Below are 57671 nucleotides of genomic sequence, written 5' to 3' on the forward strand. Positions count from 1 at the left end.
CTGAGTAAGACACTGCACTCAACAACTCCACCGCTCAACTGACGTCTGACGGCTGAAACCTGATAGCTCCGCTTACGTTGGGTTTCGCTCCGCTCAAACCAACCTACTCCCTCCCATACCTATCATCAAATCGCTCGATGTCAGTTTCATCAAGTATCGCTCCGGTTTGTACTTCGATAACGATCAGTGGCGTGTTTTGTTGATTAGCAAGACTGTGTAATTGTTTAGCCGCAATATAACAAGATTGATCAGCTGTTAATTCAAATTCGTCATCGCCTACTCGCACACTTGCCACGCCAGATACGACGACCCAGTGCTCTGCACGGTGCTGATGGCGTTGAGTTGAGAGTTTTGCACCGCTGTTTACGATTATTTTCTTTACTTTAAAGCCTGTACTTTCAATTAAAGTTCGATAGTTGCCCCAAGGTCTAAATACGGCTTGATGGTGGGTTAGTTTATCGTTATCGACAACAGCAAGCTGTTTAAGTAAATCTGGGAGCTTATCGAGCGCACTTTTGTCTGCCACTAAGGTGGCATCGTGAGTATGTATAATTGCTTGATTACTCACGCCAAGCGCTGCAATAGTATGGTCAGCTTCGCTGATAAGTAGATTATTTTCGCTATCTAAACTCACCCCTTGCGAGGCTAAATAATTGCCATGCTGGTCTTTTTCTGCGATTTTCGATAATGCTGAAAAGCTGCCAACATCGCTCCAATTCAAATCAACAGGAATAACAGCAACGTTAGCGCTACGCTCCAAAATAGCATAATCAATAGAATCACTTGGGCATGCTGTGAGCGCATCCGCAACAGGCCGTTGAAAACCTAAATCTGCGGTGAAGCTAGCCGCCTTTGCGACACTGTCAGCAATCTTTGGTGCAAAACGATTAAGCTCACTCAAGTACACATCTGGTAAAAATAAAAACATGCCGCTATTCCAGCCATACTCACCACTGGCAAGGTATTTTTCGGCTAATTGCAGGGCTGGTTTTTCTTTGAATTCAGCCACCTTAAAACAACCTTCATGGGCTAACTGCTCGCCTTGGCGAATATAACCATAGCCGGTATGTGGTTCAGTGGGAGTAATGGCAAAGGTTACTAATTGTTGTTGCTGACAAAGCGCTATCGCATTTTCTAAGCAGACAATAAGCTTATCAAAATCACTGATATGGTGATCAGCAGGCATGACTAGTAAGGGGTCGGTTAGACCATTTTGCAGTGCAAATTCAGCGGCCAAGGCAATCGCTGGCGCGGTATTTTTACCTTCAGGCTCAAGCAATAAAGTATAATTATCTGTGATTTCTGCAATTTGCGTTTTAGCAATAAAACGATGCTCTTCATTACACACTAAAATTGGCGCATTAAATCGTGAGTCAGCCACTCGTAACAACGTGCTCTGTAAGAGTGATTTTTCGCTAAGTAAAGATAAAAACTGCTTAGGCATCGCTTTACGCGACAAAGGCCATAAACGAGAACCTATGCCACCAGCGAGAATAACGGGGGTGATTTTGCGACTCATGATTGCTTATAGTAAATAATCCAACCATGAGTTTAACAAATTTTTGAGTATGCGGCTTCGAGCAATTACAGTAACTGAAATTGATCAGCATCTAAGTGAGCAGGAAACGCTCTTCGAAAGTCATCAAGCGGTGACTTTTCTAAGCGCTGAATAATGATACCCGATTGATCATCTTCAAGCTTAGCCAAGGTGTCGCCTTTAAAATCATAAACGGCAGTACCACCACTGTGGGCAACATTATTACCATCAGCACCAATGCGATTCACACCCACGACATAACAGAGGTTTTCCATTGCGCGTGCTTTTAGAAGAGTATCCCACACATGGCGACGTGCCGCCGGCCAATTAGCTACGTTGATCATCACATCGTAGTCGTTGCAATTACGCTGAAATACAGGAAAGCGTAAGTCGTAACACACTTGCGGCAAAATGCGAAAATCATTGATTGCGAATATCTCGCGCTGCTCGCCTGCTGCGACGAAATTGCCTTCGTTACCTAAACAGAATAAATGGCGTTTGTCGTAATATTTCACTTCGCCATTTGGCCAAACCCAATAAAAGCGATTAGCCTTTTTGTCGCCTTTTGCAACTAAAACAGAGCCTGCAACCACAGCATTTTTTTGCTTAGCTGTAGCTTTTAACCAACTAAGTACCTCGCCTTGTTCTGGTTCGCTGCAATCTAGATTAATCGCAAAACCCGTGGCAAATGTTTCTGGCAAGACAATTAAATCAACTTGCTCGTTAAAACTGTTAAGCTGCTCTGTAAAGTGCGCAAGGTTGGCGCTTTTATCAAGCCAATGCAGTGATGACTGCACTAAAGCTAAGGTTAAAGTTGGCATAAAATCTCCGCGGCACGTTTTAATGTGTCATCATTTTTTGCAAAACATAAACGAATCACTTTGTCGCTGCTTGCGCTGTTATAAAACACACTGAGTGGTACAGCTGCAACACCCGCTTGCTCAACCAGCCATTGGCAAAACTCAACATCATCAAGATCAGACACATCACTATAATCGAGTAGCAAAAAGTAGGTGCCTTCACTTGGTAATATTTTAAAACGGCTTTGCGCTAGTGATTCGCTGAGCAAGTCGCGTTTTTGTTGATAAAAACCACTAAGTTCATCAACATGTTCTGGCTCTAACTCGAGCATATCGGCTAGTGCATGCTGGGCAGGCGTAAAGCTTGAAAAAGTCACATATTGGTGAATTTTACGAAACTCCCCCATTAATTGGGCAGGTGCAACACAATAACCCATCTTCCAGCCGGTGCTATGAAAAGTTTTGCCAAAGCTTGAGATCACAAAACTGCGTGCAAATAACTCAGGGTCGGTCAGCGCACTTAAATGCAAAGCGCCGTCAAAGGTAATGTGCTCATACACTTCATCGCTAATTACATATAAATCATGCTTAGTAACAAGCGCTTTAAGGGCATTAATATCTTCTGTTTTAAAGATTTTACCGCTTGGGTTATGTGGCGTGTTGATGATGATGACACGTGTTTTGTCTGTTATAACATCAGCTACAGCTTGCCAATCGATTTTGTAGTCTGGCGCATGCAAAGCAACATGAACTGAGCGACCGCCAGCAAGCTCAATTGCCGGTTGATACGAGTCATACGCGGGGTCAAATACCACAACTTCATCACCCTCTTTAACAAGCGCTTGAATTGCTACGAATAATGCCTCTGTTGCCCCTGAAGTGACGGTAACTTGTTGCTCGTAATTTATGTTGTTATGGTATTTTCTAGCAATCAAAGCCGCTATTTGCTGTTGTAGCTTTGCAACCCCACTTGAAGGCGCATATTGGTTTACCCCCTCAAGTACATAATGATTGAGCTGTTTTTTTAGTAATTCTGGTGCATCAAATTCAGGAAAACCCTGAGATAAATTAAGCGCTTGGTGCTTATTTGCTAGAGCGGTCATTTGACTAAAAATACTGGTGCCTAAATTCGGCAATTTACTTTCAAACACAGAGGTTCCTTAAAGATGGTTTTGCGCCCGAAGCGATGCTATCATTGCTTAAAACAGATGTATAGCCGTCTAAATAACTTTTAGAATGTCGAGGAATATATGCATAACAATACCGCTATTTCAGAACTAATTGAAGCTGGTAAATGGGTAAGCCAACGTGGCTGGGTCCCTGCTACTGGTGGTAACTTTTCAGCCCGCACTGCAAGCGGTTATGTCGTCACAGCAAGTGGTTTCGATAAAGGTCAACTCGGCACTCATGCATTTATTGAATTTGATCATGAAGGCAATCGTACTAAAGGCTCTGGCAATCCATCAGCTGAAACTGAGCTACATTTGAATATGTATAAGCTGATCCCATCAGCTAAATTTGTTTTGCATACCCATTCTGTTGCAGCAACTGTGTTATCGCGTGTGATCAAAGGCCACGCTATCAATTTGCATGGCTACGAAATGCAAAAGTCTTTAAGCGGTGTCAAATCGCACTTAGATACCTTAACTATTCCTATTTTTGATAATGACCAAGACATTGACCGTTTAAGCTTACTAGTCAGTGATCATCACCTTCACACCCCTATTGAGCATGCTGTATTAATTCGTGGCCATGGTTTATATGTCGTTGGTCGAGATATCAAAGAAGTACTTCGCCATTTAGAAGGCTTAGAGTTCCTATTTAGCTGTGAGCTTGAGCGCCTAAAACTAGAAGGTATTCAAGCTGGAGTTCAGCCATGATCAAAGCGATTTTAACCGATATTGAAGGCACAATTACCCGCATTTCTTTTGTTAAAGACGTATTATTTCCTTACGCGGCAGGGCAATTACCTGAGTTTGTAAAGTCACATCAAACAGACCCGGAAGTTGCAGCCCAAATTGAGGCCGTTAAAGCACATATTGAACAACCCGAAGCCGATATCGACACGGTCATTAAACATTTAATTCATTGGATTGAAACAGATCAAAAAATTACCCCACTCAAGCAGTTGCAAGGCTTAATTTGGCAAACGGGCTACGAGAGTGGTGATTTTACTGGCCACCTTTACCCAGATGCTTATGACTTTTTACAAGCCCAAAAACAAGCTGGTAAAAGTCTATATGTCTACTCATCAGGCTCAGTAAAAGCCCAACACCTGATTTTTGAGTTTTCTGATTACGGTGATGTTAGACCTTTATTTAGTGATTACTTCGACACTAAAGTCGGTGCAAAACAACAGCAAAGCTCTTATGAGAATATTATCGCCGAGCTGCCATTTGACGCTGCCGAAGTATTGTTTTTAAGCGATGTGGTGGCAGAGCTTGATGCTGCTAAAGCTGCTGGTCTTGGCACTTTACACCTTGTTCGCGATGGCCAAGCAGTAAGCGATGCTCACCCATATATCAACGACTTTTCGGAATTTAGTGCGGAGCTTTTAGCATGAGCCAATTAACTATTTATAACGATAATAACGCAAACAATATACTGTTTCACAGTGAAGACTTAAGCGCGATTGCGAGTGAGCTGAATGCGGTTGGCGTTCGCTTTGAGCAGTGGCAAGCAACGGCACAAATTGACCAAGAGACCAGTCATGACGCTATTTTAACTGCTTATGCTAAAGATATAGAGCGCTTAAAAGCTGAAGGGGGCTATCAAACAGTGGATGTTATTTCGCTTGCTAAGGGTAATCCCAATGCCAGCGAACTACGCGGTAAGTTCTTGTTTGAACATACACATAGCGAAGATGAAGTTCGTTTTTTTGTGAAAGGCCAAGGTTTATTCTGCTTACACTTAGGCGACAAAGTGTATCAAGTGCTTTGCCAACAAGGCGACCTAATTTCAGTACCAGAACTCACACCACATTGGTTTGATATGGGCAGCGACCCTGAATTCACAGCAATTCGCTTATTCAATAATACCGAAGGTTGGGTCGCTAAAAGTACTGAGTCAACTATTGCTACCAACTTCCCACTGCTGGACTAACATGGAAAAGCTATTCTCGTACGGTACCTTACAGTACCCGCAGGTTCAGCTTGATACCTTCGGGCGTTTGCTCGAAGGTCAACCTGCTACGCTAACTGGGTATGTCATTGGTGAAGTCGAGATCACCGACGAAGCCGTACTTAAAAGTAGTGGTCAACGTTTTCACCCGGCTTTAATCAAAACAAGTAAACCAAGTGATATTGTTAATGGCACTATTTATTTAATCACCGAACAAGAGCTTGCTCAGGCAGATGCTTACGAAGTAGATGATTATCAGCGAATTGCAGAAACATTCCAATGTAACAACCAAGCTTGGCTATATGTTGCAAAAAACAGCCTTTAATTTACAAATATAAAACAAAAAGACCCAAATTAAGAACAAAAGCTGCTATTATCCTCCCCATTAATAAGTACTAATTATTTGCTAAAGGACTAAACATGGGGTCGGCATTTTCACCCTTACGCGATACCGTTATTTATGTGGGTGAGTGGCAACTTAACACTCAGCAGCAAACCATCAGCGATGGCACTCATAAGCGTGAACTAGAACCTTTATTATTTAAATTACTGTGTTTCTTTATTGAGCATAATGATCGCATTATCACTCGCCAAGAGCTGGTTGAGAATATTTGGCAACAAAGCTTTGTTGATGACAATGCCATTAACCGTGCCATCTCTGAACTAAGAAAAACTCTTAAATCAGAAAAACAGCCCGGGCAAACCATTAAAACCCATTATCGCAAAGGTTATAGCCTATTTATTGAAGTTAAGCCTCTTGATCACACTGTGAGTACAGAGCCGCTAAAAACAGAAAATGTAATAACAGTAGATAAAGACGCTGATACTCAAGTTAAACCTACGGCCATTAATGAACAAAAAGCGCATTCTTCACGCTGGCCATGGCCTTTTGCAGCGTTAGTGCTTGGTTTATTGATTACTGCTATTTGGTTATTTTCACAACAGCCTAAAGCAAATGATGAAGTACAAAACGAAGCGCCATTTTTAGACCTGCAAGCTGAAACCATTTCATGGCATAAAGGCTCTCACTATCGTTTAATGCTAAGCCATGACAAAACTAAGCTTGCTTATATTCTAGAAAATGATGGTCAAAGTCTTTTTGTCGTCGACCTAACCACTAAAAAAGAATACGTGATTGCCTCTGGCAATATCTTTTTACAGGGTTGGTCTGAGGATGGAGAGCGATTATTTTACGGCTCTTGTGAAAACAAAGACTACAGCGATTGCATCACTTGGCAAGCAAGCAACCTGTTATCAAGTGAAGCGTTAATAAAGCCACGTATCAACCAATCTTTACTTAATTCTCAGCCAAGTCAGTACATTGAAGTGGGTGATGTCGCAATTTCGAGGCGTAATAATTACCGTGGCTTAACACATTTATATGCTTTATATGCACAAGATTTAAAAACCGGTGAAGAAATTCGCATCAGCACACCCAATATCACTGGCACTGGGGACTTTATTTTAACAACTATAAAAAACCCGAGCCGCATCATCTTTGAGCGCCATAATGTTGGCCAAGTAGAGATATACATGGCGAATTTAGATGGCAGCTCGCTAAAGCTTTTAACTACCAACGATTACCGTGCATGGGTAGCCACATATGATGAGCAGACCAACTCACTAATTTGGTATAGCCGCGGCACATCAACTATTGAATCATTCTCTTTTGATAGTATGAGTCGACAACCCGCTATAACAGCGCCAGTAAAACGAGCAAATTATGCTTACCCTTTAAGCAAAGAAAGTGTGTTGATCAGTACTGACCTTCACGATAAAGATGCCGCAGTCTTTGACCTTAATTCAAAAACAATGAGCTACATCGCCACAGCGAATAAGCATGAAGACGACTTAGTCGCATTAGCCAATAATGATGTGTACTTCTCTGACTTTGAGTTTTCAGAACGACAACACTGGCTCAGAAAAGCAAACCAATACATCAATATCACTGGCAAAATTGGTGAAGATAGTTCAGTAATTGCAGCAAATAGTGACAGTAGCCGACTTGTTAGCTTTAATAAAGCCGATCAGCAATTAACATTATTAAATGCTGCTGATTTCTCAGAAATTAAGCACTGGACACTTCCTGGTAGTACCAAGCTGGCAGCTATAAGGGGTAACAAGGTTGCCGTGCTATATACCGATCTTAGCAATCAGCTAAATCAAATAATGATTCTTCACACAAACAGCGATGAAGTGATTAAAAGCACTATAGATACACCCCTAGCTATTGCATGGTATGACGATACACAGCTGATTGTGCATTCTAAATACGATAAATACCTGCTTTTAGACAGCGATAACAACACCTATAGTGAGCTGACTACACCAGACAAACTAACTGAGTTAAAGCCTTCTATTGTGTCGATGGCAAGTAACCTACATAGTTTGTATATCGCCACTGATACTGAAGTTTTCAGCATTAATTTAGCCACAATGCAGGGCGTTGAGTCAGTACTTCAAATGAAGCCTTCTCACTATATATCGCGCCTTAATGCTAAAAACGACAAGCTGGCAGTGACCTTCTTAACTGCCAACAATCAAAATAGCATTGAGCTCTACACTAAAAAAAGCGCAGAGTAATTTACGACTTTAACTGTTTTAGAATACCTTGCTCGATATCGGACTGGTTATAAACGCCGCTATCGAGCACCCAACCTGTGACTAGGCTCGCCGGTGTCACATCAAATGCCGGGTTATAAACCTTCGCGTTAGTCGGTGCCCACATCGCTTCACCAAAACTACCACTAACACCGCGCACTTCATTAGGACTGCGTTGCTCAATTTCGATATCTGCACCACACAACGTTTGTGTATCAAGTGTCGTAAGTGGTGCAACGACATAAAATGGAATGTTATGGAAATCCGCTAACACAGCGAGATTATAAGTGCCGACTTTATTGGCAAAATCACCGTTTGCAGCAATACGGTCTGCCCCTACAAATATTTTATCTACTTTGCCCGCAGCCATTAAACTGGCTGCCATGTTATCGCAAATCAAAGTATAAGGGATTTGCCAACGCTCAAGCTCAAAAGCTGTTAAGCGGCCGCCTTGCAGTAACGGTCGTGTCTCATCAACCCAAACATGAATATCACCATGGCGTTGCTGCGCTTTATAAATCACACCTAATGCAGTGCCGACACCCGCAGTCGCTAACGCACCAGTATTACAGTGCGTTAAAATGTTATCTCCCTTATTTACCAAAGCCGCACCACGTTCTGCCATGCTATCGCAAAGGGCAATATCTTCTTTAAATAACTGCTCAGCAGTTGCGACAACAGCTGCAACATAATCAGTCTCTGCAAGCGCTGCACGTAACTTGGCCATGCAGTGCATAAGGTTTACCGCTGTTGGGCGTGTTGCTTCTAGTTCATCTATAGCAACCGCAAGTGCTGATTGACTCATGCCCTGCTCGGCTAGGTGTGCAACCAATAAGCTAGCACCTAAGCCGATTAAAGGCGCTCCCCGGATTTTCAAAGTCAAAATCAAATCTTTCATCGTTTCAACATCGTTACATACATGCCAATGCTGTTGATGTGGCAATAAATACTGATCAAGCACGGTTAGCGTACCTTGCTGATATTTAATACTGCTGGCGATGAGATCTTGCATACTGAATCCGAATAACTAATGAATAACTAATTTAAGTGAATAGTTATTTTACATCAGTTTTGACAACTAACAAGCTAGATGTATGGACATCTAAACGGTTACAGGTATAGAATGCTCAAAGTTAATTGTATTACGAGATAGAGCCATGGCTAAATACACTGCCTTTAATGCAGAGCATGCTGTTGATTACATTAAAGAACTTGTTAAAAGTGAACTAATTTCAGTCTTCCCTGCTGATGCAACACTGACTGCATACGAGTTTGGAGACGGAAACTTAAACTTAGTTTTTCGGGTTGCTGATCAGCACAACAACAGTGTAATTCTAAAGCAAGCACTCCCTTATGCCCGCTGCGTAGGTGAGTCATGGCCATTATCGTTAGACCGCGCAAGAGTCGAAGCCGAAGTATTGATTAATCATGGTAAGTTGTGCCCAGAGCATACCGTGGCGATATTGCATCACGATGTCGAGCTGGCATTAACCGTGTTAGAAGATTTAGGTGAGTTACAAATTTTACGTGGTGCACAAATCAACGCAGAGCAATTTCCATTATTGGCCAGCCACGTTGCGCTCTACTTAAGCCGTACAGGCTTTTATAACTCAGACTTTTACTTATCTGCTGAAGATAAAAAAGCCAAAGTCAGTCAATTTATTAATCCTGATTTATGTAAGATCACAGAAGACTTATTCTTTACTGATCCTTACATTGAGCATGAGCGCAATAATTTCCCTGCTGAGCTTAATGAACACGTCGAAAGTATTCGAAATAATGATGGTTTAAAACTGGCCGCGGCCAAATTAAAAGCTAAATTTTTATCTTGCCCACAAACTTTATTGCATGGCGATATGCACAGTGGCAGCATTTTTGTTGATAGCAAAACAACTAAAATGATCGACCCTGAGTTTGGCTTTTTTGGCCCTGTTGGCTTTGATATCGGCTCATTTATGGGTAACTTGCTACTAAATTACTGTGCCCAAAACGCCCGCATTACAGAGCAAGCAAAACGCCGCCAGTATCAAACCCATTTATTAACCTGCTTACAAGACTGTTATAGCCAATTTGAGCAACATTGGTTAAACCTAGCAAGCAGCGAAGCAACTGATATTAGCTTTGCAAACCGCGCCTTTATCGAAGATTACTTACAACACGTATTGCGTGATGCAATTGGTTACTGTGGCGCTGAACTTATTCGCCGTACTATTGGTTTAGCCCATGTTGCAGATATAGACGGTATTGAAGATGCACAAGCTCGTTTAGCAGTACAACAGCAAACGCTCGTACTCGGCGAGCAACTGATGCTCAATGCCACAAGCTGTAACAATAAAGATGAATTCTTTTCTTTATTAATCAGTTTATTAAACTAATAGTCAAAAAGTAAAAAGGCGCTCAATGCGCCTTTTAATTATTCAACAAGATTATTTATTGTAGTGCTCATACATTTTATCGAGCGGCTCTGATAAACCATTTTCTTGTACCACTCGCACATGCTGGCGAGCTAACTCGCGGGCACTTGATACACCACATGAATGAGCAATCAGCCCTGCACCATAATGAATAAACTTATTATAATTGGCGACACGTTGTGCCTTATCGGTCACATCGAGGCCTCGCTGTAAGCGTTCATTATGAGTCGTAATACCGGTCGGGCAGGTATCTTTATTACATTGTAGAGCCTGAATACAACCAAGCGAAAACATATGACCACGCGCCGACACAATAAAATCAGCACCCAATGCAAGTGCCCAAGCCACTTTTGACGGTACGATTAGCTTACCTGATGCAATCACTTTCACTCGTTCTCTGAGACCATGTTTTTTTAGCAGATCAACAACCAAAGGCAGGCTCTCTCGTAGCGGTAAACCAACTGAATCCATCAAGGGTTGAGGAGCTGCGCCCGTACCGCCGTCGGCACTATCAATAGTGATGAAATCAGGCGCTGATTCAATACCACGATTATTAATTTCACTGAACAAGGTCTCGAGCCAAGTGTATTCACCAATCACCGCTTTAAAACCGGTTGGCTTACCTGTGGTACTGCGTACCGTTTCAATCATATCGAGTAAATCTGCTGGGCATTTAATATCTGGATGACCATTTGGACTAATCGAGTCATGCCCTTCGGGAATACCCCGAATTTTTGCAATTTCAGCGGTCACTTTGCGCCCTGGTAACATACCCCCTTTACCGGGTTTAGCACCTTGACTCATTTTAATTTCGAACATTTTAACTTGTTCGTGATCAGCAATCGCTTTGAGTTTTTCGGTGCTTAATTTACCGTGCTCATCTCGAACACCATATTTTGCCGTGCCAATCTGAAACACAATATCTGCACCACCTTCAAGGTGGTAAGGGCTGAGCCCTCCTTCACCGGTATTCATCCAACAGCCCGCTAACTTTGCACCTCGCGATAGTGCGCGCACCGCTGGCTTAGATAAGGCACCAAAGCTCATGCCAGAAATATTAAATAACGAGTTTGTTGTATAAGGAGCTTGGCAATAAGGCCCTAACGTGACTTCGCTCGGGTCGAGTGCATCTTCATCTAAAGTTGGGAACGCACAGTTCATAAACATCACCGTTCCCGTTGCTTCAAGACTTTGGGTTGAACCAAAGGCCGTAGTGCGGTCAACATTTTTCGCAGCGCGGTAAACCCAGCTTCGCTCAGCACGATTAAATGGTAGCTCTTCCCTATCCATGGCAAAAAAGTATTGTCGGAAGAATTCACCTTGGCGTTCAAAAAAATAACGAAAGCGGCCGATTACCGGGTAATTACGGCGAATCGCCTGCTTAGATTGCGTCACATCACTAATGTAAAAGCACACAATCACCAGCAAACCTATGCCGAGTGCAAAAATAAACAAGCTGGCAAAAACATCGATACTAAAAATTATAAAATCACTCATCCAAGGCCCCTTTGTGAAATGAAATCCTTCAAAGCATATAAGGTGTTTATATTACGTGCAATAAACAAAAAAGGCGTGATGTAAGTCACGCCTTTTCGTTTCTTTTATGCCGCTATGCTGCTCGTTTGGCTAATTCAGTTTTAATATAAAGTTGAATTTGCTCTTCAAGCACTGACATTGGCACTGAGCCATGACGTAATATTTGATGGTGGAATTCGCGAATATCGAAATCTTGACCAAGTGCTTGCTCAGCTTCGTGGCGTAAACGTTTAATTGTTAGCTCACCAATTTTGTATGACAACGCTTGTGCAGGCCATGAAATATAACGGTCAGTTTCGGTCTTCACGTTATGTAATGATAGCGCGGTGTTTTCGCTCATAAATTTCATTGCGCGTTCGCGGCTCCAGCCATACATATGCATACCTGTATCAACCACTAAACGTGCTGCACGCCACATTTCATAGGTTAAACGACCAAAATCACTGTATGGGTCTTGATAAAAGCCCGCTTCGATACCTAAAAACTCCGAATATAAGCCCCAACCTTCACCAAATGCCGACAAATATGCATTACGGCGATAGCTTGGTAATGACTCAAGTTCAGCATTTAGCGAGATTTGTAAATGATGCCCTGGTACAGCTTCGTGTAAAGTTAATGCTTCAAGAACATACAACGGGCGCTTATCTAACGCATAGGTATTAACCCAGTAATAACCCGCTTGATCATCACGGCGAGAACCTGAGTAACGGCCGGTTGTATATTTGGGGGCAATACTCTCTGGCACCGGTGCAACACCGTACGGCATTCTTGGCAAGGTGTGGAATAACTTAGGTAACTGCGCATCCATTTTCTTGGCGATGTAAGACGCTTCTTTTAGTAAATCTTTTGGTGTTTTTGCGTAAAATTGCGGATCAGTACGTAAAAAGTGCACAAAATCAGCAAACGAGCCTTCAAAGCCTACTTTCTCAATAATTTTTTCCATTTCTGCGCGAATACGCGCCACTTCTTGTAAACCTAGCTCATGGATTTCTTTTGGCGTCATATCTGTGGTGGTGTAGTACTTAGCGCGATTTTCGTAAAACGCTTTGCCATTCGGCGTACTTGAAATACCAATATCTGTACGTGCACCCGGTTGATACTCATTGTTAAAGAAAGTTAAGTAACCTTGATATGCCGGAATAACTTGTTCTTTGATAATGGTTTGCGCTTGCTTTTGTAGCGCTGCAAACTCGCTATCACTTAAACCTGCCGTGTTATTTAAAAATGGTTTGTAAAATTCAGACTGTGTCGCATCATCAACAATATAAGCCGTGATTGAGTCTTGATAGCCCTCTAAAACAGCCTTTGGTTGAGTTAAACCCACTTCAAGACCTTTACGCATCCAGCCGATATTTTGCGAAAAATAGCGGGGAATTTGTTGTAATTTAGCAAGATATAGCTGGTAATCTTGTGGTTTTGTGTAATCTGAGCTTGATATCATAAATGATAGGCTAGAATGGAAGCCATACTCAGATGTCAGCGGCATATAATGCGCATTAAACACATATTCATCGACACTATTTTGCACTTGGCCACGCAAAATAGTCAGGTTAATGCGGTTTTCTTCCGATAACTTATCACGGTCGATAGCGTCTAGCTCGGCAAGTAGCTCAGTATTCTTCTTGTATTTTTGTTCTAAAAATTCAGCCGATAGATTTTCTAATAAATAACCATCAACGCCATTTTCTTTACCATATGGGCTGATGCTTTGGCGGTAATTAACAATATTTTCGGCTACTTGAGTAAATTGCTGATCAGCATCAATATTTGTGACTTGGCAAGCGCTTAAAGTACAAGCTAAAGCAACCGCAATAACAGAGCGGTTTAAAGTTCGCGACAGTGTTTGTTTCATAGCATTCTTTTTAGTTTTAATCAGTATCGCTAAAGTAGCGCAGCACTGGCTAAAACCCAAGCAAATGCGACCAAGCTCAGGTTAAATACGCTCAAATTAACAGCGTTGTGTAAATAAGAATGAGCAAGGTTTAAGCAATTTTTAATTACACTTGTTAAAGTTGTTGAGAAAATCAGCTAATAGACACAAACGAAACAAATTTAAGTTCCAAAATTAGCGATTTTGCTTTTAAATAGACTGATTACAGATTACTGTAGACTCGGTATTTATGCTTGGAAGCAAATAAACTTTACGGAAGAGATGATTAATTGGTTGATATGCGTATTTAGTGGTATTGAAAAATGATGTTCCATGATCCCATGGCTATTGCTCAAGAAAAAATGACAAAGGTATGTATCTTTTTAGAACATCATGCATTACCGCCGTCACCACTTAACTACCAAGTTGTTTACACCTACGTCAGTCAGTCTAACCCAAAACTTAACGCCGCTATTGACCGTGCCATCGCACAAAGAAAAACCATCGATTGTGTCTATGTAGAACAGCTTTATTTCGATTTTATAGAGCAAGGCCATAAAATGAAAACCGCCATTGTTCGCAACGTTGATTCCGTTATTAACACTCTTTCACGTAATGCTAGCAATAACGAACAAAATATTGTGCGCTTTGCTGATCAAGTTAGTGACTGTGTGCATTCAATCGATGAAAACAATATTGAGCAAACGCGTCACGCATTAAAAATGCTCGGTAAGCAATCAGAAGTGCTGCTCAATCAACACCGTCAATTTAAGCAAGAAATAGCAAAAGCCAAATCGCTGCAAGAAAAAACCCAAAAACAGCTCACTCAATTACGCAAACAACACATTACCGACCAACAAACCGGCTTATACAAGCGCCATTACTTGAATCAACAAACCCAGCTCTGGGTCGGCCAAAATAAAGCGGTTTGTGCTATCTCTATTCACATTGAGAACTTAAACCATTTTATTGAAAACTATGGCGATGTCATTGGTGAAGTTATTTTGAGTAAAGTCGCCAAGCAAGTGCAAAAATACGTACAAGAAAGCGGTTTACCTGGGCGCACAAGTAAAGATGAATTTACCATCCTACTTGCTGATATAGAGCCTGAAACTGCCAACTTAATTGCCGAAAAAGTACGAAATGGTGTAGAAAAGCTGCGCTTTGTCAGCTCAAAAAATGGCACCAAACTTCCAGCTATCACCCTAGCCCTAGGCATCGCTAAACATGAAGGCGATGGCGACTTTAACAGTTTAGCCCGTAAAGCCTCTTTAGCAGCCGCTAAAGCCAAGTCGCTAGGGCAAAGTAGTTTTATTGCCGGCCAATAAAGTTTAAAACTGCGCTAAGTCATGAAAAGCCACGCTAATCTGATGATTTAGTTATAATCAAATTGCACCCCACAGCTACAATCAAGTACACTAGTCTTTATTGCCACGATAGAGATTAATCATGAACGAGAATCAAGAAAAGACCACGCATTTTGGCTATAAAACCGTTGCTGAAAACGACAAAGCATCAATGGTTGCAGATGTATTCCACTCAGTCGCTGCAAAGTATGACGTAATGAATGATCTTATGTCGTTCGGTATTCATCGTTTATGGAAACGCCAAACTATTGCAAGTTCAGGTGTTCGCAAAGGTCACTATGTATTAGATCTTGCCGGCGGTACAGGTGATTTAACCGCTAAATTTAGTCAGCTAGTGGGTGAAACCGGTCAGGTTATCTTAGGCGATATTAACTCTTCGATGCTGAAAGTTGGCCGTGAGAAACTGCGTAACCTAGGTCGTGTTGGCAATATCGAATATGTTCAAATGAATGCAGAAGCATTGCCATTTCCTGATAACAGCTTCGACTTAATTACGATTGCCTTTGGTCTTCGTAACGTGACCGATAAAGATAAAGCTCTGCGTTCAATGTATCGTATTCTTAAGCCAGGTGGCCGTTTACTCGTGCTTGAGTTCTCAAAACCAGAACAAGAAGTATTAAGCAAAGCCTACGATTTCTACTCATTTAATATCTTACCTAAGATGGGTGAGCTGGTTGCGAATGATGGCGAGTCTTATCAATATCTTGCTGAATCAATCCGTATGCATCCAGATCAAGAAACATTAAAAGGCATGATGGAAGATGCTGGTTTTGAACAAACCAGTTATCAAAACCTTACTGGCGGTATTGTTGCCCTTCACCGTGGTTTTAAATACTAAAAATTCTGTAAATTAAGTAGGTAACGCGATGTTAGCAAACGCTCTGTTATCACTAGTCGAACGAATCATTAATCAACTGCTGCAGTTAGACCCTCAGTTAAAGGGTAAGCTTGCAGCAATTGCTGATAAACAGCTGTTGATTGAGATACGTGATTGGCAACAGTCAATTTTGTGTGTTTACAGCGACGAGCAAATTCACTTATACAGTACGCAAGAGCGTAGTTTTGATTGCATGATCAGCGCCGATATCGACACCTTGTTGGCGCTTAAAGATCCATCAATGCTCACGCAACTCATTCGCCAAGATAAGCTCGACTTACAAGGCGATTTAAATCTTGCGCAAGGCTTTAGCAATGCCTTTGCTGAGCTTGATATTGATTGGCCAGAACATTTTTCTCGGTACATTGGCGATGCCCCAGCACAACAGTTGTGGCTCTCTATTCAAGCTTTAAAGCGTCGTGGTTCACAAACAAAAAGTAAGTTAGAAAACACCTTAACAACGCTTTGCCAAGATGAGTTAGCAGTGACCATACACCCTCTTGAGCTTGCTGAATTTAAACAGCAAAACCGCCAATTAAAAAGCCAAGTATCTCAATTAGAGATGCGAATTAACGCGCTGTTACAGTCTCGCTAATGCGCTAAGGAACTTGTGTGTCGTCTGCTCGTCTTTATTACATCACTAAAACCCTACTGAGCTATGGCTTAGACGAATTAATTCCACGTAAACGAGTGCCTTGGTTTGCCAAACTCGCCCGTGGCAGCTTATTTTGGTTACGCAACCAACATAAAGATAAACCTGCAGGTATGCGCTTACGACTTGCTCTGCAAGAGCTTGGCCCTGTATGGATCAAGTTTGGCCAAATGCTTTCAACACGCCGTGATTTACTCCCTCATGATGTCGCATTAGAGCTTGCACTACTACAAGATCAGGTTGAACCTTTTGAAGGTGAACTTGCCCAGCAGCTTATTGAAAAAGCGCTGGGTATTAATGATATTAGTGAATTGTTTAGTGATTTTTCGCAAACACCTTTAGCATCAGCCTCGATTGCACAAGTTCACACGGCAACCTTAATTGATGAGCATGGCGCGCCACAAGATGTGGTGATTAAAGTCATTCGCCCTAACATTAAAGAGCAAATTGATGCCGACTTAATGCTAATGCAAAAAGTCGCACGCTTAGTTGCTAAGCTATTAAAAGAAGCCAAACGTTTACGCCCTATTGAGGTAGTAAACGAGTACAAAAAAACCTTGCTCGATGAGCTCGACTTAATGCGTGAAGGGGCGAATGCGATTCAGCTACGCCGTAACTTTGAAGACTCAGATTCGCTCTACATTCCTTTTGTTTACAGCGACTACAGCCGCAGTAACGTATTAGTAATGGAGCGCATTTACGGTATTCCAGTATCTGATACCGAAGCATTGCTGGCACAAAATACCAATATGCAGCTGCTAGCTGAGCGCGGTGTTGAAGTATTTTTCACACAAGTATTCCGTGATAGTTTCTTCCACGCTGATATGCACCCGGGTAATATTTTCGTTTCTCGCGAAAACCCTCATAACCCAAAATATATCGGTATTGATTGCGGTATTGTAGGCACCCTTAATCGTGAAGATAAGCGCTATTTAGCAGAAAACTTTATTGCCTTTTTTAACCGTGATTACCGCCAAGTAGCACAACTACACGTTGATTCTGGCTGGGTACCCGCCGATACCAGCATTGAAGAGTTTGAGTTTGCCATTCGTACTGTGTGTGAGCCAATTTTCAATAAACCACTGGCCGAAATCTCGTTTGGCCATGTGTTAGTCAACCTGTTTAATACGGCTCGTCGCTTTAATATGCAAGTTCAACCGCAATTAGTGTTACTGCAAAAGACGCTGTTGTATGTTGAAGGCCTTGGCAGGCAACTGTATCCGCAGCTTGATTTATGGAAAACCGCTAAACCTTTTCTAGAAGATTGGGTCAAAGAACAAGTTGGTCCGCTTGCAGTAATGAAAAAAATGTATGCGAACTTGCCATTTTGGGCAGAAAAAATGCCTGAATTACCTGATTTAATTTATCAAAACTTAAAGCGTCAACAACAACCTGTACAATTGCCAGCACCGCAATCTGCTAAACCTTTGTTACTTAGCATCTTTGCTGGTAGCTGTTTGATTGTTTCAGGCTTGTGTTATTTACAGCATGACTTAGTTGCCAGTGCAATTACCGCAGGCTTTGCTGTAGCAGGCTTTATTGCAGCATGGCGTAGCGCATAAACTAAGTGCTATTTATGTTTTGGTGAGTATAATCGAGACAAGTCTATTCGATAAATTTGAAAAAACGGAGTAACCCATGGGTTTTGGTGGTATCAGTATTTGGCAATTAATCATTATTTTGGCAATCATCGTATTGTTATTTGGCACAAAAAAACTTCGTGGCATCGGCGGTGATTTAGGTAGCGCAGTAAAAGGCTTTAAAAAAGCCGTATCTGATGATGACCAAGCTAGCGCTAAAAGCGAGCAAATAGAACAAGCTTCTAACACGCAAAACAAAGAAACCGTAGAGAAAAGCAAAGACGACCATAAGGCTTAATCAACATGGGGATGTGGGAACTTGTTGTCGTACTGATCGTGGGTCTAATTGTATTAGGCCCAGAGCGCTTGCCTGTGGCAATTCGCACGGTTAGCCGCTGGGTAAAAACCTTAAAGTCAGTCGCCAACTCAGTGAAAGCAGAAGTGAACGAAGAACTCCGTATCCATGAGCTTCACGAAAACTTAAAAAAAGCAGAGCAACAAAACTTGCAAGAACTATCTCCAGATCTGCAAGACTCTGTAAACGAACTTCAAAAGGCTGCTCAGTCAGTCACCCACAGTTACAAAAAAGACACGCCTGAAAAAGCAGAAAGTAACAATAATGACGAAAAAAAGTGAATTTAATCTCTGCTTTTGTGGTCAATAACAATGATGATGAATAGTAAACTATGACCGAGCAAGCTCACACAGGCTTTGTTGGCCACTTAATTGAGTTACGAAATCGACTCATGAAAGCTTTGTTAAGCATTTTGCTAATATTTATCGCCTTGGTGTACTTTGCCAACGATATATATAGCTTTGTTGCAGCACCACTTATTGCAAACTTGCCTAGCACTGCCACCATGATCGCAACGGATGTAACGGCACCTTTTTTTGCACCGTTTAAACTCACCTTATTTGTGGCGTTATTTGCTGCTATTCCTATGATACTGCACCAAGTTTGGAGCTTTATAGCACCTGGCTTGTATCAACATGAAAAGCGTATGCTAATGCCAATTTTGGCCTCTAGCATCTTGCTATTTTATAGTGGTATCGCATTTTGCTACTTTGTAGTGCTACCCATTATTTTAGGGTTTTTCACTAACACTGGCCCTGATATGATGACATTAGCGCCTGATATTAGTAGCTACTTAAGTTTTGCTTTAAAGCTCTTTTTTGCTTTTGGTATTGCCTTTGAAATACCAGTTGCAATCATGCTGTTATGCTGGAGTGGCGCAACAACAACAAAAAGTTTAAAAGAAAAACGACCTTATATCGTGGTAGGTGTATTTGTGGTTGCCATGTTTTTAACACCTCCTGATGTACTGTCACAAACATTACTAGCATTACCCATGCTGTTATTATTTGAATTAGGTTTAATTTTGGCTGCATTTTATACCGCCAAACCTCAACAGGAATCAGAGGAATAAATGAAAAAACAACTCATTCCATTAGTTGCACTGTTAACGATTACTGGCACTGCACAAGCAAACGAAGTTAACTTACAAGCACTACAAGCGTGTACTTTTGTTGAAAATGATTTTAACCGCTTACTTTGTTACGACAACGTGATGGCAGGTAAATCACTATCAAAGCCTGCGACAAAAAAACAAATTGAACAACCTGTTGCAAGCTCAGCTGCAGCTGCTTCCCCAGCGCCTGTTGCCGCAGCAGGAGCTACAAACGAACAAATCGTAAGAACAAAAAATGAAGACTTTGGTTTAGAGCATAAAGAAGTTGCTAAAGTAAACGATGACCAAATTAGCGCCAGTGTAAAAAGCGTGAAAAAAGCCCCTTACGGTGAACTCATCATCGAACTTGATAATGGTCAACAATGGCGTCAAGTTGGCTCTGATAGCTTACGTCTAAAAAAACAAGATGTTGTGGTTATTGAACGTGGCGTTTTCAATTCTTTCCTTTTAAAAGTTGAAGGCCAAAACCGTTCGATTCGTGTTAAGCGCACTAACTAATGAGCATTTCGCTGGTTGATGCTGGCGTCAACTTAAGCAATCATCAATTTGATGATATTCATGAAGCTGTGTTACAACGTGCCGCTGAGGCAAATGTAACGCAGCTGCTTCTTATTGGCTGCGATCTGCAAAGTAGCCAAGCCTCTCTTAACCTCGCCAAACAATTTAAGCAATTTTGCACTGCAGGAATTCACCCTCATGATGCAAAAACCGCCGACGAACACCTTGAAGAACACTTAACAACGCTTAGCCAAAACCATGAAGTAGTTGCTATTGGTGAATGTGGCCTCGATTACAATCGTGACTTTTCTCCTCGGGACGTTCAGCGTAGCGTTTTTAGACGCCAACTGCAGCTTGCTGAGCAGCTGAATATGCCAGTTTACTTGCATGAGCGAGATGCTAGTGAAGATATGCTCGCAATTTTAAGTGACTTCAAAGTACGAGGCGTATTGCACTGTTTTACGGGGGATGAAAAAGCGCTCCAAAGTTACCTAGCAATGGGGCTTTATATCGGTGTTACGGGTTGGGTCTGCGATGAACGCCGCGGTGAGCAATTACAAGCCTTAGTGCCATCAATCCCTTTAGAACGCTTGTTAATCGAGACTGATGCGCCTTTTTTAATGCCAAGAAATATTAGACCAAGACCGAAGTCTCGTCGCAATGAACCTCAGAACCTTCCTTATGTGTGTCAGCAAATTGCTGATTTAAAAGGCTGTGAATTTACTGAAGTGGCAAAACAAACTACACTAAACTTTCAGCAATTATTTTCCATAAAGGGTTAAGATGAAGCGCCTATGGTCACTTTGTGGCGTACTCTTCGTTTTTTTATTTACTCCTTATTTATTGGCTAACCCACTTATTGTTAGCTCACAATTTAAGTCTCAACATACGCTAAATGTTGAGTACACCCTTGATCCTATTACTCAACAACAAGCATTTAGCAATGCTAATGTAAAATGGCTGAAAAACCGAGGTGAAACCTTAAATCTAGGCATGACTTTAAAGCCTCTGTGGCTCAAGCTATCGATAAAAAACACCTCATTAGATGATGTACCGCTGATATTATCGATAGATAACCCTTTACTCGATGAAGTGAGCGTCTTTCACCTGCAAGGTGGGCATGTGTTATTTAACACAAAAATAGGTGACGCCGTTCCTTTAGCCAATCGGCAAATTAAAAATGAATCGCTGCTAGCCTCATTAACTATTCCAAAAGCCAGTCATTCCGAAATCTACCTAAAAATTAAAAACAACGGTGGCCTAAGAGTACCTCTAAGCCTTTGGAGCCCCTCTGAATACCTAAAACATAAAAGTAAGTTCAATTTATTGTACGGCTTATTAGTCGGTTTTATTTTATCGCTCGCACTCACTAATTTAGTACTTTATGGCTTTTCTAGACGCCGCTATTTCGCCTACACTGGGTTATTACTTACCTTACTTTGGTTGTCGCTAGCCTACCTTTATGGCTATGGTTATCGTTACTTACAACCGAGCGGTTCATCGTTTCAACAACTCACCATACCGAGCCTATTTTTCATTTGTGGTGCGTTATTTGTGCCCTTGCAAGGCTATATATTCGGCTTTACCAAATCTCGCTTAAATCGCTTTCAGTATTGGCTAGCGTGGGTCGTAGTGCTTGTCACCGTAATAATGTGGCTCTTACCAATTCATATTGCAATTACACTTTGCTTATTAAGTTTACCTGTGGTGCTTATCATCTTTGCAAGTATTGCTCTAAAGCAGTTTAACCGTGAGTATAAACAGCCTTGTAGCGCTTTTCTAATCGCCCTATTCGCTTTCTTCTGCGCCATTATTTACAGCGCACTTGGGGTATTTAACCCGTTTAATTTAAATATCGGAGTGCTGTCACTTACCTTTATTTGCTTTTTGGTTTGTAGCTTAAGTTTAAGCTATGCAGTTATAAAACTGTTTTTGATGCAGCGCGATGCTGAAGTTGCAGCACAACAAAATGCCTTAGCTGAGAGCAAAGCTAAAGATACTTTAATGCGCGAGCGCCTTGAACTGCAAGAACAAGCTCGCCAAGACCTTGAAGCGAATATCGAGGAGCGTACCTTTGAGTTACAAGTGACATTACGCGAGCTTGAAGAGAAAAACCGAGAGCTTGAACAACTCAATATGGAAGACGCGCTGACAAAAACCAAGAACCGCCGTTACTTCGATAAAAAGCTACTAATGGATATTCGTCGCTCGCGACGTGAACAAACACCTTTAGCCATCATCATGTTAGATATTGACCATTTCAAAGTAATTAATGACACCTACGGTCATTTAACCGGTGATCAAACCATTCAATCAGCTGCCGATGTCATTAAACAGCACCTGAAACGACCTCTTGATGAAGTGGCGCGCTACGGAGGCGAAGAATTTGTCGTGCTGTTGCCTAATACGCCACTGACAGGTGCATTAGAAATTGCCGAACAAATACGCAAAGCAGCCCAAAATACTGATATAATAGTTGCCGGAACAACGATTAAATTTACTTTGAGTGCAGGTGTTTACAGCGCAATTGCTGAAGACATTAATAACCCAAGTTTATTCACTGACTATGCCGACAAAGCCTTATATCATGCCAAGCAAACAGGTCGAAATCGCGTAGTGAGTTATCCTCTACCAGACTAGGAGTATACAAAGCATGGCCCAATCAGGACTCGACCTTTTCCCTTATACACGTATGCGCCGCATGCGTCGTGATGACTTCTCTCGTCGCCTAATGGCTGAAAACCAACTAACTGTTAATGACCTTATTTTTCCTGTATTTGTGTTAGAAGGTAAAAACCGCCGCGAAGCTATTGAGTCTATGCCTGGCATTGAGCGTCTTTCTATCGACTTACTACTTGAAGAAGCAAAAGAGCTTGTTGAATTAGGTGTTCCTGCAGTGGCTATTTTCCCGGTAACACCGAGCGATAAAAAATCTCTACTTGCTGAAGAAGCCTATAACCCAGATGCATTAGCACAACGCACTGTTCGTGCGCTTAAAGAAGCTTTTCCTACATTAGGTGTGATCACAGATGTTGCACTTGACCCGTTCACCGTTCATGGTCAAGACGGCATTATCGATGAAGACGGTTATGTGATTAACGATGTAACAACTGAAATCTTAGTTAAACAAGCGCTATCGCATGCCGAAGCGGGTGCGGATGTAGTTGCACCATCAGACATGATGGATGGACGTATTGGTGCAATTCGTGAAGCACTCGAAGCCGAAGGCCATATCCACACTCGTATCATGGCTTACTCTGCTAAATACGCCTCTAGCTATTATGGCCCATTCCGTGATGCGGTAGGTTCTGCAGGCAACTTAAAAGGTGCCGACAAAAAGACCTATCAAATGGACCCTGCGAACTCTGATGAAGCAATTCGTGAAGTAGCCCTCGATCTGCAAGAAGGTGCAGACATGGTGATGGTAAAACCAGGTATGCCTTATTTAGATGTAGTACGCCGCGTAAAAGATGAGTTTGGTGTACCCACTTTTGCTTACCAAGTAAGTGGTGAATATGCCATGCATAAAGCAGCCATTGATAACGGCTGGCTTGCAGAAGAAGCAATAATCATGGAATCATTACTAGCATTTAAACGTGCTGGCGCCGATGGCATCCTGACTTATTTTGCAAAACAAGCAGCTATTTGGTTAAAAAATAACTAATCTAAAGTAAATGTTCTAAAAATTGGTAATTATTCCTATTTTATTAACATTTTGTATTTAATTTGTCATAGATTTTTCTTAAAGTACTGTGTCCCATATTGGGACTTTTATAATACATACACGGGAAAAATAATGATAAATACAAAATTAACGCCGCTCGCGCTTGTGATTGCAAGCCTGAGCGCACCTGCTTCTGCCAACCTAATCATCTCTGAATACGTTGAAGGAAGCTCTAACAATAAAGCGGTAGAGCTTTACAACACTTCTGGTGCTGAGCTATCGCTTGACGGTTACACCATCTCTTTATACTCAAATGGTAACGGCGATCTAGCAGACCCGAATAACAGCTTAGCTTTAACCGGTACTCTTGCAGCAAACGCAACTTACGTTATTGTTAATGCAGGCTCTGCAGATGAGTTAAAAGCCAACGCGGACACTGAATCAACAATCACTTATTTCAACGGTGATGACGCATTAGTGCTAACTAAAGATGGTGCAATTGTTGATAGCTTTGGTCAACTGGGCGTAGATCCAGGTTCAGCATGGGATGAAGGCGGCGTTTCAACACAAAATAAAACACTTCGCCGTAAAGCTTCAATCACTTCAGGCCGTACTGATGCAACCTCAGCGTTTAACCCAAACGATGAGTGGGAGCAATTCGACCAAGACGATTTCAGCAATATAGGTCAATATGGTGAGAGCACAGAGCCAACGCCTGAACCAGAGCCAGTTACTCCTCTTGAGTGTGGTGCAGAAAAAACCTTAATCAGCGCAATTCAAGGTGAAGGCGGCGACAGCCCGCTTATCGACACTGAAGTAGAAGTTGAAGGTGTTGTTACAGCTGACTTCCAAGGTGATGATCAACTAAAAGGCTTCTTCATTAGCTCACTTGCTGCTGATATTGATGAAAATGCACTTACTTCTGAAGGTGTATTCGTTTATTTCGCAGATACCGACGTTGCTGTTGGTGACCATGTGCGCGTTAAAGGTAGCGTGGCTGAATACTACAGCGCAACACAACTAGGCGATGTTAGCCAAGTTGAGATCTGTGCGACAGGTTTATCTACTGACGCAACCGCTATTTCTTTACCAGTTACTGACGTGGCAGACCTTGAAGCTTACGAAGGTATGTTAGTAACTATAGATCAACCTTTAGTCGTTAATAACAACTACGGTCTTGGTCGCTATGGTGAAGTTGACTTAGGTACTGAGCGTTTATACCAAGGTACTCAAGTTGCGCTACCAGGTGATGCAGCAAATGCTGTTGAAGCTGAAAACCTAAAAAAACAAATCTTAATCGACGATGGTTCAACAAAGCAAAACCTTGATCCTATTGCCTACCCAGGTACCGGCCTTGATGCCTATAACACGTTACGTTTAGGCGATACTGTTAATACGATTACTGGTGTAATGGGTTACAGCTTCAACCGTTACCGTATTCACCCTACAGTACAACCTGAGTTCACTGCGACTAACCCTCGTACAGATGCACCAGAGCTTAACGAAGATGCAGACCTACGTGTAGCAAGCTTCAACGTCTTAAACTATTTCAATGGTGATGGCCAAGGCGCAGGCTTCCCTACTAGCCGTGGTGCAGATAGCGAAGAAGAGCTGATTCGCCAAGAAGCTAAATTAGTTAGTGCAATTACAGCTATTAACGCTGATGTTATTGGCTTAATGGAAATCGAAAATGACGGTTTCGGTGAAAATAGCGCTATTGCTAGCCTAGTATCTGCACTTAATGATGAAGATGCAGAAAATACCTACGCATTTGTTGATTTCGGTGTTGACCAAATTGGTACTGATGCAATCACTACAGCACTGATTTATCGCTCAAATAAAGTATCTGAAGTTGGTAAGGCTGCTCATACTACAGTAGAACCTTTCGATTACAGTAATCGCCCGCCAATTGCACAAAGCTTCCAATCTCTTGAAAGCGAAGAAATCTTCACTGTTGCCGTTGCCCACCTAAAATCTAAAGGCGGCTGTGGTAGCGCTGAAGGTAATAATGCTGACTTAGGCGATGGTCAAGCATGTTGGAATGAAATCCGTGTTGCGGGTGCAAATGCATATGCTGATTGGTTAGCAACTTACCCAACTGAAGTTGAAGATGAAGATATCATCCTAGTCGGTGATATGAACTCTTATGCGATGGAAGATCCTATTCGTGCATTTGCAGATAAAGGTCTGAAGAGTGCGGTTGCTGAACTAGATGGCGACACATTAGGTTACTCTTATAGCTTCTCTGGCCGCATTGGTAGCCTTGACCACGCACTAGTCTCTGAATCTATGCTAGCTAAAGTTGTTGCTGCTACGGATTGGCATATCAATGCCGATGAGCCAATTAGCCTAGACTACAACCTTGAGTATAAGTCATCGACACAACAAGCTAGCCTATACGCTGACAATGCATACCGCGCATCTGATCACGACCCAGTAATTGTTGATATTCAATCTGCAGAGCCTATTCCTGCAGAGCAGGCACCAGTAATCGAAGCGAGTCAATCATTCGAAATCGTAGAAAATAGTGAAATTGGCGCTGTGATTGGCCAACTAGTTTTCTCTGATGGTGATGCTGATTACACCCCAGTAGTAAGCTTTAGCATTGAAGGTGAGCATGCTGATGCAATTGCAATCAGTGCTGCAGGTGAAATCACAGTGGCTAAAGAGCTAGACTTCGAAGAAGAAGACAAGCTTACGCTGATGATCCGTGCAGAAGATAGCGCTGGTAATCTATCAGAAGCACAACTGCTATACATCAACATCACAAACGATGAAGCTGATGATGAAGTAGAAGATGTAGCTGAAGAAGTTGAAGAAGAAACAGAAGAAGAGTCAAAAGATGATGATTCTGGTTCATTTGCTTGGTTAAGCTTACTTGCTTTACCGTTTGCACTTCGTCGTCGTATGAAAAAATAAACGACGCTATATATAAATAAGGCCGCATTTCGCGGCCTTTTTATTTCAGTTCACTTAATTTAGCATTATTGAGGCTTGCTAGTATTAGGCTTTACATTGCAGATTAGGCTTTATGGCACAACCTGCTTTTGACTTATAGAGCTTAGCAATGTCAATCTGTTGCTGCTCATCAATCTGCCAGTTCATAAACTGGTGTGTTTTACCATTCGCTAAGGTAATTTTAAATACTGTGATGAATGCCATTGGGTTAAATTCAACAGTGACAATATCTTCAGCGTTGATGTAACGCTTACCTAATCCTCGCGAATAACAAATCCCCGCCTTGTAACAGTGTAAGAAGCGCAATTCTAAAAAATTTAATAGAGTAATAAATAGCAGAACAGGCAACAATAGCATCAAAATTGATGCTCCTAGCAAAGTAACGCTTAATGCAACAAGAATAGCCAGTGCTATCTTGCTTCCCTGTAGAGTCCAATTAGGACTTAACTTAATCGTTTTCATGAGTATATTTCTATAGTTGTAATATTTAATAAGCAGACGTTTAATACAAAATGATTAAAAAATCATTCGGGCGCCATTTTACATAGACTAAAAAAGGTACACAAGGTACAAAAAAGCACTTTTTTACTAGAACAAAGTAATTAGCTTACAACTTACTAATAACCTTATATATTTCTTGAAAATGAAATTTGTATTAAAATCGTACAATTTAAGAGCAGCAGCACTTAAATCGTATTAGCTATTTAGAAAATACTTTAAAAGTGCGATACCTGTACCGGTACATTAATAACTCAAAGCTGAATGGTTAATTAACATACAAAGGAAAGAAATGATTACTTTGTAATCGAAAAAATTACGACAATATATTTACGATTTTTAGGTAATAAAAAACCCGCAGCATGTGCGGGTTTTTTTAAAAGAAGTTAAGAGGCTAATTACTTAGCAGCTTTTTTCTCTTTTTCTGCAGCGATTACTGTTTCAGCAACGTTTGCAGGACATGGTGCGTAGTGTGAGAACTCCATAGAGAACTGACCACGACCAGAAGTGATAGTACGTAAGTGGCCGATGTAACCGAACATTTCAGAAAGTGGTACATCACCCTTGATGCGAACGCCCATTGCGCCAGCTTCTTGGTCTTTGATCATACCACGACGACGGTTAAGGTCACCGATTACGTCACCTACGTTGTCTTCCGGAGTGAATACATCAACTTTCATGATTGGCTCAAGAAGTTGTGCACCCGCTTTAGGGATAGACTGACGGAAAGCGCCTTTAGCAGCGATTTCGAACGCGATTGCTGATGAGTCAACTGCGTGGAAAGCACCGTCGAAAAGTTCAACTTCAACGTCTAATACTGGGAAGCCAGCTAGAACACCTTCTTGCATCATTGATGCGAAGCCTTTCTCAACTGCAGGCCAGAATTCTTTAGGTACGTTACCACCAACAACTGATGAAGAGAACGTGAAACCTGAGTTTTGCTCGCCTGGCTTGATGCGGTAATCGATCTTACCGAATTGACCAGAACCACCAGATTGTTTCTTATGCGTGTAGCTATCTTCGATTTCTTTCGTGATAGTTTCACGGTAAGCAACCTGAGGTTGACCAACAACTAGGTCTACGCCGTAAGTACGCTTAAGGATATCTACTTTGATATCTAAGTGAAGCTCACCCATACCTTTAAGGATGGTTTCGCCTGAATCTTCGTCAGTTTCAACTTGGAATGAAGGATCTTCTGCAACCATTTTACCGATCGCGATACCCATCTTCTCGTTACCGCCTTTGTCTTTAGGAGCAACAGCGATTGAGATTACTGGATCAGGGAAGATCATCGCTTCAAGTGTACATTCATGCTTAGGATCACAAAGAGTGTGACCAGTTTGAACGTTCTTCATACCAACAACAGCGATGATGTCACCCGCTTGTGCTTCAGTAAGTTCGTTACGCTCGTCAGCTTGCATCTCAACCATACGGCCGATACGCTCTGTTTTACCAGTTGCTGAGTTAAGGATTGTGTCACCTTTCTTCATGCGACCAGCGTAGATACGGATGAACGTAAGTGCACCGAAACGGTCGTCCATGATTTTGAACGCTAACGCTTTAAGTGGCTCATCTGCAGAAACAGTTGCTACTTCACCAGTAGGCTCACCTGTTTCAGGATCAGTTAGAGGTTGTGGGTCAACTTCTGTAGGCGAAGGTAGGTAATCTACAACCGCGTCTAATACTAACTGCATACCTTTGTTTTTGAATGCAGAACCACAGTATGTTGGGAAGAACGCAAGATCACGAGTACCTTTACGGATACAACGTTTGATGTCTTCTAGTGAAGGCTCTTCACCTTCCATGTAAGCCATCATTAGGTCTTCGTCTTGCTCAACAGCAGACTCAACAAGCATCTCATGGTATTCGTCAACTTTGTCTACCATGTCAGCTGGAACGTCTTGTACTTCGTAGTTTTCAGGAAGACCAGTCTCGTCCCAAACGTATGCTTTTTTCTCAAGTACGTCTACAACACCAGTGAATTGGTCTTCGATACCGATTGGTAAAGTCATAACTAGTGGGTTAGCACCTAGTACTTTCTCAACTTGACCTACAACGCGGTAAAAATCAGCACCCATACGGTCTAATTTGTTTACGAAGATTACACGTGCAACTTCTGATTCGTTCGCATAACGCCAGTTAGTTTCTGACTGCGGCTCAACACCACCAGAACCACAGAATACACCGATACCACCGTCTAGTACTTTAAGTGAACGGTATACTTCTACTGTAAAGTCAACGTGTCCCGGAGTATCGATAACGTTTAAGCGGTGGCCTTTCCACTCACAAGTTACAGCTGCTGATTGGATTGTAATACCGCGCTCAGCTTCTTGTTCCATGAAGTCAGTAGTAGACTCACCGTCGTGTACCTCACCAGTCTTATGAATTTTACCCGTAAGCTTAAGGATACGCTCAGTGGTGGTAGTTTTACCCGCGTCAACGTGGGCGAAAATACCAATATTTCTGTACTTCGATAAATCTGCCATTATTTTACTCTTAATAAAGTCGAAAAATTATTCGGCGGGAGTATAGCATTACTTAAAGCGAACATCACCATCGAAGTCGCTTAAAATGCAATCAATTTTATAAAATTTTTCTATGCTCAGGATAAGCGGCACTTTTTAACGTGCCGAACAATGAGTTTATGCTACTAAAATCGCTAATTTAGCACTGATTTGGCTATTAAATGATGCGATTAGCTACTTGTCATTTTATAACAGCGCTCAGGTCGCCCGATACTTCCATAGCTCTGATCAGCACTGACTTGCTCAGCTTCAAGCAAGTATTCTAGGTAACGACGGGCTGTTGAGCGGCTTACGCCGACTAAATCACCCATTTGCTGAGCAGTAAAAGCCGTGCCAATATTCGCTTTAAAAGCTTTTAAGATCTTTTGTAAAGTAAGCTGATCCACCCCTTTTGGCAACCTGACTGGGGCTTTTAACTGTTCTTGCGATCCAAATAAAGTATCGACCATAGATTGGGTTACTTCATCGGCATCTGACAAACATTGTTGCCTTGCTTCGAATCGCGCCAACGCTTGATCTAAACGATTTAGCATTAATGGTTTTACTAAGAAGTCACAGGCACCAAGTTGCATGGCTTTTTCCAGTGTTTCTACTTCTTTTGCTGCGGTTAATAGCATTACTTCGCTTTTCATTTCTTCGCGGCGTAATTCATTAAGTAAATCAAGACCATTGCCATCGGGCAAATGAATATCGAGCAAAATTAAATCGGCATTAATCGCCGATAATAGCGCTTTCGCAGTGGCAAGATTGCCTGCAATACCCACAACCTGATATTGCCCCTGACGCAGTGTTTGCCGCGCCCCTTGTTGGCCAGCAACGCCATGAGGAAGTAATAAGTATTGCGCCAATAATTGGGCTACTTCTACTTCGTCTTCAACAATGACAACTGAGTAAGTCATGTTCTTTACCTTTTATTTATAGGCTGATCATTTTTTATTATTTTGGAATGTAGACACTTAAACGTGCTCCCATCAGATCAGACTCACCTATTTCTAAACTACCACGACACGAATCTAAGTTGGTTTTAACTAAATAAAGGCCAATACCATGCTCTGCCCCTGACTTAGAACTGTATTGTGGTGTGAATATCACATCCTTGTCATCGCCTAAACCAAAGCCGCTGTCTTCAACATCAAACAATAATGTTTTACTGGTTTCATCAACCGTAACACGAACTTTAGGGGTACGTGTATCGCTAGCTCGAATAGCAGCTTCAATTGCGTTATCAATCAAATTGCCAAGTATCGAGACAACCCGTTCAAGCATATCTTTACGGGTGATCGATCCTAATAAGCTATCTGGATTAAGCTCAAGTATCACGTTTAATTCACGGGCTTTATGGTATTTACCAACCAATAAACCTGCTAGTACCGGATCTTGGATCCTTTCGAGCAAATGATGGATCTGCGCTTGCGAGCCTTTACTTTCTTGACCAATTAGCTCAATCGCCTGATCCGTTTGCCCCATCTGAATTAACGCACCAATTAAGTTTAGCTTGTTCGAGTAATCATGCGTTTGCACTCGTAATAACTCAGCAAAGGCCTGCACTTTGGTTAATTGCTGCGATAAATATTCAAGTTCATCCGCAGGGCGCATACTCAGCAAAATGCCATCAGCCTGACCTTGCACTTGCAATGCATATCGCGACAACACAATGCGTTTATCGGCGGCAAACAATTCAAAACCAACAATCGGACGCTGTTGGTTATGCATTAAAAACTCGCTATGTTCAGGAAGCAAATCTGCAAGCTTAAGTGGCTGATGAATACAGCTGGTCGGTTTACCGAGGATTTCGCAGGCACGTTGATTTAAGTTACGTACATTACCTTCAGGATCGAGGGCGATAATGCCGCTACGAACAGTATTCAAAATAGCATCTTGCTCAGAGAACAACCGTGCTATTTCGTCAGGCTGTAACCCAAAAATAGCATTACGAACCCGTTGACCAATATACACCGCGGCCAAAATACTTAAACCGACTAACAACAAACCCCAAAGCATGATTTCTGCACTGCGAGCACGAATAAGCGGTTCAATTGATTGCACTAAAAAGCCAACCGATACCAAGCCGATGACTTCGCCTCGCTCTGAGAGCACAGGGACTTTGCCACGGATAGATTCGCCCAAACTCCCTTTAGCAATCGACACATACCGCTCACCACGCAGCGCCGCTTTACTATCACCACCCACCATCGGCTTACCGAGCTTGTCGGGGTCTGGGTGAACAATGCGACGGGTATTCTTATCGCCAATCACGATAAAGCTGGCTGCGGTGAGTTCACGAATATGCTCTATTTGCGTATTTAACTCATCAAGCCCTTGCTTGGTTTGCAATGCATTTTGCACGTCATCCCGTGAGGCAATACTGGTTGCGAGCGCAAGCGCTTTATCACCCATGTGGTTATGTAAGCTTTCTGCGGTGATCTGATACACCAATGCGCCAAACAATACAGCCTGTAAAACACATAGACCGGTAACCCAAATAATGAGTCGCGTTTCTAAGCGCTTGGGTTTTTTAACCACATGCTGAAATGGATTTAGCTTATTGGTGTATCTCATATCAGTGCCTTGTTCTACGCATGTTGCTCTGCTTGCGTAGCTGCTTTTTCTTTACGACGTTGGACAATATAGTCTTTCAGTGGGAACAACAACACTAAGATCGAAATCACAAAAATACTTAGTGTTAATGGGCGGTCCCATAAAAAGCTTAGTGAACCATCTGAAATCATCATGGCACGGCGGAAGTTTCGCTCAATCATATCACCGAGGATAAAGCCAAGTAATAAAGGCGCCATAGGGAAAGCTAACAAGCGAAGCACCAAGGCCACCAGCGCAAAGCCCACCATCATAAATAAATCAAAGGTGTTAAATGACACTAAATACACACCAATTAAGCTGAAGAATAAAATCATCACGGTCAGCACAGATTTAGGCATTGCCAACACTTTAGCGAAATATGGGATCAACGGCAGATTCAAAATCAGCAGTACAATATTGCCAAAGTACATACTGACAATGACAGCCCAAAACACGCTTGGGTTTTCTTGCATTAACATAGGGCCCGGCTGAATACCGTAGGCAATTAATGCACCTAGCATAATAGCTGTTGTACCAGAGCCTGGAATACCTAAAGTCAGTAGTGGTACAAATGAGCCAGTACAAGCTGCATTATTAGCCGACTCAGGTGCCGCTAAGCCACGCATCGAACCCTTACCAAATTTATCTTTCAGCGCTTTTGGAGCAAGGTTACGCTCAGTAGCGTAGGCCATAAAGCTGGCAATGGTTGCCCCTGCGCCCGGTAAAACACCGACTATAAAGCCAAGTAAAGATGAGCGGCCAACCACAGGAGCCATATCTTTGACTTCTTCTTTAGTCAGTTTTGTTGAACCAATTTTTGGCGTATCAGGATCGTCAATTTTTTTATCTGGCTCAGCTTCTGGGCGCGCCACATTAATCAGTGCCTCAGCCAACGCAAACGTTGCCATTGCTACTAATAAAAAGCTAATACCATCTAATAAATCAGCTTGGCCAAAAGTAAAGCGCTCGGTACCTGAAGAGGGATCAATACCTACCGTTGCCAGCATTAAACCAAATACCGTCATCATCATGGCTTTTAAAAATTGCCCTTTATTAGAGAACGCAGCAATCGCCGTTAAGCCTAAAAACATCAGTACAACATAATCAGGCGATTGGAAACTTAATGACACTTTCGCTAATAATGGCGCAGCCACCATCAATAAAATGGCGCCAATGGTCCCACCTATAAAGGATGAATAAGCTGCAATCGCAAGGGCTTTACCTGCCTTACCTTGTTTTGCTAGCGGATAACCATCAAACGATGATGCTACCGTCCCCGCCACACCCGGCGCATTAATCAAAATAGAAGAAGTAGAGCCACCGAATATAGCCCCGTAGTAAACACCGGCCATTAAAATCATGCCCGAATCAGCACCGATGCTGTAAGTGATCGGGATCATCAACGCAATTGCAGTAATTGGACCAAGACCCGGTAGCATACCTATGAACGTGCCAACAAAGCAGCCTACGATCACATATAACAAGTTGTTCCAGTCGAGTACGGTCGACAAACCTAACATAATTCCATCAAGCATAACTTAACTCCACAGATTGCCAGGTACTAAGTAAATGCCCAGTACTTGTGTCATTAAAAACCAAAAAACCACGGCCACAGGCACAGAAGCAAACAACAACACTGCCTTACGGCGTTCGCCCATGATAAAAAAGCCCGTAATTAAAAATGCACTGGTGGCAATTAAAAAGCCGAACGGTTCAAGCATGGCGCTATAAGCAACCATCAACACCAACAGTGCAAAGGTACGTAGTAAGTTGCCCTTACTGAGTAGCTCTGCTTTTTCTGCAGGTGCTTGCTTTAATAAGTTGGCACCAATCGATAGTACACACACCACGATACCGAATACCGCATACACTTTTGGTAAGGTTGCAGAAGTAACGCTTTCGTACTCTTCAAATGGCATAAGTGGAATTTGCCAAGCCACAAGGGCGTAGAGGGTAAAGAGGACCAAGAATAAACTTGGTCCAATTAGTTCACGGTTTAACATCGTCTAACCTTAGCCTCGGATAAAACCAAGTTCTTTCATTACAACGCGTAATTGCGCTTCTTGCTGCTCAAGCGATTTAATAAACGCTTCTTTTTCTTGAAATAGATTTAGCCAACCATTACGGGCACGAACCGCTTCCCATTCAGGGGTTTGTTGCAACTTACGTAGCTTTTCTGTGTACTCGGCTAGTTTGTCTGCTGGTAAATCTGGGGTTGCAAAAAAGCCGCGCCAGTTTACGAACTCCATGTCGTAACCTAGCGACTTTAAGGTTGGAATTGCTGGGTAATCTGGCAATTTATCTGCAGAAGTCACCGCTAAAATACGTGCCTGGCCACCATTAGCGACTTCGAGAGCTTCACTTAAGCCTGTTGAAAGTAAGTTGACCTCGCCCGACAATAAACCTGCTTTCGCTTTACCACCGGCATCGTAAGGAATGTAACGTAATCGACGACCATCAAGACCCGCCGCTTTAACTGCTTGTGCAGCCACTAAGTGATCCATGCTGCCGCGCGCAGAACCACCTGCTACTTTTACAGAGCCTGGGTCTTTTTTCATTGCATCAATAACGTCTTGCCATGTTTTAAATGGCGAGTCATTACGCACCACAAATGCACCATAATCAGCAATCATGCTGGCAACTGGTGTTAAATCGCGATAGCTGTAAGGAATTTTGCCTGATAATGCGCGCAGTACGATAGGCGTTGAGTTAACCATCAACATATCGCCTTTTTTAGTGCCCGACTCAATCAAGTAAGCAATTGCACGGCCACCGCCGCCGCCCGACATATTCTGAAACGATGCATTATCTTCAATGCCCGCTTTTACCATTGCTTCACCGACACCACGTGCTGTGGTATCCCAACCGCCGCCTGGGCCACCCGGTACCAAAAAGTGTAAGTTTGCTAATGCCAGTGGGCTGGCTACTAATAATGAAGCTGCTAAAACAGATCTTTTTAATGATTTAAACATAGTCATAATGCACGACTCCTAAAATAAGTACTGCATACGAGCACTGATGCCCATACCTGAATCTTCATCACCTACCAGCGTAGAAGCACCGGCACCATCAACATCGCTGTAAATCAGGTTGCCCATAAATTTGATATCGCTGCTTAGGTAATATGATGTGCCTAATGTATAAGTGGTTACGTCGGTACCTTGCTGTTTGCTGCTAGCATTCATTTGTGACACACGTGCAACCAGCTCCCATGCATCTTTAATCCCTTTTGGTTGTACAAATAATGCAGAGCCTGCTTTGTAACGGCGCTGCTCACCGCCTAAGAAGTAACTTGCCGAGACATGAAAGCCATCAAAACGCTCACCATCAAGTTCGTTACTACTATCTACCGTATCGAGGTAGCGGCTGGCATATTCAGCCTCTAGAGTGAATGCATTTGCTTGGTAGGCAAATTCAAGACCGCTTTGTGACATGCTATTTAGCGCTGCGGTTTCACCACCGACTGCGTAATCCACTAAGCGAACATTGGTTTCACGCACTTCACCACGGGCAAAACGAGCGCTTAAATCATTGTCGCCCATATCACGATAAGAGTGCCAAGCACCTAAATGAATCACATCACCCGGCGCTGCACTAGACCAAGTTAAGCGACCTGTTACAGCCAATGTCAGTTTGTCATCTTCGTCATGGCCTGAGGCACCAAATGCATCGTTTTTGTAAACACCCACGGCGTAACGCAAGCCTGAATCTTTAAAGTATTGATAAGCCGAGATACCCCAGCGGAAGAAAGGCGAGAAGGTGTTAGCAAGGGTGCTACGCTCAATGGTATTAATGTGTTTAGAACTGGTTAGCGCATTGAGCGACATGTCTTCACGAATTTTACCGGCTTTTACTTTTAAGCCGTTGTCGAATGCATAACGTACACGCGCTAACACGATTTCAGCCGTGCCTTCAGAAAATTCGAGTAGTAATTTGTGATCCCAGTTACCATGTTCACTTTCAACATAAGTACGGATACGACGCGGGAAGAAGTCGCTGCCTCCAGCGCCATCATTGTCGGCATTGTAAGCACCGTCGAAATAGTTGTAATCAAGTTGCACGCGGCCACCAAATTCTAGGTTGAAGCCGCTAGATGTTTTTAATGAATCCACTTCTTTTTGAAGTGCATCGAGTTGTTGCTGTAGTTGTTCAGTGTCGCTTTGTGCGAATGCTGATGTACTTGCTAACGCCGCTGCAACGGCTAAAGCGAGCTGTGTGTTACTTGCTTTCATGAATTACTCCACACCAGATTATAATTATTTGTTGTCGTTGATCGGCCTACTGCAAATGGCGATCTGGTTTGGAGCATAGTGTTAACGATAGATTAACGAAATGTTTAGGGGGTAAGTTGCATTGATGGTGATAAATGGCTTTTTGTTCATAAAACTCATGAACAAAAAGCACATTACTGGGGGTTAGTATAAAATCTAGGCAAATTAGCTGCTTAAAAGTCGCAAAACTAGCTAAAAGTCATCTCAGGAACGTCACCAGAGACAATAAGTTTGCCCTGTGTCTTAGCAATAATCTCATCAACCGAGACACCTGGAGCACGCTCTAATAAATGAAATGCACCGTCTTTAATTTCTAAAAGTGCCAAATCGGTGATCACTTTATTGATACAACCAACGCCCGTTAACGGCAAACTACATTCGGTCAGCAGTTTTGATTCACCATGCTTGTTGGCATGGGTCATAGTACAAATAATGTTTTTAGCACCAGCCACTAAATCCATCGCACCGCCCATCCCTTTAACCAACTTTTTCGGGATCATCCAACTGGCTATGTTGCCGTTTTGATCTACTTCAAACGCGCCCAGCACGGTTAAATCAACGTGGCCGCCGCGGATCATGGCAAAGCTTTCTGCGGAGCTAAATATAGCCGCCCCCGTTGCAGCGGTGACCGTTTCTTTACCTGCGTTGATCATATCGGCATCAACTTGGTCTGCACTTGGGTATGGCCCCATACCGAGTAAACCATTTTCTGATTGCAGCATCACTTCGATGCCATCAGGGACATAATTAGCGACCAAGGTTGGAATACCTATGCCTAGGTTAACGTAGTAACCATCCTGTAGTTCCATCGCCACGCGTTTAGCGATTTGTTCTCGTGATAATGCCATCAGCGTGCTCCTTATTGATTCTCTTGCTTAGTGGTAACTTTCTCGATGCGTTTTTCAAATTCACCTTTAATCACTCGGTCAATATAGATACCCGGCGTGTGAATTTGGCTTGGCTCTAGCTCCCCTGGCTCAACAATTTTTTCAACTTCAAGAACCGTAATTTTGCCTGCGGTTGCTGCCATCGGATTAAAGTTCATCGCCGTATGACGATAAATACAGTTACCGTAGCGATCTGCTTTCCACGCTTTAACTATCGCAAAGTCGCCAGTAATGCTTGGCTCTAATAAATAATCGCGACCATTAATATTGCGGGTTTCTTTACCGTCAGCCACCGGTGTACCGACACCCGTTGCGGTATAAAATGCAGGAATACCCGCACCACCAGCACGCATTTTTTCAGCTAAAGTGCCTTGCGGTGTGAGCTCAACTTCAAGTTCACCATTTAATAGTTGCTGCTCAAATAGCGCGTTTTCACCAACGTAAGAGGCAACCATCTTGCTGATTTGCTTGTCTTCAAGTAGCACTCCTAAACCAAAACCATCAACACCACAGTTATTCGATACCACGGTTAAATCACGGGTGCCTTGACGTTTAATTTGCGCAATAAGTCCTTCAGGAATACCGCATAAGCCAAAACCACCGGCTATCACTGTCATGCCATCTTCAAGACCAGCCATCGCTTCGCTGTAACTTGTAACTACTTTATCAAAACCTGCCATTGGCTCCTCCTACTGTGCAGTCCAACCGCCATCAATGGCAATTGCTTGGGCGGTAATATTGCGTGCTGCATCGGCCATTAAAAAGCTAACGGTATGCAGGATCTCATCTAAGCCGATAAATGCTTTTTTCGGCATCGGTGCTAACATAATTGTGTCGATCACTTGTTGCTCTGAAATGCCATGCTCTTTGGCTTGCGAGGCAATTTGTTGCTCCACAAGCGGTGTTTTTACATAGGCTGGGCACACAGTATTAATCGTGATGTTGGCATCACCCGTTTCGAGCGCCATGGTTTTAGCAAAGCCGATTAAGCCATGTTTTGCAGCGATATAAGCCGACTTATATTTAGACGCCACCATCGCATGAATTGAGCCAATATTAATGATACGACCAAAATCTTGCTCACGCATGCGAGGGAGTACTGCCTTGGTCATCATCGCCGGGCCAACGAGCATAACTTGCTGTAAGAACTGCCACTTATCAGCCGGAAAATCTTCAAGCTTCGCAACGTGCTGAATACCTGCATTATTAATAAGTACATCAATTGGCTGATTAAGCTCAGTAAAAAACTGCTCTATTGCATCACTGTCTGCCACATTAAGTGCATACCCTTCGGCGCTACCACCTTGCTCAACAATGCCTGCTGCCGCTTGCTGTGCTGCTTGCTGATTTAAATCAGTCACAATAATAGTGTGACCTTGCATCGCCAGTTGCTGGGCAACATATAGACCAATACCACTGGCTGCACCAGTAATTAAAACTGTTTTGTTCATCGGGCTACTCCTCTAAAAACTCACTGATAAGCTGCGCTTTCGTGGCGATTGAGAAAATGCCATCAAGGTGTCCCCAACCCCCTTCAATTTCTGAAATCTCAACGTCTTTACCTGCCGCTTTCATGGTGTCAAACACTGTACGCATGTTTTCAGGGCGAAGCAGTAAGTCGTTCGTTGCGGGTAGTAATAATGTTTTGGCAGAGACATTTTTAAGCGCCGTTGTTAAATCACTTTGCATGCCAGCGGTAAATAGTTGTGATGCCCGGACCAAATAAAGTACATGGTTGGCATCTTGCGTTTTCGCTCGTGCCATTGCGCGCTGAGCGAGTACTTGGTTTAACTTAGGCAAGGTACGAATATCTTTTAACGCACCTTCATCCAATACATTAAAGTCAGGGAAGCTCGCGTTATAAATAATTGGATGCATCGCATCTTGTGTAATATTAAGCATGGTTGCTGCTAAGCCATCTAACGGGCGCTCTTTACCGTAGTAATTACCTTGCTGCCAGTTTTTATCTAAACGAATTGGTAACGCCCATTTTTCAAGTGCCGCGACTGTCCATGCATCCATAGTTGCAGCGCCAATCACATGAATTAAACGCTCTACTTTATCTGGATAACGTGTTGCCCACTCAAGTGCTTGAAACGATCCCATTGATGCGCCCATCACAGCATGTAATTTAGTGATACCTAAGCTGTCGAGTAAGCGCTTTTGCACATTCACAAAGTCAGTAATCGTAACCACAGGGAAATCTAACCCATAAGGTTTGCCTGTTTTTGGATTAGTTGATGCAGGGCCTGTCGTAATTACATTTTCATCATGCCAGTTGGCATTCACTAGGGTATCTGAGCTAATCACATAATATTTATTCGTATCGATAGCTTTACCTGGGCCGATAATCGCATCCCAATAACCCGGTAGGGCATCATCCGCTTTATATTTACCTGCGGCATGAGAAGTACCAGAGAAATAATGAGTGATTAAAATCACGTTATCTTTATTGGCGTTTAGTTTTCCGTAACTTTCCCAGCCAATGTCCACTTGCTCTAAAGTCACACCAGACACAGTGGTAAAATCTTTTGTCGTAAAATGCTGTTTTTCCACCAGCATGGTGTCGGCTTTGTTGGCAGCGCCAAACGCAGTGCTACTAAATACAACCAGCCATAGCAAAATTATTAATTTGGTTTTCATTGCTGTTCCTTAAAAGATAATAAAGAGTCCAAGTGCCAAGGCGACACCGATAAGCGGAATAACCGCAGTGAGCGCTGCCATTGACCAATACGCTCGTTGATGCGTTTCTTTACAGATAGCGCGTATTGTTGTGACCACATAACCATTATGCGGCAAGGTATCTAGGGCTCCAGAGCTAATTGCCACTACTCGGTGCAGTTGTTCAGGGTTTACACCCATGTCTAAATAACCCGGTGCGACAAGCGGTAATGCAATAGCTTGCCCGCCAGAAGCCGAACCAGTTAAACCAGCAATTACACTGACCGCAACCGCAGCACCAACCAACTCATTCCCCGGCATATGGGTCATCACATCGACAGCGGCGGTAAATGCTGGTGATACTTTCGCCACAGCGCCAAAGCCAACCACAGCAGCGGTATTACCGATTGCCACTAAAGCGCCAGTTGTACCAACATTAATCGCGTTACCCATATCGTGAAAATGCTTGAAGTTAATAATCACAATACTCAGTACACCACCAAGTAAGGCAACAATAAGCGCGGTTTGCTGTAGTACATCATGTAGCGTAAATGATAAAAGTAGCACCACGATCAGCGGGATCACACCCGTAATTGGATGCGGACGACGACGCTCAATAATGACAGGGTCATCATCACGCGCTTCAAAGGTCTCGCCGTTAGCAACGGCCTTTTTGATCATCTTGTTTAACCAAAAGTAACCTGCTGTCGCCATGAATATAGCCACCACTAAGCTCACTTCCCAAGCCGCATAGGGTGACGTACCAAGGTGCTTAACCGGGATCCAGTTTTGAATTTCTGGCGAGCCTGCCGAAGTCATGGTAAAGGTCACCGAACCAAATGCCAGCGTTGCTGGAATAAAGCGGCGCGGTAAGTTTGCATCTTTAAACAGACTTAATGCCATTGGGTAGACAGAAAACGCAACAATAAAGACGCTCACGCCACCGTAGGTTAAAACTGCACAGGCAATCACAACCGCAAGAACGGCGTGCTTCATACCTAGTTTACCCACAATGTAGCTCGCAACACTGTCAGCAGCACCGGTGTCTTCCATGAACTTACCGAATAAAGAACCCAGTAAGAACATAAAGAACCATGCGCTTAAGAAGCCTGCAAAGCCATCCATATAGGCGTTAATAAAGTTTGTATCTGCCGATACAGGGAAAATGGCCATGCCACTACTAAGTGCAACTAACAGTGCACAGATTGGCGCAGCGATAAATAAATTTACCCCACGCAGCGTTAAAATGATCAGCAGTATTAAACCGCCTAACAGTCCTATCATGCTCAGCATAGACATTCCTATAATTATTGTTATTACACAGATGAGGTGACATCGGAATAATGCTTTCAGTCTTACCCTAAGCGTTCAAAAAATACATAACACTAAGGTACTATCTGCTTTAAAAATAGCTTAATTGCTTGATAAATAAAGGGCTGCGGCGGGTATAGCACTATGGTACTAATTCAATTTTTGCAACTATCTTCTACATTAACTGACAGGTGACACGGGCAAATCTTATTAAGTCTTCGGCAACATCAATGTGAGTGGCCATAAGACTAATGACAACAATAACAAGGAATACAACATGATAAAGCTTAACCCAAAAGTCGCGCCACTTACTCTGGCTGTATCACTTGCTTTGGCAGGTGTCAGTGCTCAAGCGGCAGAACAAGCCGAACCTGCAGCAAAAAAAGGTGAACTTGAACGTATTCAGGTAACAGCACGTAAAACTGTTGAAAACCTGCAAGAAGTTCCTGTTGCTGTAACCTCAGTGGGTGCTGAAGAACTGGCAGAAAATGGCATCGTCGTTATGACCGAAGTTCAGCAGTTCTCGCCAAATACCACCCTGCAAGCAAGCCGTGGCACTAACTCTACAATTACCGCGTTTATTCGTGGTGTAGGTCAACAAGATCCACTTTGGGGCTATGAGCCAGGCGTAGGTATTTATATTGATGATGTCTACCTTGCTCGCCCTCAAGGTGCCGTGCTTGACCTTCTTGATGTGCAACAAATCGAAGTATTACGTGGTCCACAAGGGACGCTTTACGGTAAAAATACCATAGGTGGTGCGATTAAATACGTCACCAAAGAAATGAGCGGTGATGCTACCTTAAATATTCAAGGCACTGTAGGTAGCTATAACCAGAAAGATTTAAAAATCACTGGCCAATTACCGATTGTTGACGAAAAACTTTACGTTGGCTTTGGTTTTGCGACGCTTAACCGTGATGGCTTTGGCGAGTTTTTAACATCGGCTCTTGATAACCAAGACCGCGAAAACTACAACAAAGACGTAACAGCAGCACGCGTTACACTCGAATACACTCCGACTGACGACTTATTCTTCCGTTTCGCGTGGGATAAAACAGAAGACAAATCAAACGCAAAAGGTGGTTACCGTTTACTACCAAGTATTCTTACTGATGCACCAGTTCCAGACAGCGTGTATGACTCTTACACCAGCTTACCAACATGGAATAAAGTTGAACTAGAAGGCTATAGCCTAACTGCTCGTTGGGATATGACTGACCGTACTAGCATTAAATATATTGGTTCAAGCCGTGAGAGCTACTCACCGACTAATATCGACTTTGATAACACGTCAATTCAAATTTTCGATGTACCTGCTATTTACGATGATGAACAAACCACTCATGAGTTACAGCTAAATCATCAAGGCGATAACTACAAATTGGTTTCGGGCCTTTACTACTATGATGGTGAATCTTGCGGTCAATTTGAGGCTATTTTAGGTATCTTAGGTCAAAGCTTAGGTGCCCCGGGTCTGACTCGTGAAGTAAGCGGCTGTAGTAACTCAAACAGTAAAGCAGCGTATATCCAAAGCTCAATTGATTTAACCGATAAATGGTCAATGACACTCGGCGCGCGTTACACCAAAGACAAAAAAGAAGCACAGGTTAACAATGGCCTAATCTTTGACATTGTTTATCCAGAATCAGGTTGGGTACCAGGTTACACTCGCCCAGAAGGTCAACTGGTTCCAACAGTACTCGATGATGAAGAAGAATGGTCACGCTTCACACCACGTGCAGGTGTTGAATACCAGTACAATCGTGACATCATGTTCTTTGCTAGTTACGCGCAAGGCTTTAAGTCAGGTACTTTCAACCCACGTGCAACCACTGCAGAGCCAGCAGCAAAACCAGAAATCGTTGATTCATTCGAAATCGGTATGAAGAGTGAGTGGAACAACAACTTACGTGCAAACGTCACTTTATTCACCCTTGACCATAAAGACCGTCAATACATTTCTGTATTACCGGGCGATAGCGCAGCAGATCTAAATCAACGCTTGGGTAACATTGGTGAGTCAACATCAGATGGTATTGAGCTTGAACTAAACTATGTTGCAACAGAGTCACTCAGCTTTGATGCATCAGTAGGTTACATCGATAGTAACTTCGATAACGTAATTGATTACGACCCAGAAACCGGTGAAGCATTCGATAAATCAGATCGCTTTACGGTATCAAACACACCTGATTTAACCTTTAACCTGGGTGCAACGTACCGTATGTACACAGAAATGGGTGACTTTGTTGTCAATGGTAACTACTACCACAGAGGCGACTACGCGCTATTCGAAGAAGATAGCCTATTAACGCAAGATGCTTACGGTATCTTTAATATGGGTATCACTTGGTACAGCACAGATGGTCACTGGACTGCAGGTCTTTACGGTAAAAACTTAACGGATGAAGAGTACATGATTGGTGGCTACCAATTCGTGGCACCTGATCCAACAGACCCAACTGATATCAGCAAATACACCCCAGGTTTAGGTGGTGATAATACCCTGATTGGTTACTACGGCGACCCTCGCACTGTAGCCTTCACTGTTGGTTACCGTTTCTAAAATAGAATCTAAATCCTTGTGTGAGAAAGGTTTGTCTGAAACTTCCCCTCAGGCAAACCTTGTTTCAAAGCGCAAAATCACTTATAACATAACGCATTGGAGAATCGAGGGAATGTCTTTAGCTGTGAACACCATAATCGCCGATGATCACCCGTTATTTAGAAGTGCGCTGCGTCAAGCTGCCGCGACATCAGTGCCAGAAGAACATATTAAAGAAACCAGTGACATTGATGGTTTGTTTGCACTGTTAAGCGCTCACCCTGAGATTGAACTAATATTTTTAGACCTTACGATCCCAGGTGCAAATGGCCTACAAGCCCTTTCGCAACTGCGTAACCATTACCCTGATATCTTAGTGATTATGGTCTCTGCCAATGAGACACCCGCCATAATCAAACAAGCGATGAGCCTTGGCGCTGCAGGCTATATTCCAAAGTCATCTTCTTTAGATGTCATCAGTGAAGCAATTAGCCATGTACTCAACGGCGACACTTGGTTACCACCTGAAGTAGATTTAACCGATGTGGTGATCAACGACGAACAAAGCGAATTTGCTCGTAACCTCGAAAAACTAACCCCACAGCAATACCGCGTACTAGCGATGATTGCCGACGGTTTATTGAATAAACAAATCGCCTTTGAAATGTCGATTCAAGAAACCACAATCAAACAACATGTGTCAGCGATTTTACGCAAACTCAATGTTTATAACCGCACCCAAGCAGGCATTTTGTTTAATCAGCTTTCGCAAGTTGGCAAAATCGAAGAAAGCTAATTTAAGCATTCACTCCCAGTTTTAAAACTCGCTTTCCCAGTAGTGGGAAAAGCTCACGTTCCAAAAAACAAAAAGCCATTACTTTTCAACACCTTAGTTTTTGGCACAAAATTCGCCTTAGCTATTCCATGATTATTTAAATTTATCAGTATCATGGACTTAGACAGCACACTAAAACGCAAACCTCAGCAATCAAAAGCTAAAAAATGGCTTATGGCTGCAGCCATTGGCGTGTCGGCTCTTGGCGCTTTAATGGTTTATCAATGGGCTACACCCACTGTAGTTGCTGCAAGCCAACTGCAAATTGCAACCGTAGAACAAGTCGATTTTGTGGTAAAAATACGTGGCTTTGGTCGTTTAAAGCCAAAGTATCAACGTTATTTAACCAATACCGACACCGCAATGGTCGAAGCTATCCATGTTTACCCCGGCACTATCGTTAAAAAAGACACTGTGATTTTAAGCCTCGTCAACCCACAGCAAGCGCAGCGTTTATCGGTCGCTCGGTTAGAACTTGCTCGCCAAAAAGCCAGTGTTAATGAGCAAAGAATTAACCAACAAAGTGAGCTACTTGAGCGCCAAGCAAATCTCGCCATATTAAAAAGTGAGCTGCAAAGTGCAGAGCTTAGAGTCGATGCTGAAAGCAAACTGATCGAGCAAGGGATTGTTTCAAGCCTCGATTACAAACGAAGCATGCTAAACGTTGCACAGCTTACAGAGCGCGTAAGTATCGAGCAGCAACGCCTTGCACAGCTTAAAGAAATGCACTTACAACGTAGCAAAATACAGCAAGAACTATTAAGCCAATTTGAGCTTAATTATCAAGTTGAGCAACAGGCTTTTGATCAGCTGCAAATAACGGCAGGTATCGATGGCATGCTGCAAGAGTTGAATGTTGAACTTGGCCAAAATCTCGTGCCCGGTACCCGCCTTGCGGTGGTTGGATCAAACAAAGCACTCAAAGCAGAGCTAAGCGTTAAGCAAGCAGATGCCGAAAAAGTGGCACTCAATATGGCAGCGAAAGTAAACACCTTTAGCCAAGCAGACCACAGTGAAGTTGATGCCAAAGTCACCCGAATTGACCCTATCGTTACCGATGGTCGAGTTATTATCGAACTTGATTTACAAGGCACACTGCCTGCTAATGCTCGACCCGATTTAAGCATTGAAGGCTATGTGGTTAGCAACATTATTCCCAATGCGTTAACCATTAACGTGCCGCAAAAAGCACAAGCAAATAGCGAAGCCACGCTATTTAAACTTAATCCAAACACCCAGTTAGCAACGCCAACCAATATCGAATTTGGTACACTCAGTGACAATCAAATTCAACTTTTGAGCGGTGCCACCGTGGGCGAACAGCTGATCATTTCAGACCTTTCTAAATGGCAGCATTTGGCAACAATAAAAATCGAACAGGACAGTTTATGAAAACCAATACGCTTATCTCATTAAACAAAATCGCCAAAGTTTATCGCGGCCAAAATGTTGAAACCTATGCATTAAAAGACATCAGCCTGAATATTAACCAAGGTGACTATATCTGCATTAGCGGCCCATCTGGCTGTGGTAAATCGACGCTGCTGTCATTATTAGGCTTACTCGATAGCCCAACTGCTGGCGACTATTTCATTAAAGAAGTCGACACAAAAACCCTTGATATGGATCAGCAAGCTGAACTTAGAAACCTTCACATTGGTTTTATATTTCAGTCGTTTAACCTAATTGATGAATTATCGGTGTTTGACAACGTAGCACTGCCGCTCACTTATCGAGAGCCAGCCATGAGCCCGAGCGAAATTGAGCTTGCGGTAAAACAGGCCCTTGATGAAGTTGAAATGGGCCACCGCTCTCAGCACAAACCAAATCAATTATCTGGTGGTCAGCAACAGCGTATTGCTATTGCCCGCGCACTGGCTGGCAAGCCAAGCATTTTATTGGTGGATGAGCCAACTGGTAACTTAGATTCAAAAAATGGTGATGCCGTCATGGACTTGCTTGATGAGCTGAATAAAAAAGGCACCACCATTTGTATGGTAACCCATGACTTACGTTATGCCGGACGTGCTAAAACGCAACTTAAATTGCTAGATGGTGAAATTGTTTCCTACTCAGAAGCTCGCCAAGCACCTAGCAGCGACACTGCTGAGCAAGTACTCGAAAGCGCCGAGGTGATGTAATGAAATTAACCAAAACACGCGCCCAACTGAGCTTAGCGTGGGCATCATTAATGAATGCACCGGGCTTTGTCACTGCGGTTATCGCAACGCTTGCTTTAACACTTGCCACCTTGTTTGTAGTGCTTAGCCTTGTTAACAGCTACTTTTTAAAGCCCCTTGATGTGTACGATGAAAGCCGCATGGTGGTGGTTGAGCAATCACTTACTTATGATGACTACGATGCCACCGGCTTTCAAAGCTATCAGTCGATGGTGCATTGGCTTAAGCATAATCAAAGCTTTGAACAAAGTATGATGATCAATGCAGGTGAGCAAATCTTTGCAAACCTAGATGGCGAACCGAAAGAACCAGTGCTGTATGTTGGCGGCAACTATTTTGACTTATTAAACACGCCATTTTTAATGGGACAAGGTTTTGACCTTGGAGAAACGCTGGAAACTCCTGATGATCGGGTCGTTATATCTGCCAATTTTTGGCGCAAGCATTACAACAGCGACCCGAACATTATTGGTAAAACACTCTCAGTCATGGCGGGTGAAACCGATTATGTTCACCGTATCGTCGGTGTTGTTGATGACTCATTCAGCCCTCCTTACATGTTTAAAGCAAGCGATGTTGAAGTATGGTTTCCATCAAGTGCTGACCGCCGTTTCTTTCACAATGATGATTGGCAAAGCCCGTGGACAAACACTTTTAAAAACCTAAAACTGATTGCCGTTTTAAAGCCTGGGGTCACCATAGATCAAGTTAAAGTCGATTTAAAACAGCAAATTGATACGGTTAAATCAGAGTGGCTAAACAACGGGGGGATCACCGATGTAAAACCTGAAGTAACTCCTTATCGTGACGTTGAGCTGGGTAATAACGATGACTTAAGCTTAATGATGTTAGCCGGTGCAGTAGGGCTACTGATTATTGCAGTACTTAATGTAAGCACTTTGTTTTTCTCACGCGCTCTTGCTCAACATAAAACCCTCGCCTTGCAGGCGGTGTTAGGCGCTAAGCGCAGCACGTTATTTAAAAGTATCTTTTTACAATCACTGATTTTAATGACCTTATCGGTAAGCATTGCGCTGTTTTTATCGGTATGGGGCATACGTTTATTTAAAGTATTGGCAGAAGGACGATTACCACTGGTTAACAGCTTGGCGGTTGATAGCACGTTGGTCATTGTTGCCATCATACTTTGTATTGCTCTTGCTTATATTTTCTCTGTAATTACAGCGCGTTTGGTAAATTACAAAACCCTAAATACGCAAATGCAGAACAGTGGTAAAGGCGGAGTTTCGCAGGTATCTGGCCGTACAGTGCGTATTTTAATTGGCTCACAAATGTTTGTTGCCGCGCTGCTTGTTAGCTTTTCGGTGATGGTAGTGAGTAAAGCCATGGGCACGATTAACCGCCCACTCGGCAGTGATACCGAAAACCTGTATTTTGCCAACCTGTTCCAGCCAAATAATCAAATGTCATTGGCGGAGCGCTACGAACATATGCTGCAATACAAGCAGGTTTTGCTTGATAGCCAAGGCATTGATGATGTTGCCCTGGGTCACAGCCCTGTTTCGCAAAGACAAAATGCCAACACCCTGACAGATGTAAACGGTAAAAGCTCAATTTTCTTCCCTAGTCAGTGGGTAGGGCCTGATTACTTTGCGTTAGTTAACACCAAAATTCTCGCTGGCCGCACCTTTAGCGAACAAGCTATACGTGGCGAAACCAACGAGATACTGGTATCAGTTAGCGTGGCAGAGAACTTATTACCAAGCCAAGACTATCGAAATATCATCGGCAAGAGCTACCAAGGTTTAGAAGAAAAGATGTATGAAGTGGTGGGTGTAACCGAAGATTTTAATCACCCTAAATACTACGATGAGTCGTTTGGTCGTCACATTTGGTGGCCAGCAACACCGTATAGCTACATGTTTACTATCAAAGCTTCTGAAGGCGTTAAGCTGACTAATAAACAAATACTTAATACGCTAAAAGAAAAGAACAGCGACTTAACCATGTGGCAATTTAATGACCTGCAACAAGAGTACGACAATTTACTGTATATGAGCCGACTGACCGTGGTTCTGTGTAGTACCTTAGCGCTATTTACTCTATTATTAGCAGCAATCGGTATTTTTGGGGTACTGAGCTACAACCTAGGTCTGCGCCGCTATGAGTTTGGTATTCGTATGGCATTAGGTGCGAAAAAAGCACGCTTATTCAAGCTGATGAGTGTTGAAGCTATTATCCCTGTGCTCATTGGTTTTGCGGTTGCTCTCGCCGCGGTAATAGTGGGTTTTTACATGTTACAAGGACAGCTAATGTCTTGGCTGATACTTGATGTAAGACTGCAATTACTCGCTTGGAGTATTACCTTATGTATTGCGCTATTCGCTTGCTTTAGACCTTTGGTTTTGCTGCTTAAAGCAAAACCTATGGCTGCACTACGTAACGATTAACAGCACAAAATGGTGGCTTAAATTTAAGCCACCTCAACAGGATAATAAGAAAACATCATGGACAAAATCTTAGTCATAGACGATCAAGCTGATGTACGTCTGGCTGCTACTGTTGCATTACAACAATTAGGCTTACACTGCCATGAGGCCGAAGGCCCTGAACATGCGCTTGAGTTATTAAAAACCGAGCACATTAGCCTGATTTTGCTCGATATGAACTACAAGCTCGACACGACCTCAGGTGAAGAGGGATTACGCTTTTTAAAGCAACTAAATCAATTAGGTTCGACCATACCTGTCATTGTCATGACCGCGTGGGCCAGCATTGATGTTGCCGTTAAAGCCATGCAATTAGGGGCTGTCGACTTTGTTGAAAAGCCATGGAATAACTTACGCTTAACCGCCGTTGTGCGACAACAACTCAAGCTCAAGCAAAGTAATCACGACAATGCTTGCTTAAAGGCGCTTACCAGTGACACACAAGCACATTACATAGCTCAATCAGAAGTCATGCAGCTGTTGCTTGCCAAAGCTGAGCGCGCAGCTAAAACCGATGCCAGCATTTTAATTACCGGCGAAAATGGCACTGGAAAAAGCTTATTGGCACATTATATCCACCAGCACTCGCTCAGAGCTGATAAACGCTATGTAAGCGTGAATGTTGGCGCCATTGCCCCGACGCTATTCGAAAGCGAATTATTTGGCCATAAGAAAGGCTCTTTTACTGATGCCAAAGAAGACCGCCTAGGGCGTTTTGAAATTGCCGAAGGCGGCACCTTATTTTTAGATGAAATTGCGACTTTAAGCCTTGAGCTACAAAGTAAAATGCTCCGTGTGCTAGAAAGCAAAGAATTTGAAGTGCTAGGCTCAAGCCAAACCAAAACCGCCGATGTTCGCATTATTTCTGCTACCAATAGTGAATTAGCTACGGCCATTGAGCAGGGTGAGTTCCGCCGTGATTTATTATTTAGACTCAATACCATTGAACTGCACATTCCACCGCTTCGTGACAGAAAAGACGACATCGCCCCCTTGGCAGAACACTTATTGTTGGTGCATGGTAAAAAATATCAACGAGCGAATATGGCGCTCAGTGATGATGCCCTAAAGGCGCTAAAAAATTACAGTTGGCCTGGTAATATTCGTGAGCTAAGCCATTGTATTGAACGCGCGGTGATCATGAGCGATAACAACAATATTCAAGCCAATGACCTCATTTTAGATCAACCAAGTTGCGAGCAAACAAATAGCAATGCCGAACAGGCTTTGCCACTATTGCCCCTTGAAGAGCTTGAAAAACAGATGATTCAAAAAGCACTGCTGCAATTTAATGGCAATGTTATCGCCGCAGGAGAATTTTTAGGGTTAAGCAAATCGGCAATTTATCGTCGCATTGATAAACATCAGCTCGATTTAAAAGAAGTAGAACGCTAAATGAGTAACAAGCTGTCGTTAGAGCAGCGTATTCGACGCTATTTTTATATGCTTGTAGCGGTGCTATTAACGCTTGGTATTGCCCTTTCGCTCAGCTTAAAACTAGATTGGTTTGCCAGTATCAGCCTATTATTGCCGTTTATCGGGATAAGCGCTTTTGCTTTAATTAAAAGCTACCGTACGATCACCGATGTGGTTGAACGCTTTGGTCTGCAACTAGATGCACTGGCAAATGACGAAAGTAATAGTTGGCATTTAGCGTCTTATCAAAGTGGACGAGTCGCAGCGCTTAAGCAAGATTTTGCCAAGCTCAGCAATAAAATAGCCAAGAACAAACGCCATTATATGCAAACAGAAGAGTTTGTTTTTGAGTTTGCCAGCATGCTGGACTTACCCATCGTTATACTAGACCCCCATGGCTTAATTTACTTTAGTAATAAGGCGTTTATAAACAGTATTAGTCATCGCCAAATTGAAGGTAAATCGGCCAGCGACTTAGGCATTGCTCTGCATGATGGCGAATGGCAACAAAATAGTGACTCGCTGTTTAAACAACGCTTTCAAATCTCATCGCAGACTTTTTGGCGGACCGGCAGAAACTTTGAATTACTAACCTTCTTTTCAATTGAGCAACAGCTTCGCGATAACGAACAACTTGTTTGGCAACGGTTAATTCGAGTGTTAAATCATGAAGTGCGTAACTCACTCACGCCGATTTATTCGATGAGTCAATCATTGCAAACCCTTAAGCGCCAAGGGCAAATTAGCAGTCACGATGATCTCGCCCAAGATATGCTGCAAGTAATAGAAAAACGCGCTCAACACTTGCTTGATTTTGTGGCCAGTTACAGTGCGTTTGCCAAGCTACCACCCGCACAAAAACAGGTAATCAGTAGCGAGCAATTAAACACTCGCTTAAGCGCTATCTTTCCTGAACTAGTAATAAATAGCAGCGAAGAGTTACATTTTAATGCCGACCTAGGTCAGCTAGAACAAGCGTTAATCAACTTGATAAAAAATGCTTTTGAAGCTGGCAGCAATTCTGCCCCTAGCCTCACTTGGTCAAGACAAGGTGATAACTTAAATATTGCAATTAGCGACCAAGGTTGTGGTATTCAAAACCCCGATAACTTGTTCGTACCATTTTACTCAACCAAGGCAAATGGCACAGGTATAGGGCTTGTGATAACCCGAGAACTTGTGCGCAACCAAGGCTTTGAATTATCAATAAACTCAAAACCCCAGCAAGGCACGCAAGCTACAATTACTGTGCCCAGCTAACTTATTTTACAAATGTGGCTTTCACACGCTTAGATAACAGCATGTAAGGTCCCCAGATCACAGCTTGAATAAGGCCTCTGATAATCATAGTTCTAACTTCATCGTCGAACACATCGACATCGGGCACAATTAAACTAACCGCGTAGGCATCGATAGCAATAAACGCTAATCCACCAAATAATATCGCTAAGTACCAACTTACAAACGCTTTCTTATGCTTAAAAAACAACACAATTAAATAAAGCGAAGCTAAAAATAATGCTGCATTAAACACCATTTCAATGATTAGTAAAGGCTCCCAAAGCGGATGATACATATCACCGAATTGCGACGTTAAACGTTGCCACATCTCGGTAGTGAAAATGGGTTTAAAGGTATTAATTGATTCGATAAATACTCTAAAAGGGCTGATCACCACACCTATCGCCACAAGAATGAGCCAACCTTTTATGCCAACTAAGTCATCATTTACGGAGCTTTTAGCTTCTGGTGTTTCGATTTGGTTTTGTTGTTTTGCTTCTTCCATGAGTTGTCCTTTTTATTTTTATTTCTTCTACTATACGCTTATTTTTTAATAAAATTCACAAAAACAACAGATTGTTGCGCTTTCAGAAAAACCACGCTATGTTTATTTTTTAAACTACGGAAGGTTATAAAAATGAAAAACGCTATAAAACCCATCGTATTAGCAACATCACTTATTCTAGTTACAGCCTGTAATTCAACGACTCCTATTAATAAAACAGCAACGACAGCCATAAACCAAGAAAAATTTAGCCAATTTCATCAGTACGATGAAAAATCAAATATCACCCTTGAGTACACTGACTACGGGCAAATATTAAATGCCTCGGTGATTGATTTAGGTATGTCAGACCGCTATCGCATTTCACAAAACACAACCAAAATTGGCACCCGGTTGTCGTCGAACCCAAAACCGTCGACTGCAACAGAAGCAAACCGCTTTTATTATGATTCGTACAAAAAGAATCCTCAGATGAAGCAAGACTTGCAAATAGTGCAAGAAAATATGGCCGACCTGCCAAACAAAATTAATTTAAGTAACTTACCAAAATCAGAGTTACTCGCTTACTGGCTCAATCTTTATAACGTGACGGTACTCAATGAGTTAGTGCAGCAGTACCCTGTTAAGAACCTGACCAAGTTATTAAATGAAGAGCCAAGCTTTTTTGATAAGCCACGCTTTAACTTTAACGGTAACCAGTATTCATTAAACGACATTGAGTACAACATCGTTGCACCGCTATTTAACAATGACCCGCTATTAATATATGGCTACTACCGTGGCTACATTGGCAGCCCAAATTTGCTTGACCACCCATATACAGCAAAAAATGTGTTTGCAGCCCTAACCACCAATGCAGTGCAGTTTGTTAATTCAAATCGTGGTAGTGTGATAGGTAACCATAGCACTCGTGTTTCTTCTTTATACCTTGAAAAGAAAAACTATTTTCCTAACTTTGAAGAAGATTTAGCTGACCACCTTCAATCGTTAGTAATTCAAGAGCCAGATAAAGACCAAGTTGTACAAAACCTCTCTTTTAGTATCGATAACTACGACATTACCGACATTCTAGGTACCGATGTTGAATATGGTGGAGGTAACGCGACTGTCGCCGATCCGAGTATAGTAGCAGATGGCTTTGATACTAATTTTGTTGCTTATGGTGAAAACTTAACTAAAGAAGTCGGCCATGTAAGCCCGTTACGCCGCGAGATTTTGCAAAAAATCACGCAAAAATACTATGAAGCAAATACTCGCGTTGAAATAAAAGACTTACCAGCTAAAGAGTCTGAAGATAAATAATATAACCCTAAAGCGGCTCGCTATAAGCCGCTTTAATACTCCCTTAAATACCCAACTAAAACACTTAGCAAAACCGCAATAGCCAACTTTAAGTCTTGTTTTTTCTGTGTTAATTACCTGGATATTGCCAATTTAAAGCAAAAGTAATATGTTTGTTTTTTGTACTAAGGAAGGTGGTAAAAATGAAAAGCGCTATAAAGACCACCACATTAACAACATCACTTATTTTGGTAACGGCCTGTAATTCAACGGCTCCTATTAATAAAACAGCCATTACAGCAATTAACCAAGAAAAATTTAGCCAATTTCATCAATATGATGAAAACTCCACAATCACTCTTGATTACACTGGCTATGGGCAAATATTAAGTGCTTCGGTCATTGATTTAGGCATGTCTGACCGCTACCGCATCACCTCACACACCACGACAATTGGTACACATTTATCATCCAGCCCTAAACCTTCAACAGCAACAGAAGCAAACCGCTTTTATTATGATTCATATAAAGACAATCCCAAAATGAGGCAAGCCTTGCAGGTCATACAAAAAAATATGGCCGACCTGCCAAATAAGATTAACTTGAGTAACTTGCCAAAGTCTGAACTGCTCGCTTACTGGTTCAATCTTTATAACGTGACGGTACTCAATGAGTTAGTCCAGCAGTACCCAGTAAAAAACTTATCTAAGCTAATAAACGAAGAGCCAAGTTTTTTTGATAAGCCACGCTTTAACTTTAACGGTAATCAATATTCATTGAACGATATAGAGTACAACATTGTTGCACCGCTATTTAACAATGACCCGCTATTAATATATGGCTATTACCGTGGTTATATTGGTAGCCCAAATTTACTTAACTACCCATATACAGCGAAAAATGTATTTACCGCCCTGACTAACAATGCAGTGCAATTTGTAAATTCAAATCGAGGCAGTGTTATTGATACTCATAGCACACGTGTTTCTTCGTTATACCTTGAAAAGAAAAACTATTTCCCTAACTTTGAAGAAGACTTAGCTGACCATCTTCAATCATTAGTTATTCAAGAACCAGATAAAGACCAAGTTGTGCAAAACCTCTCTTTTAGTCTCGATAATTACGATATTACCGATATTTTAGGTACCGATGTTGCTTATGGTGGAGGTAATGCTGTTGTTGTCGATCCTAGTATTGTGGCACTGGGCTGGGATAAAACATTTACGACCTATGGTAACCACTTAACTAAAGCTGGCACCGTAAGCACATTACGCCGCGAGATTTTGAAAAAAATCACGCAAAAATACTATGAAGTAAATAGTCGCGTTGAAATAAAAGACTTACCTGATAAAGAAAGCACTGAAAATTAGCGCTTATTGAGCATTGGACCTAAAAAGAAGCATTTATATTGAATTTTATTTGGCTCATGCCGTGAAATTCAGTAATTTGTCATATAAAACTAAACGTAATTAGAAAATAACAATGAAATGGATGCACTTACAACTTAAGGTACTGGCTGTTTTTTTATTCTTTGTGAGCTGCTTTGCAGCCGCTGAAGAGTATCAGGTTGCACCCGCAGCTAACTGGGTAAAACAACATAAGTTACTCACCCCTGAGATTCCTCGAGACCAAATACGAGACGGGACTTTCTACCTGATGCTCGACACTCAGCTTCAGGTATCTGAGCAAGCCCCACAGCAACGCTTTAATCGTACTGTAATGCAAGCAGTCAATCAGTCTGGGGTTGATTATATTAGCCAGCTGAATATTGATTTTGACCCAAATTATCAATCTCTTACGCTCAATAGTTTAGGCATCATTCGTGACGGCCAATATATAGATAAACTAAATAGTGCCGAGCTACAGGTGTTACAACGCGAGACTGACTTAGCAAGTCGTATATACAATGGCACCTTAAGCCTAAATGTCATTATTGATGATATGCGGGTCATGGATATTTTAGATTACAGCTATACGATTTCGGGGAGTAATCCTGTTTATCAACACTTCAGCACCATGCGCACACTGAACTGGTCGGTGCCGATAGTGCAGCAATTTATGCGGGTAAAGTGGCAAAAGCCTACGCCCTTATATATCAACTTTATGAATGGCGAGTCACCAGTTACTAAAACCAAGCTAGATACGGGTTTTGACTACCAAATTAGCCAACACAATGAGCCGACAATTCGCTCCGCAAGCGAAGTACCGCATTGGTATTCACCTTACAAAGAAGTGTATTTCTCTGAAGTAAATAATTGGCAAGAGGTGATCAATTGGTCGTTACCTTTATACCAATCGGCCATCGAAGTAAGCCCTGCTATTGAAACAATTGCCCGTCAAATTAAGTTTCAACATACCGATTTAGAGTCTCAAATTGTTGCAGCCCTGCGCTTTAGCCAAGACGAAGTACGTTATTTAGGCCTAGAAATGGGCACCAACTCGCACCAGCCTACTCCTGCATCAGAAACCTTGGCACTGCGCTATGGCGACTGTAAAGACAAAACCGTCTTGCTCATTTCTTTACTTAAAGCGCTCGGCGTAGAGGCTCATCCAGCTTTAGTTAACACCGAAGACAGGAAACGTACTGCCAGCTTACCGGTCTCTCCTAGCTTGTTTGACCATGTGATTGTCACCTTAGAGCACCAAGGTAAGCGCTATTGGCTTGATCCAACCATTTCGTATCAGCGCGGCGATTTAGCACATTTAGCTCAACCGAACTACGATGTCGCGTTAATAATAAAGCAAGGTGAAACAGGCTTTACAGATATGTTCACAGAACCTGCCCTAAAACGCGTTCAGGTTTTTGATAATTATCAGATCCCAGAAGGTATTAATGAGCCAGTTAGTTTTTCAACTCAATATAAATACGGCGACTTTGAAGCAATTAACCGCCGTAGTTCAATCGCTAAAAACAGCTTAAAAAGCATAGAAGATGATTACCGCGAATATTATCAAGATACCTACAAGGGCTTAAAAACAGTCAAACCTATGCTGGTTGAATCTCCAGAAGACACCGGTCAGCTAATTACCAATGAGCACTATACTATTGATAACTTTTGGCGACCTGAGGGTAATGATTTTCAAAACGACTTTTACGCCAGTGAAATTCAAAACTCAGTTTATAAGCCAGAACAGCGAGAGCGTAACAATGCACCAATGTGGTTTCGTTACCCTAATAATATCGAAACAACCATAAAGGTTACGTTTACGGATACTAATTGGCAGTTTGATGATGAGCAGGTCACGATCGACAACCCATTTTTTCATTTCGAAAAACGCGTGACATTTAAAGACTCGGTGTTGACCTTATACTTTGATTACAGCGCTAAGCAGGATCACATCCCAGCCGATCAAATAGACCATTACCTAAGCGAGCGCAAAAAACTCAATAACGCGACCCATTTCGGCATCATTAAATACGGCACAAATAGCTCAACAACCACACCAGCGGATGACGAAACCAACTGGTATAGCGTTTTTATTTTAAGTTACTTGGCGGCAA

General features: G+C 42.5%; 48 protein-coding genes (1 of these 48 only partly in view). 28 read left to right on the forward strand and 20 right to left on the reverse strand.

Features of this window, described 5'->3' with window-relative positions:
* Positions 1–103: 103 nt before the first annotated feature.
* The 3 genes from PASHI_RS15745 to PASHI_RS15755 all read right to left on the reverse strand — a co-directional run bounded on the left by PASHI_RS15745 (position 104) and on the right by PASHI_RS15755 (position 3488).
* The gene (locus PASHI_RS15745; RefSeq protein WP_208855497.1) at positions 104–1519 is read right to left on the reverse strand and encodes a mannose-1-phosphate guanylyltransferase/mannose-6-phosphate isomerase; all 1416 of its coding nucleotides are present in this window, start codon (positions 1517–1519) and stop codon (positions 104–106) included.
* Between the two features lie 65 nt (positions 1520–1584).
* Positions 1585–2358, reverse strand: coding sequence for an amidohydrolase (locus PASHI_RS15750; RefSeq protein WP_062566289.1), 774 nt, complete (start codon positions 2356–2358; stop codon positions 1585–1587).
* A complete protein-coding gene (locus tag PASHI_RS15755; RefSeq protein ID WP_062566290.1) occupies positions 2346–3488 on the reverse strand; it encodes a methionine aminotransferase in 1143 nt (380 codons plus the stop codon). The genes PASHI_RS15750 and PASHI_RS15755 overlap by 13 nt, the downstream gene beginning before the upstream one ends.
* Positions 3489–3587: 99 nt before the next feature.
* Here PASHI_RS15755 and PASHI_RS15760 point away from each other — a divergent pair, with 99 nt between their 5' ends.
* The 5 genes from PASHI_RS15760 to PASHI_RS15780 all read left to right on the forward strand — a co-directional run bounded on the left by PASHI_RS15760 (position 3588) and on the right by PASHI_RS15780 (position 8040).
* Entirely contained in the window at positions 3588–4217 is a 630-nt protein-coding gene (locus PASHI_RS15760; protein ID WP_055020556.1) for a methylthioribulose 1-phosphate dehydratase, read from the forward strand.
* Positions 4214–4900 (forward strand): acireductone synthase, encoded by a 687-nt coding sequence (gene mtnC / locus PASHI_RS15765; protein ID WP_062566291.1) that lies wholly within the window; start codon positions 4214–4216, stop codon positions 4898–4900. The genes PASHI_RS15760 and mtnC overlap by 4 nt, the downstream gene beginning before the upstream one ends.
* Complete coding sequence (locus PASHI_RS15770) at positions 4897–5439, forward strand: 1,2-dihydroxy-3-keto-5-methylthiopentene dioxygenase (protein WP_062566292.1); 543 nt, start codon at positions 4897–4899, stop codon at positions 5437–5439. Before mtnC ends, PASHI_RS15770 begins: the two co-directional genes overlap by 4 nt.
* A gap of 1 nt (position 5440) precedes the next feature.
* Positions 5441–5782, forward strand: a complete 342-nt coding sequence (locus tag PASHI_RS15775) for a gamma-glutamylcyclotransferase family protein (RefSeq protein WP_062566293.1) — start codon at positions 5441–5443, stop codon at positions 5780–5782.
* A 95-nt stretch (positions 5783–5877) separates the two neighbouring features.
* Positions 5878–8040 (forward strand): winged helix-turn-helix domain-containing protein, encoded by a 2163-nt coding sequence (locus PASHI_RS15780; RefSeq protein WP_062566294.1) that lies wholly within the window; start codon positions 5878–5880, stop codon positions 8038–8040.
* Between the two features lies 1 nt (position 8041).
* On the opposite strand, the gene mtnA is transcribed toward PASHI_RS15780, so the two are convergent.
* Positions 8042–9070, reverse strand: a complete 1029-nt coding sequence (gene mtnA / locus PASHI_RS15785; protein WP_062566295.1) for an S-methyl-5-thioribose-1-phosphate isomerase — start codon at positions 9068–9070, stop codon at positions 8042–8044.
* A 145-nt stretch (positions 9071–9215) separates the two neighbouring features.
* Here mtnA and mtnK point away from each other — a divergent pair, with 145 nt between their 5' ends.
* On the forward strand, positions 9216–10433 hold the full coding sequence (mtnK, locus tag PASHI_RS15790) for an S-methyl-5-thioribose kinase (protein ID WP_062566296.1): 1218 nt from the start codon (positions 9216–9218) through the stop codon (positions 10431–10433).
* A 51-nt stretch (positions 10434–10484) separates the two neighbouring features.
* On the opposite strand, the gene PASHI_RS15795 is transcribed toward mtnK, so the two are convergent.
* Together PASHI_RS15795 and PASHI_RS15800 are read right to left on the reverse strand one after the other, a co-directional pair.
* Entirely contained in the window at positions 10485–11969 is a 1485-nt protein-coding gene (locus tag PASHI_RS15795; RefSeq protein WP_062566297.1) for an FMN-binding glutamate synthase family protein, read from the reverse strand.
* 112 nt (positions 11970–12081) lie between these two features.
* Positions 12082–13860, reverse strand: coding sequence for a DUF885 domain-containing protein (locus tag PASHI_RS15800; protein WP_062566298.1), 1779 nt, complete (start codon positions 13858–13860; stop codon positions 12082–12084).
* A 359-nt stretch (positions 13861–14219) separates the two neighbouring features.
* Here PASHI_RS15800 and PASHI_RS15805 point away from each other — a divergent pair, with 359 nt between their 5' ends.
* The 12 genes from PASHI_RS15805 to PASHI_RS15860 all read left to right on the forward strand — a co-directional run bounded on the left by PASHI_RS15805 (position 14220) and on the right by PASHI_RS15860 (position 26904).
* Positions 14220–15206, forward strand: coding sequence for a GGDEF domain-containing protein (locus PASHI_RS15805; RefSeq protein WP_062566389.1), 987 nt, complete (start codon positions 14220–14222; stop codon positions 15204–15206).
* A gap of 121 nt (positions 15207–15327) precedes the next feature.
* Positions 15328–16083: a bifunctional demethylmenaquinone methyltransferase/2-methoxy-6-polyprenyl-1,4-benzoquinol methylase UbiE gene (ubiE, locus tag PASHI_RS15810; protein WP_062566299.1), complete on the forward strand. Its 756-nt coding sequence runs from the start codon at positions 15328–15330 to the stop codon at positions 16081–16083.
* Between the two features lie 28 nt (positions 16084–16111).
* Positions 16112–16717 (forward strand): ubiquinone biosynthesis accessory factor UbiJ, encoded by a 606-nt coding sequence (locus PASHI_RS15815; protein ID WP_058586104.1) that lies wholly within the window; start codon positions 16112–16114, stop codon positions 16715–16717.
* 17 nt (positions 16718–16734) lie between these two features.
* Positions 16735–18336, forward strand: a complete 1602-nt coding sequence (gene ubiB / locus PASHI_RS15820) for a ubiquinone biosynthesis regulatory protein kinase UbiB (RefSeq protein ID WP_055198579.1) — start codon at positions 16735–16737, stop codon at positions 18334–18336.
* 76 nt (positions 18337–18412) lie between these two features.
* Positions 18413–18652, forward strand: coding sequence for a Sec-independent protein translocase subunit TatA (gene tatA / locus PASHI_RS15825; RefSeq protein WP_054562924.1), 240 nt, complete (start codon positions 18413–18415; stop codon positions 18650–18652).
* 5 nt (positions 18653–18657) lie between these two features.
* The gene (tatB, locus tag PASHI_RS15830; RefSeq protein WP_054562925.1) at positions 18658–18990 is read left to right on the forward strand and encodes a Sec-independent protein translocase protein TatB; all 333 of its coding nucleotides are present in this window, start codon (positions 18658–18660) and stop codon (positions 18988–18990) included.
* Between the two features lie 50 nt (positions 18991–19040).
* On the forward strand, positions 19041–19781 hold the full coding sequence (gene tatC / locus PASHI_RS15835) for a twin-arginine translocase subunit TatC (protein ID WP_054552341.1): 741 nt from the start codon (positions 19041–19043) through the stop codon (positions 19779–19781).
* Positions 19782–20321, forward strand: coding sequence for a hypothetical protein (locus PASHI_RS15840; RefSeq protein ID WP_062566300.1), 540 nt, complete (start codon positions 19782–19784; stop codon positions 20319–20321).
* A complete protein-coding gene (locus PASHI_RS15845; protein WP_062566301.1) occupies positions 20321–21103 on the forward strand; it encodes a TatD family hydrolase in 783 nt (260 codons plus the stop codon). The genes PASHI_RS15840 and PASHI_RS15845 overlap by 1 nt, the downstream gene beginning before the upstream one ends.
* A gap of 1 nt (position 21104) precedes the next feature.
* Positions 21105–22961, forward strand: coding sequence for a sensor domain-containing diguanylate cyclase (locus tag PASHI_RS15850; RefSeq protein ID WP_082710960.1), 1857 nt, complete (start codon positions 21105–21107; stop codon positions 22959–22961).
* 13 nt (positions 22962–22974) lie between these two features.
* Complete coding sequence (gene hemB / locus PASHI_RS15855) at positions 22975–23985, forward strand: porphobilinogen synthase (RefSeq protein WP_062566302.1); 1011 nt, start codon at positions 22975–22977, stop codon at positions 23983–23985.
* A 132-nt stretch (positions 23986–24117) separates the two neighbouring features.
* Positions 24118–26904, forward strand: a complete 2787-nt coding sequence (locus PASHI_RS15860) for an ExeM/NucH family extracellular endonuclease (RefSeq protein ID WP_062566303.1) — start codon at positions 24118–24120, stop codon at positions 26902–26904.
* A gap of 84 nt (positions 26905–26988) precedes the next feature.
* On the opposite strand, the gene PASHI_RS15865 is transcribed toward PASHI_RS15860, so the two are convergent.
* The 13 genes from PASHI_RS15865 to PASHI_RS15925 form a co-directional block, all read right to left on the reverse strand.
* Entirely contained in the window at positions 26989–27405 is a 417-nt protein-coding gene (locus PASHI_RS15865) for a hypothetical protein (protein ID WP_130167370.1), read from the reverse strand.
* A 434-nt stretch (positions 27406–27839) separates the two neighbouring features.
* Positions 27840–29927 carry an elongation factor G gene (gene fusA / locus PASHI_RS15870; protein WP_062566304.1) on the reverse strand — a complete coding sequence of 696 codons (2088 nt, stop codon included), beginning with the start codon at positions 29925–29927 and terminating at the stop codon, positions 27840–27842.
* 209 nt (positions 29928–30136) lie between these two features.
* Positions 30137–30865 (reverse strand): response regulator, encoded by a 729-nt coding sequence (locus PASHI_RS15875; protein WP_054552333.1) that lies wholly within the window; start codon positions 30863–30865, stop codon positions 30137–30139.
* A 37-nt stretch (positions 30866–30902) separates the two neighbouring features.
* Positions 30903–32525: an ATP-binding protein gene (locus PASHI_RS15880; protein WP_062566305.1), complete on the reverse strand. Its 1623-nt coding sequence runs from the start codon at positions 32523–32525 to the stop codon at positions 30903–30905.
* 14 nt (positions 32526–32539) lie between these two features.
* Complete coding sequence (locus PASHI_RS15885; protein WP_054552331.1) at positions 32540–34078, reverse strand: tripartite tricarboxylate transporter permease; 1539 nt, start codon at positions 34076–34078, stop codon at positions 32540–32542.
* A 3-nt stretch (positions 34079–34081) separates the two neighbouring features.
* The gene (locus PASHI_RS15890) at positions 34082–34546 is read right to left on the reverse strand and encodes a tripartite tricarboxylate transporter TctB family protein (protein ID WP_054562934.1); all 465 of its coding nucleotides are present in this window, start codon (positions 34544–34546) and stop codon (positions 34082–34084) included.
* A 9-nt stretch (positions 34547–34555) separates the two neighbouring features.
* On the reverse strand, positions 34556–35521 hold the full coding sequence (locus tag PASHI_RS15895; protein WP_370316435.1) for a Bug family tripartite tricarboxylate transporter substrate binding protein: 966 nt from the start codon (positions 35519–35521) through the stop codon (positions 34556–34558).
* Positions 35522–35533: 12 nt separating this feature from the next.
* Positions 35534–36775, reverse strand: coding sequence for an OprO/OprP family phosphate-selective porin (locus PASHI_RS15900; protein ID WP_054552329.1), 1242 nt, complete (start codon positions 36773–36775; stop codon positions 35534–35536).
* 227 nt (positions 36776–37002) lie between these two features.
* Positions 37003–37662: a 3-oxoacid CoA-transferase subunit B gene (locus PASHI_RS15905; RefSeq protein ID WP_054562936.1), complete on the reverse strand. Its 660-nt coding sequence runs from the start codon at positions 37660–37662 to the stop codon at positions 37003–37005.
* 11 nt (positions 37663–37673) lie between these two features.
* Positions 37674–38381 (reverse strand): CoA transferase subunit A, encoded by a 708-nt coding sequence (locus tag PASHI_RS15910; protein WP_062566306.1) that lies wholly within the window; start codon positions 38379–38381, stop codon positions 37674–37676.
* Positions 38382–38390: 9 nt separating this feature from the next.
* Complete coding sequence (locus PASHI_RS15915) at positions 38391–39152, reverse strand: 3-hydroxybutyrate dehydrogenase (protein ID WP_062566307.1); 762 nt, start codon at positions 39150–39152, stop codon at positions 38391–38393.
* A 4-nt stretch (positions 39153–39156) separates the two neighbouring features.
* On the reverse strand, positions 39157–40344 hold the full coding sequence (locus PASHI_RS15920; protein WP_062566308.1) for an E22 family MetX-like putative esterase: 1188 nt from the start codon (positions 40342–40344) through the stop codon (positions 39157–39159).
* A gap of 9 nt (positions 40345–40353) precedes the next feature.
* Complete coding sequence (locus PASHI_RS15925) at positions 40354–41655, reverse strand: GntP family permease (protein ID WP_054562937.1); 1302 nt, start codon at positions 41653–41655, stop codon at positions 40354–40356.
* A 295-nt stretch (positions 41656–41950) separates the two neighbouring features.
* Between PASHI_RS15925 and PASHI_RS15930 the strand changes: the two genes are divergently transcribed.
* The 7 genes from PASHI_RS15930 (at position 41951) to PASHI_RS15960 (ending at position 52362) form a co-directional block, all read left to right on the forward strand.
* Positions 41951–44242, forward strand: coding sequence for a TonB-dependent receptor (locus PASHI_RS15930; protein ID WP_062566309.1), 2292 nt, complete (start codon positions 41951–41953; stop codon positions 44240–44242).
* A gap of 112 nt (positions 44243–44354) precedes the next feature.
* A complete protein-coding gene (locus PASHI_RS15935; protein WP_054552322.1) occupies positions 44355–45017 on the forward strand; it encodes a response regulator transcription factor in 663 nt (220 codons plus the stop codon).
* Between the two features lie 153 nt (positions 45018–45170).
* Complete coding sequence (locus PASHI_RS15940; RefSeq protein WP_062566310.1) at positions 45171–46448, forward strand: efflux RND transporter periplasmic adaptor subunit; 1278 nt, start codon at positions 45171–45173, stop codon at positions 46446–46448.
* Positions 46445–47197, forward strand: a complete 753-nt coding sequence (locus tag PASHI_RS15945) for an ABC transporter ATP-binding protein (protein ID WP_062566311.1) — start codon at positions 46445–46447, stop codon at positions 47195–47197. Before PASHI_RS15940 ends, PASHI_RS15945 begins: the two co-directional genes overlap by 4 nt.
* Positions 47197–49647: an ABC transporter permease gene (locus PASHI_RS15950; RefSeq protein WP_062566312.1), complete on the forward strand. Its 2451-nt coding sequence runs from the start codon at positions 47197–47199 to the stop codon at positions 49645–49647. Before PASHI_RS15945 ends, PASHI_RS15950 begins: the two co-directional genes overlap by 1 nt.
* A 57-nt stretch (positions 49648–49704) precedes the next feature.
* Positions 49705–51081 (forward strand): sigma-54-dependent transcriptional regulator, encoded by a 1377-nt coding sequence (locus tag PASHI_RS15955; RefSeq protein ID WP_062566313.1) that lies wholly within the window; start codon positions 49705–49707, stop codon positions 51079–51081.
* Entirely contained in the window at positions 51082–52362 is a 1281-nt protein-coding gene (locus PASHI_RS15960; protein WP_062566314.1) for a sensor histidine kinase, read from the forward strand.
* 1 nt (position 52363) lies between these two features.
* Here the strand turns inward: PASHI_RS15960 and PASHI_RS15965 are convergent, their stop codons facing one another.
* On the reverse strand, positions 52364–52888 hold the full coding sequence (locus tag PASHI_RS15965; RefSeq protein ID WP_062566315.1) for a DUF2569 domain-containing protein: 525 nt from the start codon (positions 52886–52888) through the stop codon (positions 52364–52366).
* A 132-nt stretch (positions 52889–53020) separates the two neighbouring features.
* On the opposite strand from PASHI_RS15965, the gene PASHI_RS15970 reads away from it, so the two are divergent.
* The 3 genes from PASHI_RS15970 to PASHI_RS15980 form a co-directional block, all read left to right on the forward strand.
* Positions 53021–54190, forward strand: coding sequence for a DUF547 domain-containing protein (locus tag PASHI_RS15970; protein ID WP_062566316.1), 1170 nt, complete (start codon positions 53021–53023; stop codon positions 54188–54190).
* Positions 54191–54372: 182 nt separating this feature from the next.
* Positions 54373–55539, forward strand: coding sequence for a DUF547 domain-containing protein (locus tag PASHI_RS15975; RefSeq protein ID WP_062566317.1), 1167 nt, complete (start codon positions 54373–54375; stop codon positions 55537–55539).
* A 112-nt stretch (positions 55540–55651) separates the two neighbouring features.
* Positions 55652–57671 carry the 5' portion of a DUF3857 domain-containing transglutaminase family protein gene (locus PASHI_RS15980; RefSeq protein ID WP_062566318.1) on the forward strand. 953 nt of this gene lie beyond the right edge of the window, so the window shows 2020 of its 2973 coding nt (coding positions 1–2020); its start codon is at positions 55652–55654; its stop codon lies beyond the right edge, outside the window.

This window comes from Pseudoalteromonas shioyasakiensis, from assembly GCF_001550135.1.
Lineage (GTDB): Bacteria > Pseudomonadota > Gammaproteobacteria > Enterobacterales > Alteromonadaceae > Pseudoalteromonas > Pseudoalteromonas shioyasakiensis.

Coding starts and splice junctions, on each gene's coding strand:
- PASHI_RS15745 (WP_208855497.1), bottom strand. CDS start 1,519: ATGAGTCGCAAAATCACCCCCGTTATTCTCGCTGGTGGCATAGGTTCT.
- PASHI_RS15750 (WP_062566289.1), bottom strand. CDS start 2,358: ATGCCAACTTTAACCTTAGCTTTAGTGCAGTCATCACTGCATTGGCTT.
- PASHI_RS15760 (WP_055020556.1), top strand. CDS start 3,588: ATGCATAACAATACCGCTATTTCAGAACTAATTGAAGCTGGTAAATGG.
- mtnC (WP_062566291.1), top strand. CDS start 4,214: ATGATCAAAGCGATTTTAACCGATATTGAAGGCACAATTACCCGCATT.
- PASHI_RS15770 (WP_062566292.1), top strand. CDS start 4,897: ATGAGCCAATTAACTATTTATAACGATAATAACGCAAACAATATACTG.
- PASHI_RS15775 (WP_062566293.1), top strand. CDS start 5,441: ATGGAAAAGCTATTCTCGTACGGTACCTTACAGTACCCGCAGGTTCAG.
- PASHI_RS15780 (WP_062566294.1), top strand. CDS start 5,878: ATGGGGTCGGCATTTTCACCCTTACGCGATACCGTTATTTATGTGGGT.
- mtnA (WP_062566295.1), bottom strand. CDS start 9,070: ATGCAAGATCTCATCGCCAGCAGTATTAAATATCAGCAAGGTACGCTA.
- mtnK (WP_062566296.1), top strand. CDS start 9,216: ATGGCTAAATACACTGCCTTTAATGCAGAGCATGCTGTTGATTACATT.
- PASHI_RS15795 (WP_062566297.1), bottom strand. CDS start 11,969: ATGAGTGATTTTATAATTTTTAGTATCGATGTTTTTGCCAGCTTGTTT.
- PASHI_RS15800 (WP_062566298.1), bottom strand. CDS start 13,860: ATGAAACAAACACTGTCGCGAACTTTAAACCGCTCTGTTATTGCGGTT.
- PASHI_RS15805 (WP_062566389.1), top strand. CDS start 14,220: ATGGCTATTGCTCAAGAAAAAATGACAAAGGTATGTATCTTTTTAGAA.
- ubiE (WP_062566299.1), top strand. CDS start 15,328: ATGAACGAGAATCAAGAAAAGACCACGCATTTTGGCTATAAAACCGTT.
- PASHI_RS15815 (WP_058586104.1), top strand. CDS start 16,112: ATGTTAGCAAACGCTCTGTTATCACTAGTCGAACGAATCATTAATCAA.
- tatA (WP_054562924.1), top strand. CDS start 18,413: ATGGGTTTTGGTGGTATCAGTATTTGGCAATTAATCATTATTTTGGCA.
- tatB (WP_054562925.1), top strand. CDS start 18,658: ATGGGGATGTGGGAACTTGTTGTCGTACTGATCGTGGGTCTAATTGTA.
- tatC (WP_054552341.1), top strand. CDS start 19,041: ATGACCGAGCAAGCTCACACAGGCTTTGTTGGCCACTTAATTGAGTTA.
- PASHI_RS15840 (WP_062566300.1), top strand. CDS start 19,782: ATGAAAAAACAACTCATTCCATTAGTTGCACTGTTAACGATTACTGGC.
- PASHI_RS15845 (WP_062566301.1), top strand. CDS start 20,321: ATGAGCATTTCGCTGGTTGATGCTGGCGTCAACTTAAGCAATCATCAA.
- PASHI_RS15850 (WP_082710960.1), top strand. CDS start 21,105: ATGAAGCGCCTATGGTCACTTTGTGGCGTACTCTTCGTTTTTTTATTT.
- hemB (WP_062566302.1), top strand. CDS start 22,975: ATGGCCCAATCAGGACTCGACCTTTTCCCTTATACACGTATGCGCCGC.
- PASHI_RS15860 (WP_062566303.1), top strand. CDS start 24,118: ATGATAAATACAAAATTAACGCCGCTCGCGCTTGTGATTGCAAGCCTG.
- PASHI_RS15865 (WP_130167370.1), bottom strand. CDS start 27,405: ATGAAAACGATTAAGTTAAGTCCTAATTGGACTCTACAGGGAAGCAAG.
- fusA (WP_062566304.1), bottom strand. CDS start 29,927: ATGGCAGATTTATCGAAGTACAGAAATATTGGTATTTTCGCCCACGTT.
- PASHI_RS15875 (WP_054552333.1), bottom strand. CDS start 30,865: ATGACTTACTCAGTTGTCATTGTTGAAGACGAAGTAGAAGTAGCCCAA.
- PASHI_RS15880 (WP_062566305.1), bottom strand. CDS start 32,525: ATGAGATACACCAATAAGCTAAATCCATTTCAGCATGTGGTTAAAAAA.
- PASHI_RS15885 (WP_054552331.1), bottom strand. CDS start 34,078: ATGCTTGATGGAATTATGTTAGGTTTGTCGACCGTACTCGACTGGAAC.
- PASHI_RS15890 (WP_054562934.1), bottom strand. CDS start 34,546: ATGTTAAACCGTGAACTAATTGGACCAAGTTTATTCTTGGTCCTCTTT.
- PASHI_RS15895 (WP_370316435.1), bottom strand. CDS start 35,521: ATGACTATGTTTAAATCATTAAAAAGATCTGTTTTAGCAGCTTCATTA.
- PASHI_RS15900 (WP_054552329.1), bottom strand. CDS start 36,775: ATGAAAGCAAGTAACACACAGCTCGCTTTAGCCGTTGCAGCGGCGTTA.
- PASHI_RS15905 (WP_054562936.1), bottom strand. CDS start 37,662: ATGGCATTATCACGAGAACAAATCGCTAAACGCGTGGCGATGGAACTA.
- PASHI_RS15910 (WP_062566306.1), bottom strand. CDS start 38,381: ATGGCAGGTTTTGATAAAGTAGTTACAAGTTACAGCGAAGCGATGGCT.
- PASHI_RS15915 (WP_062566307.1), bottom strand. CDS start 39,152: ATGAACAAAACAGTTTTAATTACTGGTGCAGCCAGTGGTATTGGTCTA.
- PASHI_RS15920 (WP_062566308.1), bottom strand. CDS start 40,344: ATGAAAACCAAATTAATAATTTTGCTATGGCTGGTTGTATTTAGTAGC.
- PASHI_RS15925 (WP_054562937.1), bottom strand. CDS start 41,655: ATGCTGAGCATGATAGGACTGTTAGGCGGTTTAATACTGCTGATCATT.
- PASHI_RS15930 (WP_062566309.1), top strand. CDS start 41,951: ATGATAAAGCTTAACCCAAAAGTCGCGCCACTTACTCTGGCTGTATCA.
- PASHI_RS15935 (WP_054552322.1), top strand. CDS start 44,355: ATGTCTTTAGCTGTGAACACCATAATCGCCGATGATCACCCGTTATTT.
- PASHI_RS15940 (WP_062566310.1), top strand. CDS start 45,171: ATGGACTTAGACAGCACACTAAAACGCAAACCTCAGCAATCAAAAGCT.
- PASHI_RS15945 (WP_062566311.1), top strand. CDS start 46,445: ATGAAAACCAATACGCTTATCTCATTAAACAAAATCGCCAAAGTTTAT.
- PASHI_RS15950 (WP_062566312.1), top strand. CDS start 47,197: ATGAAATTAACCAAAACACGCGCCCAACTGAGCTTAGCGTGGGCATCA.
- PASHI_RS15955 (WP_062566313.1), top strand. CDS start 49,705: ATGGACAAAATCTTAGTCATAGACGATCAAGCTGATGTACGTCTGGCT.
- PASHI_RS15960 (WP_062566314.1), top strand. CDS start 51,082: ATGAGTAACAAGCTGTCGTTAGAGCAGCGTATTCGACGCTATTTTTAT.
- PASHI_RS15965 (WP_062566315.1), bottom strand. CDS start 52,888: ATGGAAGAAGCAAAACAACAAAACCAAATCGAAACACCAGAAGCTAAA.
- PASHI_RS15970 (WP_062566316.1), top strand. CDS start 53,021: ATGAAAAACGCTATAAAACCCATCGTATTAGCAACATCACTTATTCTA.
- PASHI_RS15975 (WP_062566317.1), top strand. CDS start 54,373: ATGAAAAGCGCTATAAAGACCACCACATTAACAACATCACTTATTTTG.